This is a genomic window from Novipirellula aureliae (assembly GCF_007860185.1).
In the GTDB taxonomy this organism is placed as follows: domain Bacteria; phylum Planctomycetota; class Planctomycetia; order Pirellulales; family Pirellulaceae; genus Novipirellula_A; species Novipirellula_A aureliae.
This window is the reverse complement of sequence record NZ_SJPY01000005.1, coordinates 288,356-345,207: the sequence shown is the minus strand read 5'-3', so window position 1 is coordinate 345,207 and position 56,852 is coordinate 288,356. Positions and strand designations below refer to the sequence as shown.

Here is a 56,852-nt window from a genome sequence, read left to right as displayed (position 1 = left end):
CCGAGACTCGTGGACTAATAGCTTCCGTCTCAGCGAGACGGATCGACGTAGCCGAGTCTCTCCGAGACTCGTTGAACCGGCATTGTCCGTCTCGGAGAGACGGACCTACGTAGCCGAGTCTCTCCGAGACTCGTTGAACCGGCATTGTCCGTCTCGGAGAGACGGACCTACGTAGCCGAGTCTCTCCGAGACTCGTGGACTAATAGCTTCCGTCTCAGCGAGACGGATCGACGTAGCCGAGTCTCTCCGAGACTCGTGGACTAATAGTTTCCGTCTCAGCGAGACGGATCGACGTAGCCGAGTCTCTCCGAGACTCGTGGACTAATAGTTTCCGTCTCCGCAAGACGTATCGACGTAGCCGAGTCTCTCCGAGACTCGTGGACTAATGGTTTCCGTCTCGGCGAGACGGATCGACGTAGCCGAGTCTCTCCGAGACTCGTGGACTAATAGCTTCCGTCTCAGCGAGACGGATCGACGTAGCCGAGTCTCTCCGAGACTCGTTGAACCGGTATTGTCCGTCTCGGAGAGACGGACCTACGAAGGTTCGACAGGCTTTGAACCATACGGCCTGGTACTGATGACGCCCTCTTCGGGGCTGCTGGCACTGCCGTATAACTTCTTGGGGATTCGGCCTGCAAGATAGGCTTCTCTTCCCGCGATCGCTGCATGTTTCATCGCCCGGGCCATCCTTGCCGGTTCGCGGGCGTGTGCGATCGCTGTGTTGAGAAGGACGCCGTCCGCACCAAGTTCAAACGCGACGCTCACATCGCTTGCTGTTCCGACACCGGCATCGACGATCACTGGATAGTCCGGATCATCTTCCTTCAAATATTGCATGATCATGCGGAAATTATTGGGATTGAGCATACCTTGGCCACTTCCGATCGGGCTTCCCGCAGGCATCACACTCGTCGCTCCTGCTGCCTTTAGCCGTTGGGCAGTGACCGGGCAATCGTTCGTATAGCAGAGCACTTTAAAACCTTCTGCCGTCAGTTCCTGGCAAGCGGCAATCGTCTCGACCGGATCGGGTAGCAACGTACGACTGTCGCCCAATACCTCCAATTTCACCCAGTCAGCACCAGGGTTTTCCAACGTACGGAGGATTTCACGGCCCAGCTTCGCTGTTCGAATCGCATCTGCTGCGGTGAAACAACCGGCCGTGTTGGGCAACAAGATGTAGCGATCCAAGTCAATGAAATCGAGAATGTTTTGGCCAAGTCGATCGTATAGCCGTTCTCGACGAACCGCTACCGTCACGCATTGGCTGCCCGATTGGTCTAACGATTCGCGCATCTGCTCCATCGTGTCATAGCGGCCGGTCCCCACAAACAACCGGCTAGTGAACTCGTGTCCACCCACCGTGAGCGATAGAGATTCTAAGGAAGTGTCAGCGGGTGAGGATTTCGGGGTAGGATGAGTTGTCGACACGGTATGGACTTCTTCTATTTGGAGAATTTTGGACGGGTAACAGCCATGACGATCGTACCAAAGAGACGCACTCGTTCGAAAGAGACCCAAAGTGCCCAAGTCACAAGGTGGACATTTTGACGCACTGAAGAGCGAGTGATCGTAACGCGGTGTCTCTTGCTTCTAGCTCCCAGCAGGTGTTGATCGCATCCAAAGGGAGAAGCAATAAGCATGCGATCGATCGTCATCTTGGTCGCGATCATCGCTTCCGCGGCGTATTTTTCCCAAACATCAAACCGACCGAACGGGAGTGCGAATGTTTGGTCGATCCGCGCGGCCTCGGCACAACCGCCCCGCGATTCTTTTGGCAGGTTGCATCGGACAAAAACGAGGTTGTCCAAACTAGCTTTCCACGGATCGTTGCGACGAGCGAATCGCTGATCGAAGAAAACACCGATGATTCGACCTGCCTTAAGTTTCGTTCTACTTCAAGTCGCTTTGGCTAAAAGCGGCTTTGCGAAGGCTCCGGCGGCACGGTTCCAACGACCGGCGACGGCATAAGTTTTAATTCCAATCTCGGAAGTTTCGAAGCGTTTTCTCGCGAAATTTCGTTGAGCCAGTATCCTAGCGGTTCGACGATGGGTTACAATATTTGTACGCTACGTTGGCGTTACAGCGAATGGATCAATACAGAGAAGAGGAGTATCGTCGCTCGCGAGCTTACGATTATCAAGCCCCGCAGCGACCGATTAAAAACGTTGCAAACGACTTTGAGTAATGGGAAGCTGATTGCAACTCTTTCGCAGAAAGTCGATGCTCCCGGTCGAGTCGCGAAGACACTGACTAAAGAACAGTAGAAGAGCCGCACGAAACCTCTATAGAAATCCGAAATTTCACAACCATTCTCGATTTAGGAACAACCATGACGACTCGCAGGAACTTTCTTAAAAACAGTGCTTTGACCTCAGCGGCTTTAGTCGCCAATCCGTACATCTTGACCAGCACCGCCAATGCGGCTCAAGTTCAAGATACGGATTTGACCATCGCCGCGATCGGCGTAGGCGGCAGTCGGGGTCGATACAGTCGTGGCGGAGAGGTTTCACGGCAGGCCGCAAAATTTGGCAAGATGATTGCCGTTTGCGACGTCGACGAACGGCACAATGCGGAATTCAACGCGGACAGAATGTTCGGCGGAAAACTAAAGGAATACGTCGACTATCGGAAGCTGATCGACACGGAACGTCCCGACATTGTCGTGATCGGAACCAATGACCATTGGCACGTTCCGATCGCGACGTATGCCTTGCGTGCTGGTTGCGATGTGTACTGCGAGAAACCGCTCACGTTGACGATCGATGAGGGCAAGGAGATCTGCAAAGTTGTGAAGGAGACCGGCAAGGTCTTTCAGGTCGGGACACAACAGCGTACCGAGATGGGTAAACGATTCTTGAAAGCGGTTGCAATGATACAGGAGGGCTATGTCGGCGATAACGTCACCGCGCAACTTGCGATCGGTGGGGCTCCCGGCGAAGGTCCCTTCCCGACATCAAAGGTTCCTGAAAAGCTGAACTGGGACTTTTGGGTGGGGCCAGCGCGAGCGGCTGACTACTCACTCGAACGCCGAAAATTCTTCCGTTGGTATATGGAGTATTCTGGTGGCAAGATGACCGATTGGGGAGCCCACCACATTGATATAGCCCAGTGGGCTATTGGGATGGACAAGACTGGCCCAACCAGCATCAGCGGCACAGGGCAATTTGGAAATGTCGTTCCCGAGGGTTTTGATTGGGTGGCATTCTTTGAAGGCAAAGCCGAGCTAGAAAATGGCTACAACGCCGCCACCAAATTTAGTGTCAACTTGACATTCGAAAATGGTTCGGCTTTGAATGTTCATGACAAATATGTGTCCGAAGATGGAGACACGACGTTTCCCAACGGGATCCTATTTGAAGGCAGTCAGGGACGCCTCTTTGTCAATCGTGGCAAGCTAACCGGCAAACCTGTCGAGGATCTGACCGAGTCGGACAACAAGAAACTCGAAGATGCCGTCGCCAAACTTTACAAGGACAAACCGATCACCAGCCATATGCAGAACTTCTTTGAGTGCGTCAAAGATCGCTCCGAACCAATCTCGGACGTTTACTCGCATCACCGCACGATGACCAGTTGTCACATGTGCAACATCGCGTTGATGGTTGGCGAGGATCTGAAGTGGGATCCAGTGAAAGAAGTTTTCATCGGTAATGAGATGGCCAACCAATTGATGTCACGGCCGAGCCGAAGTAAGTATCTAGGTTCACCAGCCTAGTCCACCGGCCTAGTCCGGATTTGGTCGTAGCGGAGGTCGTCAAGACCTCCCTTTTTTTCTCCGAGTGGTCCGAAACCCTTGGCGATCTTCCGCTCCCCCAACTTGACACACGCTAACCATCCTAAACTCCAATATTCCCGAGTGACCAGAACAAGGTGCCTCCTGATAGTGTTTTTGTGCTTCGCCGCAACCCAGTTGATCGACACCCGTCTGGTCACTGGGGCGAACGATCGTTAACCCTCAGCAGCAGCGATGAATGTTCTGGTACTTTATGCGGACAACATGGTGGGGTTCAATTCAGGATTTTCGCCGTTGGTTTCAGAGTGAAAGTCTGAAGCGGTAGCTCATCCGTATCAAAGAATTGCCATCGGAGTGAGCAAGCAGGACCCTGCAGGGCCGATGAAAACGACTTACGATTTACCAGCAATCGATATACCAGCAATCGACCAACGCCGAGATCGTTATTTTACTTTCCTCATGTTGATTTGTTTGCAGTTCGCTGTTGACGCCGCGTTCGCGTGGAGTGCACCGCCTTTGGACACTCCAGCAAAGCCCAGAGTCGTCTGCTTTGGTGATAGCATCACCAAACGAGGGTATCCGCAGATTCTGGCCAGACTCACAGGGTTCGATGCAATCAATGCTGGGGTCGCGGGTAATTCAACAGCGAAAGCGCTACGACGATTGGCGGACGATGTTCTGGCTCAAAAGCCACACGTGGTCGTTATCCTGTTTGGGACGAACGACCTGCGTGCGGACGCCGATCATGCTTATGTTCCCGTCGCACAATACAAGGCCAACCTGGAATCGATCGTTGCTCAATGCCGAAAGCAGAAGGCACGCGTCATCCTCTGCACTTTGCCGCCGATTGAGCACGAAGCTTTCTTCATACGACATCAGCGTGATCCGTTCGAGGCTCTTGGCGGCCTTGCCAAGCTGATTGAAAACTATCGGGAGGCTGCGAGTCAGGTGGCGGCTGATCAGAATGCGCCACTCGTTGATCTCAATCAGTTACTCGCGAAGGAACCACAGTGGTTGAGCAAAGACGGTGTTCATCCCAGTGAAGCTGGCAATGCGATAATTGCAAAACACGTTGCTAGAGTTCTCGCGCCGCTGTTCGCAGATCAACGCAGGCAAATGCAGCCCAGTGCCGATGACAATTAGGCCGATATCATTGTGTTTGGAGCCACCACGCCGGAGTCGTCGCGGTTGAACCGTCCCCGTGTCTTTGGCGATCTTAACGGATATCGTCTAACCTGGTATGCTGTCCCCAAACGCGATCTCACCACGCCAATTGACGAAATGGTCACTGCCTCCATGCGCCGAATCATGTATCCGATGCTGCTCACGGTTTTACTTCCATCCCTTCTTGCGGCCGAGGATTGGCGGGTCTGGCGTGGCCCGACACTCAACAATCACACACCGGAGTCGGCGATCGATTCGATTCCTCTTACTTGGTCACCGTCAGAGAACGTTCTGTGGAAAAGCCCGATACCGGGAATGGGGCACGCGTCTCCGATTGTTGTCGATAAGAGCATCTACGTACTGACACATGAATCAGACACGAAAACGATCTCCCTGTTGCGGTACGACCTAGACGATGGAAAACGGTCTCAGCGAGTGGTGCTTCACGAGGGGGTTGTCCCGCCGAATTACATGCACAATAAGAACACGTGTGCGTCGGGAACGCCGTCGAGTGACGGCAACGCGATTTTTGTCGTTGTCCAGGTCAACGATTCGATTCAAGCCAGCGCTGTTTCGTTAGACGGAAAGATTCTCTGGCAACGATCAGTCGCACCCTATCGCGTCAGCAGCAAGTTTTGGTTTGGTTACGGGGCGTCCCTTTTGTTGCTTGACGATTCCGTCGTGGTCGCTGTCGACATCGATAACGATGATCGCGGTCTGTACGCACTGGCGAAAGATAGCGGCGAACAGCGATGGAAGGTAACTCGCCCGAAATTCACCAGCTACTCATCGCCGATTCTAGCAAACGTCGGCGACAGGCAGCAGATTGTGATCAGCGGTGGTTCTCAAGTTGCCTCCTATGATCCCAAAAACGGCAAGCAGATTTGGGCTGTACCAGCGACGACGGATACAACCTGTGGAACCGTGGTATGGAACCATTCGATGGTCTTTGCCAGCGGAGGCTATCCCGACTCTGGCACATTCGGAATTGCCGTTTCTAACGATCGTGCTGAAATCGTTTGGGAAAACAAAGTGAAATGTTACGAGCAATCGATGTTGATCGCTGGTGATTATTTGTACGGAATCGGAAACAATGGCGTTGGCTATTGCTGGAGAGCCTCGGATGGAACCCAGATGTGGCGGCAGCGAATGAAGGGCCCCCACAGCGCCTCGCCACTACTGATAGGTGACCGAATTTATGCTTCAAACGAGAGTGGAGAAACGCTCGTTTTTCGCGCTTCCTCTGATCACTTCGAGAGCCTTGCAGAGAACCGTTTGGGCGACATTTCGTTTGCGTCACCTATCTATGCAGACGGAAAGTTGATCCTCCGGCACGGATCCAGAGAATCCGATGAACGAAAAGAATACCTGTATGCGATAGGTAAGTAGCATTCTTGGCGGTTTTGTTGGCATTCACTGCGCGGGAGCGATTTGGAAAGAGCTTGAGGAATTCCAGCAACGGTACGAGGGCTTGATCCGAACGATGTTGATCGACCATCCCAAGGTCCAGCAAGCCAACTTGAATGTCGAAGGTCGCATCCATGTCGCGACACGATATCTGCCCGAGCAATGGACCGCGACCGACGAATGGCACCGCTTTGGTTCCAATCCCCGAGAAAACGTGCATGTGCTGATTTCAGTTGACGAGGATTCGTACCAGGGTGGACAAGAGATGGGCGGCGACCATCCTTTCACTTGTTGCCAACAATACGACGGTGGCCGATCATTCTTTACGTCGCTCGGTCACACCGAAGCCATCGACGTGAGTCCCCAATTTCGGAAGCCGATCCAAGGAGCGATTGTTTGGGTTGCCCGCGACGAGCGTGGTGACGAGCGTGGTGACGAGCGTGGCGACGAGCGTGGTGACGACCGTGGCGACGATGAAGGCGATTCTAAGACGGAATCAAACCCAGCCGAAATCAGCATCACGAACGGGCTGCTATTGGTTTTGGATGCCGACAAAGGCGTTCAGTTGGAAGAGGGTAGAATGCGAGTCGAATCCTGGCAAAATCAAGTGCCTGGCACCGTGGCCAATCGGTTCGTCAAACGTGATCAAGGTCACAGACAGGCTGGCTCTGGAATGCCCCGTTTGAGAACCGATGTCAAGGCGATTGGCGGACACAATGCGTTGGTGTTCGTACAACAAGAATTGGTCAACATGGATGAGGACGCGTTTGATGAATTAATGACGGGCAAAGGTTACACCTAAATCGCTCCGAAAGGTGGCATTTGCGAATGCCGTCGGCTCACCAATAAGTTTTGGTTTTCTGCGCAGACTCGCAGCGCCGCGGGCTCTATGGTGAGGTAGACCCCATTTCAAGTGCTCTATCTCAGGCAAAACCATGAAGACAAAAAAACATCGCGGCTCATTCATGCTTCGGGCCATGGTTTTTGGATTTAGTATCGCGGTCGGGCTGCTCGCCTTCTGGTTGCTGGGCTACATCATCCAAGACATCGATCGTGTGAAGGGGCCCGACTACAGCCAAATGCTCGAGGTGGGACTTCCTCAATCACTGCAGAACGAGCGGCGATCACTCGCCGCTGAGTTGGTTGATCGAAAGCAGCAGATCGAATCAACGGAGCAACGACGTCGATTGACCGCGCAAACCACCAGTGACTCACAGCAAACCATCAACCAACTTCTCGAGCTCAAACGCAACGCCGACCAAAATGAAACGTCGCTGAGCGAAGGCCAACAGCAAGCGTTAACGGATAGCTTGCAGCTGTTTCTTAGCAATCAGAACCAGACGCAGACTCTCAACGCCGAACTGTCGAATCTGAACGACGACTTAAACGACGTCAAAGAAAAGCAACGTCAGAATGCGGCAGCCATCACCCTTGCCAGCCAACCGATCAACGACGAATATAAGAAATTGCATGAGCAGCACCAATGGAAATTGGCCGCGTACAAGCTAGGGATGTTGATCCCAATGCTGCTTGTTTGTGGATTGCTTTTTCTGCGACAGGCGGGCGGCACGTATGCGATGTTGGTGTACGCGATCAGCGGCGCGGTTGCTTTGCGTGTCCTGCTCGTGATGCACGATCACTTCCCGGCGATCTATTTCAAATACATTTTGATCGGGCTTTCGCTTTCGATTGCGACGGGCGTCTTGGTGCGGTTACTGCGTCTGGTGGCAAAGCCGAGTCGGGACTGGTTGCTGCGCCAGTACCGTGAAGCGTATGCCAACTTCTTCTGTCCAATATGCGACTTTCCGATCCAGCGAGGGCCACTAAAATATGCTGCTTGGACACGACGAAGTTTGAAGAAACACACGCCCGTCCCGATCAACGGATCGACAGCAGCTCCGGACCAACCCTACACCTGTCCGTGCTGTGAAACCCCTCTGTTTCAGACATGTGAAAAATGCGGAGGCGTCCGGCACTCGCTCTTGCCCGCATGCGAAAAGTGCGGTGATGTGCGGGGAAACAGCGTCCAGGCATCGGCCAGCGAGTGAGCACGAATGGCTAATGGTGCGTCAAGGTCTCGTTTTAGGGTAGTGGACGAGGTAACGAGTCCTTTTGGACCGCTGTGCAGTAAGGGACTCGTAACCTCGTCCATTACGACCAACCCTAATTCTTGATATTGATGCAGCCCTAATGCTTTGCCACAACGGAGAATGAGGGCAAGAATCCGCGGATGTGGCTTCCAGCCCCAGTCACTATTCTGTCAAGCCTAACATCAAGCGGTGGCAAAGCAATAGAGTCGATGGCTTGATCGAGGACGCGGTAGATCGAATCTTTCTGAACAACACGCTGGGGGCGAGAAGGTCGCTAAATTCGAACAACCTGCCAACCCCATAGGAGTCCTAACACCCTCTATTTTTCAGCAGGGGCTCGACGTAGAAACCGGTTTGGGTGATCATAGAATGTGAATCCCCCCGGGAGGCAACTTACTCAAGAAATAGTACTGCTGTGATAACGTCCACGATTCGAAAAAATGTAGTTTCGTTAACCACGATGGGTGGTTATTACCGACTGGCGATGGCATCTACCGTATTCGTATCGTTGGTAATTTCAACAGGCATTGCTCTTTTTGCTGCGGAGCCGAAGCCGAATATCGTTTTCATTATGGCAGATGATTTGGGATGGCAGGATGTCGGATTCATGGGGAGTCGCTACTTTGAGACACCCCATTTGGATGCGCTCGCAGCAGAAAGCCTGGTTCTCGAGAACGCTTTCATGTATCCCACTTGTTCGCCATCGCGAGCCGCATTGTTGACCGGTCAGCAATCGTTCCGCACCGGATGTTACACGGTCCCCGTGCTGGAAAAGGGCAACCGTAACGACAATATCTTTTCCCGATGGACGGTGGGCGAAGAGCATTCGGTGTACGCCAAACCGTTGAGCGCAGCGGGCTACAAGTTGATCCATCTTGGTAAGTGGCACATCGTTGGTCCGTACCCCGAAAACGAAACAGAGTTCCCATTTGATAGAAAGCTAGGGCAACCAAACAACGGCGACCTAAGCTGGCTTTCCAAACATCAATCACCTGAAATTCAAAAGTACTATCCCTTGGGACGCGGCTTCGATGAGAATGTGGGTGGCACTTGGTGGGGTGATCCAGCACGTGGCTTTAGCAAGGGCTATCAATCGCCGGGCGGTGGTTATGTTGCCCCCTTCAAGAACCCATTTATTTCCGACAAGCCGGATGATGAGTGGCTGACCGATCGGCTGACGGATGAAGCGATTGATTTTATTGAGCGTCATCAGGATCAGCCATTTTTTGTGAACCTGCATTTTTACGCGCCCCACAAGCCATCCGTTGCCCGAAACGAGACGCTGCTACAGCATTTCATGAACAAGCCCGCTGATCCGCAGACCGGGCAAGGCCAAAGCAATCGCAAGCAGATTGCCGCTTATGCGACCATGGTCAGATCGATTGACGACAACGTGAAACGCATTACCGACTATCTTGACCAATCGGGGTTGCGTGAGCACACCGTGATCATTTTCACCTCCGACAATGGATTCAATGGTTTGCAAAGCGCAAACAACAATCTGCGTGGCGCGAAAGGGTACGTTTACGATGGTGGTCTACGCGTGCCGGCGTTAATCAATTGGTCAAAACAGATCACCCCCGGAAACTCCGCCGAACCGGTGCAGGGACTCGACTACTTCCCTACGTTCCTCGAACTGGCCGGGGTCAGGGATTATCAAGGTATACTCGATGGCACCAGTTTGGTCCCTCTGATGCAGGGTAGAGCGATCGGAGACCGCGCATTGTTCTGGCACATTGCAAGCACCTACAAGAACCCACCATGTTCGATTATCCGCAAGGGAGAATGGAAGTTGATCCAATATCTCAAGACGGGAGAGGTCGAACTCTACAACACCAACGAAGACTTGAACGAGAGTCATAATGTCGCCAAGGACCAGCCCGAAATCGCCGAAGCAATGTTGAAGGAATTGATTGCTTGGCGTCAAGCAAATGCGGTCCCTCTGCCGCCCAGTTCCGTGTTGAAGCACTAGTGGTTTAACGTGGATGAAAGATACGTCTGAAAGATACGTCTGGCGGTAGTGGATGTTGTTAAAGATCCTTGTGCGTTGGGATCTTTGACAAGATCCACTACCTAAGTTTCAATGCTGACAAGCACGATTCCCATCGAGAATACGAGAGAACATGAAGAATTCCGTCCTTCCACTTATTGGTTTATCGATCGTCTGTACATTAGCTTCCGCGGACGATTCGAGCGAACGTTTGAGTCCCGATCGCGCGTGGGCAGATCGTCTGGAGTATGTCGGTGTAGCGGTGCAAGAGCCTGGCTATCACGTTTGGGGATCGTCTCCCGTCATCGGTCCGGAAGGAAAAACGCACCTATTCGTCTCCCGTTGGCCGTTGGAGAAGAAGTTTGGTGGTTGGCTTACCGATTGTGAGATCGCCCGCTACATCAGCGAGTCGCCGGAGGGGCCGTTTGTTTTTCAGGAAGTGGTGCGAAAGGGATCGGGTTTGGAAACCTGGGATCGACAATCGCCGCACAATCCGAACGTGCAGAAAGTGGGGGACCAGTATGTTCTGTTGCATATTGCCAATGCTGGGGGAACAAAGAAAGAGTGTGTTGCCTCTCAGCGAATCGGCATGATGATTGCAGACCATCCCGCTGGACCTTGGAAGAAAGCGGGCAACGATGGGCTCATCCTTGCCCCACCAGAAGATCCTTCGGTGTGGAGTTATGATTCCGTCGTCGGGGTGAACAACCCCGCACTGATGGTTCATCCGAATGGACGATTCTACCTCTACTACAAAGCGATGCGAAAGGGGGATGTACGGCGGATGGGTGTCGCGGTTGCCGACCAAGTCGAAGGTCCTTACGTTTTCCACAAGGACTTCCTGACCAGCAATGACACGGAGATTGAGGATGAATATGCCTTCGTCGAGAACGGGAAAATCTATCTTGTTACGACGCATAATAAAGCCGGAGCGGGATACCTTTGGGAATCCGAGGACGGTCTCCACTTCAAGCAGCCGATCACGGGTTTCGACACTGTGGATCGCTATCTGAATTCAGAGATAATAAGCCGTGCGAAGGTGCTTCGCGGCAAGAAATTTGAACGCCCGCAGGTACTGATGCAGGCGGGCAAGCCGACACATCTGTATGTCGCGTCGGGAGCCAACTTCATCGGCGGTGATGGGTCTCATTCTTGCGTACTGCGAATCCATCCGTCGAACCAGTAATACGCATCAGCACGTAGCGAACGGGCGCATCTACTCTTTCAATTCGGCCCGTAGCCAGATCCAATCCCGTTCGGTTGCATCGAGGTCAATCTGAATTTCAGTGAAGACCGCACCTCCTGGGAAGCCGGTGTCTGTAAGGGTCGGGTGTTGATCGGCGATTTTAGCGGCCAGAGTCGGTTTCAAGCTGGCAGGAATCTCCATGACCAGCGTCAGCGGAAGACCTTGGTAAAGAGCCATGCCTACGTATTGTTTTTGCTCTTGCATGAGGATTTGCAGTGGCAGCTTTTCGTTGGATTGCCACGCGATCCGAGTGTCTTCTGCCACGTCGTCTCCAAGGTCGATTGGGACCGTCGAGACCGCTGGGTTTGTTGAATCTTTATCGAAGACGCTGGCAGCGTTGATTGCATGATCAGGGTCGATCCACTGGCGGTCACCAATTTGGAGTTCTCGCCACAGATGGTGACTTCCGTCAAGGATACGAAGTCGCCATCGGCTGATTCGGTCGTTCGCCGCCGTGTCGGCGATTCGCAACCCAACCTCATCGGGCCTGTCCACATCCCATTTCATCTCGACAACCGGCGGGAGGGTATTTTGCAAATTTGAAACGCCTTTCAAATTCGCGATGAACGTCGTTTGTTCGGAATCATTGTGCCGATTTCGTGCTTCATTGCTAACCGCATCGTTTTGAAGTTGCCACGAGGGGAACGATTTGTCCGGATACGAGAGAGAGGCTCCGTCGTGTCCGAAAAACTCTGCGGAAATCTGTACAACTGGATCGCGGGTTCCATATTTCGGTCGCGTGAACGTCCATTGGTTTTCTGGAGGAGCAGACGTTTTATACCGCAGACCATCACGCAGCCCAATGTCACGATACATTGAGTCATAGGAAGGTTCCATGAATGGCGAAGCAGGTTGATAAGTCTGGTCTCTTTGGTCGATCCAAAGCCGATAACCTTTCTGCGTCACATAGCTGTCACTTTGAGGATTGAAATAATAGCGACTGCCAAAGTCGTACCTTGGTGTATAGTTTTTTGCGGAAAGTTGAAGCGGATCTGGTGAAAACTTCGCCCCACGCGGCCAAGTCAGGCCGCTAGCCACCGACCAACCACCCGGTATCCAATCGCGGCCCATCGTTTTTTCGATCGCTTGTTCGCCATCGATGTAAACAAGATAGCGAAAGTCTTGGTCAGGATTATCGCCTGAATAAAGCGTCACCCGGTGTCGTCCGGGGGGAATACGCACGCTACCGACAATCGGCGGAATCTGTCTATCGAACATGTTTCCCATCCCCAGCCGTAGCTCGTAGTCTTGCCCGCTGGGGACATTGACTTGCCACGAGGTATATTCGTAAGCCACCCTTGGCATCGCCGTCGAAGCCAATTCGTCCTCGTCTGCGATCAGCAGTTGACCTGATAACGACAGCAGTTCGTCGCGCTGTTGATGCAACGAATCGTTCTTGCGATAGGCCAGACCAACAGCCGTTCCAATTGCGATCAAGGCGGTTAAAACCAGCAGATGTCGCAGTGAGAATTTCATCCCCTTGGCGCGACGCGGTTTGGACGGTTTCACGAGCCCGCCTCCGTTGCAACCATACTGGGGTCAAACTCCGTGGGCGTCTCGCCTTTCCGTAACTGGTGTAATTCCGATTCGCGTGATTTCGGGCACAGCAAGATCAGACCACCTGGGTAAGTTGTGAGTGTCTCGCCATCGACTTCCACCGTCTCGGAGCCACTCGGATCGTAAATCTTCAGCACTGGCAGTATCGTATCCTGATTGAATGAACGCGGTCCCTGATCACTGCTGACCAGCTTCTGGACGACCAACGTATTGTCCAAGCGACCAGGGTCGAAGCGATTCCAAGAGCTGGTGCCCGAGGACCCGCCGAATGAATAGAACGCCTCGAATCGACCGTCCTTTCTTCGGGTGCACAATGTCAACAAACTGTGAATCGCTTTGGGGGCCGGCATACTCCAACTCGTACTGAAGCCGCCACTCGAATAGATACCTTCTTTCGCGACTCGCCCCCCCCCACTCGTTCGCATGAAGCTGTAGCCTGGCGGCAGGTAACAACGAAATTGCCAAACTCGCTCCACATGCGATGCGATTTCGGGTGGAACGTCAGGCGTTTCGATTTCCACCATATAGACTCGGTCGGAATCCTCGATCGACATCCCCCCCAACTCGGCTTCCAACTGATCAATCTGCTCGACAAGGCGACCATTTTCAAACGATAACCGAACCAGACCCACGCACCCGGCGAGAAAAAACAGTATTGGGAACAGTCGGATCGCGTATTTCATAGATAACAATAATAGACGAGCTGATAACGGATGTGGGTGATGGACGGTTATTAGTCATCTAAACAGACTACAGACAAATTGGTTCTATCGCATTATGATGGAAGGCTCAAGTGTTATAGGGTTTGCTAGAGTTCCGAAACAGCTGGATTTCCGGCGAATGCCGCTACTGGAATGGTGAAAAGAAATAGAGAGTCATAAATGAGTAACTTTGGTCCGAGTCGCATAGTGGTGCTGTTGGCACTGCTAGTCAGTTTTTCCGATGATGCGAGGTCAGAGTCTTCACCTGAAACGAGTTCGACGAAACCAAATATCGTTGTCTTTGTGGCGGACGATATGGGCTGGGGCGATTCGGCGACCTACGGTAATGAACGGATCCAAACGCCGAACATGGATAAGCTTGCATCGCAGGGTGTGAAGTTTACCCAGTGCTATTCGGCATGCGGTGTTTGCTCCCCATCTCGCTCCGCCATCCTCACGGGACGGACCCCGTTCCGAAACGGCGTTTGGCGACATCTATCGGGCAACCACCCAGCTCATCTAAGGGCCAGCGAGATCACCTATCCAGAGCTATTGAAAGAAGTTGGTTACGAGACGTGTCATGTCGGCAAGTGGCATCTCCTTTCGAAGCAGCAATTCAATGAGCCGGAGTTTCCTCAACCGGGAGACCATGGTTATGACTACTGGATGTATACCCAAAACAATGCCATTCCCAGCCATAAGAACCCAGACAATTTTATACGCAACGGTGAACCGGTCGGCGAGCTCGAGGGCTATTCAGCGCTGTTGGTCGCCGCAGAAGCGACTCATTGGCTGAAGGACATTCACGACTCGTCAAAACCATTCGCATTATCGGTTTGGGTGCATGAACCGCACAAGCCGATCGCCACGGATTCACGTTTCCAGTCCCTTTATGAGGGGCATCCCAACAGCAAGTATATGGGCAACATCACTCAGATGGACCATGCCTTGGGGATGGTCATGGATGCACTTGATGAACAGGGAGTCAGCGAGAATACGTTCTTGTTTTTTACATCCGACAATGGGCCCGAGGGTCAGAACGCGAGAACGGGAGGTTCGACGGGTGGTTTGCGAGGCCGAAAGCGCAGCGACCACGAAGGCGGAATCCGAGTCCCTGGGTTAGCCCGCTGGCCGGGACACATTTCTGCTGGCACGACCAGCGATGTGCCAGTCGTCGGATCGGACATTTTTGCCACCGTGTTGGACATCGTCGGCATTCCGCTGCCGACCGACCGTACGATCGACGGCGTCAGTATGGTCCCCGCACTGGCCAACCAACCGCTCCAACGCAAGGTCCCGCTTTTCTGGAGAACCCACGTTTCCCCCCCAGATAATCGGGTCGCGATGCGGATAGGCGATTGGAAAATCGTCGGCAACGAGACACTAACAAAGTTCCAACTCTACGATATCCAAAAGGACTGGAAAGAAGAAAACGACTTGGCCGACAAGATGCCTGAGAAAACCGAAGAGATGAAGAATATCCTTTTTCAAGTTTGGAATGACATCGAAGCCGAAGGGCCTAGCGAGTGGTGGAAGAACGAAAGCCAAAGACCGTCGAAGGGTGGGACACTGAACTATTAAACGGTGGACAATTTTTCTATTGCAGAAGCGGACCTCGTGAAGACTTTCGTTGGTGTCAATGAATCGGGTGAAAGATCTTGACGTGCTACGCAGCAGGCAAGGCGATTAAATGAAATCAAAAACGAGTACAAACATGAAATACAAATCAGTCAGCACCGCAGTTCTATTCCTTTTACTTAGCTTCACCAACATAGCGAACGCCGCCGAGAAGCCAAACATCGTTTTCCTGTTTGCTGATGACCAGAACACATTGTCGGTCGGCTGCTATGGAAACGACGAAGTTCAAACACCCAATATGGACAAACTGGCTCGGGACGGAATCGTCTTTGACCGGCATTACAACACGACCTCAATCTGTATGGCCAGCCGTGCGAATGTCTTTACGGGGATGTACGAATACAAAACCGGAACGAACTTCACCCATGGCGACATGAAACCTGAGGTGTGGCAGAAATCCTACCCGGTACTGATGCGGGGAGCAGGCTACCTGACCGCTTTTGCAGGTAAGTTCGGTATCGTGGTTGAAGGGAAGGGCCTTTGCGAAGAGGACTTTGATATCTGGGGCGGTGGCCCTGGTCAAACCGACTACGAGACGGCGAACAATCGATCGATGGCAAAGTATGCGGAAAAGTACCCGCATTCGACACTCTCCTATGGTGCATTCGGTCAGGATGCCATTCGCGAAGCGGTGAAACAGAACAAACCGTTGTGTCTTTCGATCAGCTTTAAAGCGCCACACAAGCCTGCGACTCCCGATCCACAGTTCAACCATATCTATGCGGGCAAGAAGTTCACGAAACCAGCCAACTTTGGACGCGAGGCGGGCGAACATTTTTCTCTGCAAAGCAAGCAGGGACGTCAGTATCCACGGTTTACCGAATGGAATTATGACACTCAGTACGATGCCGAAATGGCGAAGTATTTCCAACAGGTTTACGCGATCGACGTCGCGGTCGGGATGATCCGCGACGAACTCGAAACACAGGGCATCGCTGATAACACTGTCGTGATCTACACCAGCGATAACGGCTACATCTGCGGAGCTCACGGATACGGATCAAAGGTATTGCCGATGGAGGAATCGTCGCGAGTCCCCTTAATGATCTACGATCCACGTCGTGCTGTCTCGGGCAAACAACTGCGCAGCTCCGCTCTGACGGGCAACATCGATTTTGCGCCTACAATTCTAGAACTGGCCGGATTGCCGATTCCCGGGAATATGGATGGAGTCAGCTTGTTACCGCTGTTGGAGAATCCGAATGCAGATGTTCGTCAACAACTGGCCTTCATGAACTTGTATGGGCCCGAGCCAACGCGATCCTTGACGGTGTTGACGAAGAATCTGAAATATACCTACTGGTGGTTTGCGAATTCCAAAATGAAACCAACCGAAGAGTTGTTTCACTTGACACGGGACCCCATGGAGATGACCAACCTAGCCAATCATCCCGAGGCGGCTCCGATGCTTGAATCGATGCGAAAAACATACGATGAGGAGCTTACCAAATGGAAGGAACAAGCCGTGCCCTACAATGATTACCAGCGGTATGGCACACTCTTCGACCGGACGATTCCTTGGGATCAAAAAGACCTAAAATAGTCTCGCTAGCCCGGATGATTCATGTGATGGCTCGTCATTTGAGGCCGACATATCTTTGCCGGTGGCGTGAGCCACCGAATGGATGAAAACCGAACCACTAGCCCGGAGGGCAACACGAATCGGCTCGGCCTGAGGGGCGATGGTGCAACTGTCCACGGATCGAAGGGGCACACCACCGGCAGCGGATGTTTCCGCCTCCGACCGGTAAGCGATGCCGCTCGGCTGGGTGAACACACGGTGGCTGCCGAAAGATCGTTTAAAACGTATCCCGTCAGCTGCCAGCTTGTCGATGTTCGGCGTCTTCGTTTTGGAGCCACAACAACCCAAGTCGCCGTAGCCCATGTCGTCGACAAGTATCAAAACGATGTTTGGGCGATCGCTTGACTCGGCTTTAAGTGACGGGTGTATAAAGGGTTTGTGCGAAGAGTGCTGTGCAAGCTGAAATGGCGAGTGTAGTTATTCTGTGTAGCAAATGACGTGGGAATTCTCGGTGGCAACCGAGCATTCCAAAAACACGCATCGACTTGGCAAGGAATCGAAAATCACGTCGCCAGCAGCACGGGTCTGCGTGGCACTGGAAACAAACGGACTGCTGGTACTTCACCCCACCCGGAACGAAGAAGAGAGAAGCCCTCTTCGACGAGGATGGCGAACGGATTGGCGGCAAGGACAATAAGGAGGCGGCTCAATTGTCACTGGCTCGGATCAAACTGACCGACGAATTGATGCCAGCGGTGTCATCTTCGTCCAAAGACTGGACCGTCGCTCAGGTTTGCGAAATCTACTTGGCGGATCTGACGAACACGGCGTCACCGGAGTGGGCAACGCTGAGCAAATCTTGGCTGAACGAGTTTTGTGGTTACTGCGGTGCGTTGACCGTTCCGGAACTGAAGAAGAAACATCTTCGGAGTTGGCTTCAGAAGCACAAAACCTGGAACAATAACACTCAAAGGAATGTGATCGCGTGCATCAAGGCGGCTTTCAACTTTTGCTGTAAGTTTGATGATCTCGATGTCAACCCGATCGCAAGCTATCAGAAGCCTGCCGCCACGGCACGAGTGACTTCATTTAGCCCGGATGAAGAAAAGAGGATCTACTCCGCGACAAACGAGGCACATGCCTTGTTTCTCAAGTGCTGTATTCTTACCGGTGCTCGTCCCTACTCCGAAATGGCTATCGTGACTGCTGACCATGTCGTCGAGACGCCTCACGGGTTGTTCTTTATGCTGAAGGCACGCACTGCCGATGGCGGACATGGGCATAAAGCAGCGAAGAAAACGGGAAAGGATCGTCGCATCATGCTTTGTGACGAAATGGAAGAGATCACACGGCGGTTAATGATGACCGCGCCGAAGGGTTCAGGCATCCCATTGTTACGGACGAAGCATGGAAAACAGTGGAAGCGATGCAATGGTGTGCAGCACTTCTGTTTGATCAAAGAAAAGCTCAAACTTCCGGTTGATCGCGTGACCTACACGTGTCGGCATACCTTTGCCAAGCGAACGTTATCGGGTTACTACACCGGGAACCCGGTTTCGATCGAGGTGCTTGCCGGATTGATGGGTAACACGCCGAAGGTTTGTTGGGATCACTACGCTCAGTGGGCTGATGACTACAACGATCCACTTTGGGCTGCTCTCGGAAAGACCAAATCAAAGCGTGCCGCCGCGTAAAACGTCTTCCATCGAATGAAATTGCTCCGAATGCGAGTTAATCCGTCGATCTTAACTCGCAGGAAGCTGAATTCACAGCGTTTTCGCGGCATATAACATGATGGAATCCGTTTAGCATTTGCTAAATTCCAACCGCAATGCGGTGAGTGCAAACGGGTTGGCACGTGCTTAATTGACGGTAAAAACGCGGCATATCACGTACAAGAAGATTATGGCGAGAATGCCAGTTGTTTTGCCATCCAGTATGGCCAGTATTTAGCTTGCTTCACCCATCTGAACGCATCGTTTTTAAGGGAGCGTTTTTCGTTTGATTCGATCAAAAGCAAGTCCATTCACCGCGAGAACAAACGGATACGCATGAAACAATCAATGTTGGTTGAAAAGCCATTTATCAATTGAGTAGTTCGCTGCTGCTCGTGATTGTTCTATCACTTATCTTGCGCAGGTTAGCTGGTCACGCTCCACACATCGCTGCCGATCCCGTAATGCTGAGCGAGAATACCCTACGCCCGAAGTGCCTCGGGCAACAGTGACCCGCTGCCGAACAATTGCGGCCGCGCCGAACAGCGTGTTTGTTCCGGCGTGACGCTTCGAAGTCAATACATACCCATCAGAAATCCGGCCTCCGCTCCTTCGGGCATCTCCGGCATCGAATAAACCTCGTTGTATCCGGTGATGTAGTAAAAGATGTCCTCGTTTTCGACATGCATCCGTCGCAATCCGTCTTGAATAATAACAGCTAACTCATACCCATACGCTGGATCGTAGGATGGAAGCGTCGGGATCGTGGTCGCCACCAGCGGGCCATGGCCATCGCAGTGCTGAAACCCTTCGCCTTCCAGCGTCGTGCGACCTGACGTCGCGCGAATCAAAAAACCTTTAACGCGAGAATCGGCTGCGGCCCAGATAAAATCACCAATCCGCTGGAACCCAAACATCGAATAATACAGATAGAACGGGATCAGTGGTGTTTGCAGGTGCGCATAACTTGTCCCTGCTGCGATGAAACTTGACATCGCACCGGCTTCTGTAATTCCCTCTTGCAATACCTGCCCGTCTTTGGCTTCACGATAGTGCCCAAACGTGCGTGCTTCATCGGGGGTGATCGGCACATTGTATTGGCCGATGTTTTTGTCCTCCAACAACTGAGCCAAAATCCGTTGAGCCAAAATCCGAGCCAAAATCCGTCCGATCATCATTGTCATCGCAGCTTGGCGATCTTTCGTACCTTGCAGCAGGCTGCTGAAACCATCCAAGCCGGGGATCCTCAATCGGGACGAGTTCGTGTTTCGGGCCGGAAGGAAACCGCCCAACTCTTTTCTGTGAGACTTCAAATACGCAATCTCGTCGCTCGTTTCATCGGGACGGCAGAACGCCATTTGTTCAATTTGGTCATCGCTGAGCGGAATATCAAACCGTTTGCCGAATACACATAACTGTTCGGCACTAAGTTCTTGTTGCTGGTGTGAAACGTTGCTTGCCTCGCTGGCTGCACCGAGACCGTAGCCTTTGATTGTCTTGGCTGCGTATCGAAAACCGAGTTGCGGTCTGCTGGCTCGGGCGGTAGAGTTGATACATCTGATGCGTGATGCCACTGATGCGGTTGATCTCTCGATCAATCAATTCAAACTTATCAAAGTGTTTGATGTCGCTGGGTAGATGCCGCTTAATGAGCAGTAGAGCGTTGCGGATACCAGCCAGTGGGTTGTTAATCTAGTGAGCTACGCCAGCGGCCAATTCACTGAGCGCCGCGAGTTGCTCCATTTTGGCGCGATGCTTTTCCAATTCAGCGACGCGAGCGGCGCGTTCTTGGACAAGTTGTTCCAGATGTTCGTTGTGCAATCGAAGTTGTTCGCGAAGTCGACGCTTCTCGGTTATATCACGCATGCTAACTCGAAACCCCAATAGCAGGCCCCCTGCATCGCGAAATGCGATGCCATCACCTAGGCCGCCATTATTTCCTAGCCCACCGTCATCACGCATCGGTTGCCATGAAACCGCCACCCACGGTCTGCTGCCGTCACGGTGCAAGACACGGAACTCAATATTGTTTTCCGTACCGCCAACCGCCGCGTCACGCAGGTGCTCGGCCATGCGATCGCGATCCTCTGGCACGATCAACGGCAGCGGATAGTCCGCCATCCTCAGGCACTCGTTTGGTGAATACCCGGTAAACCGCCGAACCGCCTCGTTGCCCCATAACACTTCGCCGTTGCTTGAATGCCAACTTTCCCAGTCCACCGTGCCTTCGGCAATCGCACGAAAGAACTCCGCAGGGATCGGCTCACCGCGGTTAGGAAGAACATTCTGTTGGGATCGATTTCTAGGTTTCATAGCACCATTTTACTCCCGTCTTGATCACTCGTACGGGTGAGTGCGGAGGCCAGTTGATTGCGAACGCATCGGTGTGAATGGTGTCGGTAGGTTGTGCTTGGACGATTTTCTGTTTGTGTATCTCGTGCGCAAATGATTCTTGCATAGCGACGAAGGCCGTTCCGCAGTGGATGCCTTGTGCGTCCAGTGCCATTGCTGCCACCAAACTTACTCCGCTGGCAAAGCCGCCTGATCCGACAACGGGAATCGAAACGGCCCTGGCCACTTGAGGCAAGAGGACTAGCGACGTAACCGAGTCGTGAATATGGCCGCCCGCTTCGGCGCCTTGTGCAATGATCGCATCAGCTCCGGCGTCTTCGGCTTGGATTGCTTGCTCAACGCTACCGACTTGGTCCGTCAGCGTCTACCAAGATTCCACTGCCGAATGGGACTGATGACGTGGTTGCGATTTTGATTAGGCTGCTCATTGATGTCTTTCCTTTACTCTAATTCAGATAGGGTCCAAGGGCTTCTCCGATGCGAGTTTGATTCCCTAACTGATTTGACTAATTCTGGACTCACACCCGAAGATTCGTTTCCCCAACTCGATCGGATATACGTCAGCACTGCGGCCAGCGAATCATTGTCCAGAAGAGACCACGGAGGCATCGCCCCATTGTACCGCTGCCCAGACACATCGATCGGTCCCGTCAATCCATGCAACACGATTTTCGCCAGAACCTCTTCACGACCACTCACGATGTCGCTGCCCGCCAACGGAGGGAACTGATTCGCAACACCTTGTCCATTGGCTTAATGACACGCGGCGCAATTGGTGTACACACGCTTGCCCATCAATACCGGATCAATTTGTGTGATGCGTTTTTCTGTTGTTAGCGCGGAGGATGACGCATACGCATTGGGGCCTTCGTATCGGTCGACGGCAAAGTCGGCACTGAATCGACCGAGATACCAACCACCCCACATCAGTAGCGAAAACGATGCGAGTATGAGCCAGATGGGGATCGGCTGAGAGCCTTCTCGCGGCTCCGTCTTTTCGCGGTACACCACCGCATGCATCTCTTCTACATCCGGCTCGGTGCCATGTTCTTGTTCGTACGGGTCGATCGATCCGCGATTACGGGGATGAACATCATCAAACTGCCAACGACGCCAACCGTCACCACCCAAACCGGAAGCGGGCCACCGATCAAGTGGTGAGTACCCGCCCAATTGTATAAGATCGCTACTGTCCAAAATCCAAGAATCGAAAAATGGTAACTATGAATCGGGCGGCCAATCACTTTGGGGATAAAGTAGTATGCCGAAGCCAAACCAATCGGGGTCAACCACAGTCCCAGTACATTGTGCGCGAACCACCAATTGGTTGCCACCTTCGCGATGCCTGTCGAAGCGGGTGTTTGAATCAGAATCGTGGCACCGAGATACAGGAACGGGAACCACATGGTTGATCCGAACAAATTCCACAACGAAATATCCAGATGCTTGGTCTTTCGTGCTGCCAACATTTTCCATGCAGCAACGAAGATGACCAGGAATGCCAACGCAATGGGGCCAGCCGCCCAGGCGGGAAATTCCATCCATTCCACGTTGGTGCTGTTTCCCCGCAGTATCTCGAATGTGCCCAGTGCGACGAGCAAATTCCAATAGAGAGCCATCAGGAAGAGGCCTTCACGCCAGGCAAGCTTCGTTTTACAAAGCCGTGCGAACAACCACAGCATGGTGCCAATCCCGCTCATGGATGCCCAGCCATAGATCATCGTATTGAGATGCGCAGGGCGAATTCGTCCGAAGGTCAACCAAGCGGAATCGGAAAGAAATCCAGGAGTATGGAGTTTGATCGAAGCGATTAATGCCAATAACGATCCCAACAACAGCCGAAAAACCGCGCTGCCATACCAGAGCAAGACAACCTGTCAGCAGGACTGATCGATCAGCCAACGCTCACTCGGCGGCACGTCGAAATCCTCAGCCTCGACTTTATCATGCTTTGGTACGATCGCGGATGCTGTTTCACACATTGAATTCTGCCCTTTTGTCTTTTCTCGGCATCACTTGTTTAGCAGCAAGCCGTAGGCGACCATGCTTATTCGTCGCGATTATTGCATGGAAATGCATCCGTACCCTTCCAATCGGCTCGTCCGCATCGAAAATCGACATGACGTCCCCCTCAATGTTGCTGAACTTGCCCGTTTGGATGGCCCAAACCAAAGCAACGAATGAGCTAATCCCTAACGCACTCATGAAAATCCAAATCGCAAAGATGAGAGACACGCTTCTCCCCTATCCATTATTCGTTTCTTGATGCTTCGACAATGTCTCAAGTGTGATGGCCGAGTGTGCATAGGCAGCACCGGCTCGCATTTCAGCAGCTACCCAGATCGCTTCCATGATCTCTTCGGCGGTCGCTCCTTTCTTGAGTGCTCCGTCGGCGTGTCCCTTGATGCAGTAGGGACACTGAGTCACATGCGCGACCGCGACGGCGATCAACTGTTTCGTCTTTTCAGATAACGCTCCTTCGGCAAAGACAGCACGACTAAACGCTTTGAAGGCTTCGGCCGCGTCGGGTGTGAGGCGTTGTCGCTCCTGGCCATGCTTTGCAGTGGATTGCGGATACAGTGATTCAGACATTAGAAATTTCCTTTGTGTTATAGGTGGTCGTGACTGCGGCTTCTAGCCGCAGAGTGAAATAACTCGTTTAACGCCAAGCCGATAGACGACCGCGTTTTCCGCCACGCCGACGCCTGTCGGCTAATCGTTAAACAAAGTAACTCTCGATCTGGTGTCGGGCTGCTGGAAGCCACAGTCACGTTATGATGTTCCTTCGAAGAACTTTTTGATCACATGGATCGTCGCGGCGCGACCGGCACGGCCCCAGGAATGCATCAAGGGAATCTCCTTGGGGCAAACTGCTTGGCAATTGCCTGCTTTACCACAGTTCTGAATTCCACCCGGTGCAATCCGTTTTTCAATGCGTTCCTCTTCCGTCATCTTTCCGGTTGGGTGCGAATTCATCAGCACGACTTGGCTCATAGCCGCCGCTCCAATGAAGCTCCGGTCCAACACGTTGTCACGATGTGTTTGGTATTCTTCGTCGGTTTCATTCTCGCTGCGATCAACCGTTACCTTGATGTATTGTGGACATGCTTCTAGACAACAACCGCAACTCATACACTGGCTAAGCGGATAGCCTTTCTGTTGCTCCTTCGGTGCTTGCAACGGACCGCGTCCCAGGTCTCCGTAGGTGTCCACCGGAATCCAACACTCCAATTTCTATAGTGCTCGGAACAATCGATGTCGATCCACAAACAGATCGCGGACGACCGAGAATTTGCTCATCGGACGAAGTTCGATCGCGTCATGCCGATCATCCAACAACGAATCGACAAGTGCCGAGCACGCTTGCCGGACACAACCGTCAATCAACATCGTGCAAGAACCGCAAACCTCTTCAAGACAGCCAACGTCGTAGGCAAGCGGTGTCGTCCGTTCTCCTTCAGCAGTCGTCGGATTCATCGCGATTCGTTGTAGGACCGTCGTCACGTTGAGTCCTGGTTCATAGTCCAGCCGAAAGGTGTGCCAATAACTCGGACGACTGGGATGATCCTGACGCAAAATCTGCACTTCGAAAGCAGTGGGACGTGACACAGTTGACAAAGTTGATTTGTTCATCGAGAAGTCCTGAAGATTGAATCTCAAGCGAAAACAACAAAGCCCGCCGTCCGGTTCTGCACGCCTACATGTAGAATAGGCATGTATCAATGGAAAGGCAAGTGGCTGTGGCTTCTAGCCGCAGTTCGTCGTTGGATTGACTGCGGCTGGAAGCCACAGCCACGCCAAAAATCACCCTCTCAAATAGGTAAACGAAATGGCGATTCATCATGCCCAGGCTGGCGAGATTGTTGATGTCCGTCCTCTCGCGGATGCGTTAGCTCAAACGAAGACGACAACGCTCGTGAAGACCGAGCATCTCGAAGTGCTTCGTTTAGTAATGCCAGCCGCTAAAGAAATTGCGGAACACAAAGCGAAGGGCGATGTCACGATCCAGTGTCTTGAAGGACGCGTGACGTTTGATGTGGGCGGTAAATCGATCGACGTCACGCAGGGTGACCTATTTTATCTACCCGCCAAAGAGCCACACAGTGTGCGTTTCGTCGAGGATTCGTCATTATTAGTCACGTTTTCGCTGTAGTCGTGGCTGGAGCTTCTAGGCCCAGATTGAGTCCATACGCGAGTATCAGCGTATGATTGAAAAAGTTAAAATAACGACTGCAAAATGCAAATTGTTTTAGTGCTTGGCATGATTCGTTTAACGCCAAGCCGACAGGCGACCGAGTTATGCGGGTGATGCACACGACGCAATCGCTAGTTAAAAGATGGTGAAAAATGTGTGGTAACAAAGAGCCAATCGCGAAATACGTATAGCAGATTGGTTCCATTTTTCACCATGCATTCGACGTTTATCTGCGTTACCGAGGAGTGTCACATCACGAGGATTATTCCCGAACGGCTGCTGCATCGACGAGTTCGTGACAATCGTTCTCAGACAGGTCAAGCGAGACCGCTTGTTCAAAAGCGTCGAGATGTTTGGATTTGGTGGCACTGGCTATTGGTGCGGTCACATCGGAATTTGCCATCACCCAAGCTAGCGCGATAGCGGCTGGTTGCATCTGATGATCGGCCGCGACGTGCTCGAGTGAGCGTAGCGTCTTCATCCTCGCATCATCGCAGAGATATCGTTTCATTCCGCCACCGCGACGGCTCTTGTTGATGTCCGACTCGCTGTGATACTTGCCCGTTAAAAATCCGCTGGCTAATGCGAAGTAGGTGATCGCACCGAAATGATGTTTCCGAATTAACGGTGCGTAGGACGACTCGAACGGTTCACGTGCGATCAAGTTGTACTCGGGCTGTACTACTTGATAAGAAGCCAATCCGTTTGCTTGACTGATTCTCAGCGATTCTTCGATACGCTCCGCTGATACGTTCGATGCTCCGATGTATCGCACCTTGCCCTCTTTGACGAGTTTATCATGGGCACGAAGCGTTTCCTCTGGCTCGGTTCGCTCGTCATCGAAATGCGAAAAATACAGATCAATGCGATCCGTCTGGAGTCGGCGCAGCGAATCCTCGCATGAGCGAGCGAGATAATCCGCCGACAAATCGTGGTGACCTTGTCCCATGTCGTGACCCACTTTGGTGATCAACGTCACCTTATCTCGGTTTCTTCTTTCGGTCATCCACTTGCCAATAATGGTTTCCGATTCACCTCCTTGGTTCCCCTCTGCCCAACGTGAATACCAATCCGCTGTATCGATTGTCGTGAAGCCGCGATCGATCAAGTCATCCAGCATTGCGAGGGACGCTCGTTCATCAAGTGTCCAGCCAAAGACACTGCCGCCGAACACGATGGGCGAGATTTGCAAATCGGTCTTTCCAAGTTGTTTCGTTTTCATGAAATTTCCTTGTTTTTCGTAACGTGACTGTAGCTTCCAGCCACAGTGCCGCGGCTGGAAGCCACAGTCACACCGAGCTGTCCGCTCTTGAAACATGCACATAAGGGTGTAGGATGCAAGTGTAGCCCATTTCCTTGACAACGGAAGGAGTCAACCATGAGTATTGCGTATGATCTACCCACCGAGACGCGCCTCGACCCTGCCGAGCTGAATGATTGGTATGAGTCGCTCGATAGTGTTGCAGCACGTTATGATTCTATTTGTATTCCAGAACTTCTTTCCGCGTTGCAGTCGCGGGCAAAGAGCTATGGCACAGAAATACCTAGCCTGATAACGACGCCGTATCTCAACACGATTCCGGCTGATCAGCAGTCCGTCTATCCAGGGAATCTTCAGCTCGAAAAACGGGTTCGTAATTTGATCCGCTGGAACGCGATGGCGATGGTCGTGCGGGCAAATCGTTACTTCCACGGTATTGGTGGACACTTAGCGTCGTACGCATCCTCGGCTACTCTCATCGAGGTGGGATTCAATCACTTCTTTCGAGCCCCGACGGAAGACCACTTTGGCGACTTCGTCTATTTCCAAGGCCATTCGTCGCCGGGCATCTATGCACGCGCGTTCCTGGAAGGACGTTTGAGCGAATCGGAGCTTGACCGTTTTCGCCGCGAAACGCCGCGAGAAACTGGTTTGTCATCGTATCCGCACCCATGGTTGATGCCTAACTTCTGGCAGTTTCCGACCGTTTCGATGGGGCTGGGACCATTGATGGCGATCTACCAAGCTCGATTCTTGAAGTATCTAACCCACCGTGGCATCCTCGACGCCTCACAATCGCGGGTGTGGTGCTTCATGGGAGACGGTGAGAGCGATGAACCGGAATCATTGGGCGCATTGTCAGTTGCCGCCCGAGAGCAGCTTGACAATCTTACGTTTGTCGTAAACTGTAACCTTCAACGACTCGACGGGCCTGTGCGTGGTAACGGAAAGATCATCCAAGAACTCGAGGGTGTGTTCGCTGGTACGGGATGGAACGTGATTAAAGCGATTTGGGGCAGCGAATGGGACGAGTTGTTGGCGGCCGACCGTGACGGCTTGCTGGCCAAGCGGATGGACGAAGCTGTCGATGGTGAATATCAAAAGTATAAGGCGGAATCAGGTCGGTACATTCGCGATCATTTCTTTGGCACTTCACCTGAACTAAAAGCAATGGTGTCGCATCTATCCGACGACCAACTTCGGCGACTGAGACGTGGTGGTCATGATTCCAAGAAGGTCTACGCTGCCTACAAAGCCGCCACGGAGTATACGGGAGGACCCTCGGTTGTGCTGGCGAAAACCGTCAAAGGTTACGGTTTAGGGACGGCTGGTGAGGCAAGCAATGTCGCACACCAGCAGCATGAATTGAAAGCGGAGCAATTACAAGCATTTGGAGAGCGATTTGAGATCCCGCTGAGTCAAGAAGAATTGGAACGAGCAGCGTTTTGCAAACCGGATGCACAATGCGAGGAGATCGACTACATGATGGTGAGAAGGAGCAAGCTGGGTGGTTTCCTACCTGCTCGCAACACAACGCCACTATCGATTTCGATTCCCAGTCTTGACGAGTTCAGTAAACACCTCAATGGTACAGGAACCCGAGCTGCGGCAACGACGATGATCTTGGCTAGGATTCTGGCACAGCTTCTACAGGATAAGCGAATTGGCAAGTACGTTGTGCCCATTATTCCTGATGAGGCGCGTACGTTTGGCCTCAATTCCCTCTTCGCAAGTCATGGAATCTATTCCAGTCGGGGGCAGTTGTACGCCCCCGTCGATGCGGGACAAATGATGTTCTATCGCGAAGCTCGCGATGGACAAATTTTGGAAGAGGGGATCACGGAAGCAGGATCGATTGCAAGCTTCATTGCCGCCGGGACGAGCTATGCACATTTGAAAACGCCGATGATCCCTTTCTATTTATACTATTCGATGTTTGGATTTCAACGCATTGGTGACTTCATTTGGGCTGCCGCAGATTCGCGTGCCAAAGGCTTTCTCGTTGGAGCGACATCTGGTCGTACGACCTTGGTTGGCGAAGGATTGCAACACTGCGATGGACACAGTCCGCTGGTAGCAACAACGATACCGACGCTCCAGTCCTACGATCCTGCGTACGGATACGAGTTGGCAGTGATCATCCAGGATGGCTTGCAGCGGATGTTTGTCGACAACGAAGCGATCTTTTATTATTTGACAGGATACAACGAAGTTTATTCGATGCCCGCGATGCCTGACGGAGCGGAAGTGGGGATTCTCAAAGGGATGTATCGATTGCCAAGTCGTTCACCGATCCAAGCAACCGGTGCTGTACGACCCCAGTTGTTTGGTAGCGGTTCGTTATTACCCGAGACACTTCGGGCTCAGGAGATCCTGGCAGAAAAATTCGGCATCGAAAGTGATGTGTGGAGTGTGACCAGCTATTGCCGTCTGCGCCGTGATGCTTTGGCGGTCGATCGCGACAATGCTCTGCACCCGGATCGGCCAAAACGCCAAAGCTATCTCGAAGAGATGCTTGATGGAATGAATGGCCCAATTATTGCGGTGACCGACTACATCAAACTGGTGCCTGATCAAATCCGCCAATGGGTGCCGGGCCAGTACATGACGCTCGGGACCGATGGTTTCGGACGCAGTGACACTCGGGAAGCGCTGCGGCGACACTTCGAGGTGGATGCAGAGCATATCGCTTATGCAGCCCTGCGAGCGCTTTCCAAGTCGTCTGATTTTGAGCCAGCAAAACTTTCCAGCGCGATGGACATACTAAACATTGATCCGCAAAGTATGGACCCAGCGACAGCATAGGAAGAGTACGTAGCTGTGGCTTCCAGCCACAGTTGCTATGAATAAGATGACGGCGGCTAGAAGCCACAGTCACGTTTTGAGAACACTAGCAAACCAACCACCCAACACGAGGCTAGACGATGTTGACGAACATACAACTAATCAAAAAACACGTCATCGCTAAAGATACAATGGCGTTCCATTTTTCCAAACCGGAAGGATTTGATTTCCGTGCGGGCCAGTTTGCTGACTTCACGCTTCTTGATCCACCTGAGACGGATGACGAAGGCAATACTCGTTGTTTCTCGCTCGTCGATGCACCCTACGAACCGGACCTCGTCATTGCGACGCGGATGCGTGACTCGGCTTTCAAACGAGTGTTACGCGAATTGCCGCTCGGCACGGAAATCAAGATGGACGGAGCGTACGGTGATTTCACCCTGCACAAAACGGAATCCACTCCGGCGGTTTTCATGATCGGGGGTATCGGAGTGACTCCGGTGCGCAGCATGATCGCTCAGGCCACCCACGATAAAACGACCCATCAAATCACGTTGCTGCACTCGAGCAGTACGCCAGACGAGTTGCCGTTTGTGGACGACTTTGAACAATTGACCAAGGATAACCAAAAATTCCGGTATGTCGCGGTCGCCTCCGACTCGGCGCCCGATGATTGGCGAGGAGAGCGCGGCCGCATTGATGCCGAGATGGTGAAAAAGTATGTGTCGGATCGAGACCGCCCCATTTATTATTTATCGGGCCCGCCAAGCATGGTCAAGGCGATGCGTCAGTTACTCGTCGGCATGAAGGTCAACGAGGACAACATCCGTAGCGAAGAGTTTTCGGGTTATTGAGAACGATGCCCCTGCTTTGTTTAACGATGAGCCGCAGGCGTAGGCGGATGCCGCAAAACGCGATCGCCTATCGGCTTGGCGTTAAACGAGTTATGACAAGGAACCAAACATGAATTTGCAAACAGACGTATGTGTGACAACGAGGTCGGGGGACAGCGCACCACTGGTTACCAAGACTCCGCTCCTCGATACGGGCAACGTCGTATCCAAACGCCAGGAAATCCTGGAATCGCGCTGGAACTCGCAACCGACACCAAGAACGTTACAACGACATGTCACTTGTCGGTTAGTTCGGATTCCCAAGTCCGCAATCAGAAGATACTCAGCGGTTTAGCAGACCATCGAGTATCGCGTGCAACGCAGACCTAAGGGGCGTCGACTTGAATACGCTTGGCGGGATCTTCGAGCTAAATCAAATTGATTAAAAAATGAAGGAGTGGGATGATGGGCACGATATCAGAAAGGTCAACGCGATCAGATCTTGATCCGGCCGAGTTGAATGAGCGATACAAGTCGCACGATTCGCCGGAGCGGTCGTACCAGCGTCCTGCGATCGAGCCGAGGATGACGGTCCGGCATGTGGTGGCGTTGTACCCCGCTTGTCGTGTTATTTTTCGCAAGTACGGCGAGCCGGATGACCGCGCGGGAATCAATGGCGCACCCGGCCCGTTTGGGCATTTCCAACCACTTAGTCGTTTCGCCGCGGAACACGGCGTCGATGTCGATCAACTCTTAGAAGAAATATCGAATTGTGCCGGTGTGCCGGTGGACCGTGACCGAGCGCCCTCAGAACGGATTCATCGCAGCTATCTACTCGCATCGCTCCTAATCACGCTGACACTCGGTGCCGGATGGGGCGCTCATTTATTGGCGTCGATCGGCTTGCAAAAGTCGTTTGAGCAAGTCAGTGTAGCCCATGTTATCGCTCACGGCGAGGCCCAATTATGGGGGTTCCTTGGACTGTTCATCGTCGGTGTGTCGTTGCGAACGGTCTTGAAAGAAGCTGCCGCGACCCGGCGACGCCAGCGGATTTGTCGAACTGGTTTATCGATTGCCTTGCTCAGTTTCGCTGGCGGATTCGCTTGGTCAATTGCACCACAGCGGCTGGCGATATTGGGAATCGTCAGTGCGGGCGCACTGATGATCCTGTCGGCGTCTTTGTGGTTGGTCCAGTGGCAAGTTGTAGGTCAGAAATGGCAGGCGACTTGGGCACGAGCTGTCTTCATGTCCGGGTTTTGGCTGACCCTCTGGGCCACAGTGACCTTCTATCTGCGGCTGAAAGCGGCGGATGTCGGCCCGGTTGGCTATGGCTCCATCGAGCGATTGCTGATCATTAAGTTGGCGGTGTTCGGGTTCGCAATGAATTCCATCTACGGATTTGGTCAAATGCTATTGCCTGGTTTGTTGCGACTCGGCAAGCCTCGACTTAGCGCTGTCGAAGCCTCGTTTTGGTTTCATAATGTTGGCGTTCTAATGATGTTCATTGCGAGTTTCACTTCGGCAATGCTTGAACCGATCGGCTCGACCTTCGTGTTGGTTGGTGTTATCAGTTTTGCGACCGGGCTTCGTGGTTTGATTGGCAAGCGGAAAGGATCGCCTCGTTTGGAGCAGGGGCATCGACTCCTTGACCTTTATCCGCCGCTAGCGTTCTTTTGGTTGCTGTTGAGTTTGATTCTGTTATTCGTCGGCGATCTGTATGTGTCCGTCTCGGGCCAACCGCTGTCGCATGCGTTTACGGGGGCAGTACGGCATGCCTTAACGGTCGGATTCATAACAACCTTAATTTTGGGAGTCGGACAGCGGCTTTTGCCAGTACTGGAACACAACGTGCTATTGATGCCGAAGCTCGTCGCACCGATTTTGATCCTGATCGCGTCGGGAAATCTGCTGAGAGTGTCAAGCCAAGTTGCCACGTTACAAACTCAGGTCGTCTACGCATGGCTGCCTGTCTCCGCGGTTTTTGAGTGGATGGCGTTGTTCTTATTCACCATCAGTGCGATAAGACAGATGTGGCCTCGACGGGTTTATTTGGTAGGAAACCAAGTGACCGAGCGAACACCATTAGCAACGCTGCTGGCCATCGCCCCCTCGATCGAAGACAAATTGATATCGCGAGGCTCTGCCTATTTGGTGCGGGCACGCAGTGTTCCGTCGGAGTTGACGATTGGCAGCTTTGCAGCAAGTGAGAATCAGCAGCCGATGGAATTGGTTCAGTGGATCAACGAGCAACTTGTGGCTGTGGCTTCCAGCCGCAGTTGGTTTCTTTCGACTACTGCGGCTGGAATCCACAGCCACGAGTAACGAGGTAAACAAAAATGAAAAACCCAAGAACGGTCTATGAAATACTACAGTTGCTGCAGCAGTACCACGAGCAGCGGTTTGCGACCTACCGCCGGCTGGCGACCGAGACGACCGATACAATGGCTCAGATCCTACTTGAGCACTTGGTCGGACTGGAGGATCACTCGTTGGAAGTAATACGCATCGAGTTGGAGCAGCTCGATCCCGGGCACGCGACTTTCCTGACATCCGGGCCGGTCATCAGCGAAGAATTCACTCATGCCAAAGATTGTCGATGCGAAAGCACTCCGTCGTTTTCAGAGGCTTTGGCATGCGTGCTGACCTCGGATCACATGCTTGACGAACTGCTCCGCCGCCTTGAAGGTTGCAGCGCGGCGGGTTCTATCCTGGGGTTGGCCAAACGACTGCGTGACTTGGAGGAAACAAAAGATCGACAAATAGCCAACTTCACACGAATGGATTAAAACACATGAGTAAAAAAAAACGAACGATTGAAATCGCCAGAGCATATGATTGCCCGAAGTCGGACAACGACTACCGCGCGCTCGTGGATCGACTTTGGCCGCGTGGGGTAAAGAAGCAGTCGTTGAAGTTGGACCAATGGGCAAAGGAACTCGCGCCAAGCAATGCGTTGCGAGAATGGTTCGACCACGATCCTGATAAATGGGCGGAGTTCCGCAAGCGTTTCCTCAGAGAGTTGTCGGAAAACAAAGACGAAGCCTACGAGTTGCTAAGGACGGCTGGCGACCAATCGATTCTACTGATTTACGCAGCCAAGGACGAAGAGCACAATAACGCCGTCGTGCTGAAGGAACACTTGGGAAGGCTAAAACCACCTGATGCCTGAATTGAAAAAGTTAAAATGAGAACTGCAAACTGCAAAATAGAATCGGGATGGTGAAAAAACAAAACTCAAGCCGCTGTGCTCATTCCTATTCATTGTTTCCACTTTGCAATGTGGCTGTGGCTGCTAGCCGCAGCCATGCTCTCGGTGGATTGTTGGCAGGCGAAAGACAACGATGATACCTACCAGTCCCAAGACGAAAATAATGGCTTTGATGCTGAGGTGCAGGTCGCCAAAAATCAGCGTGTATCCCACTAGCAGAACAACCATGGAGTACGCCAATCGCTTGACGCGATGATGGACACCCTGTTTTTCCTGCCAATCTCGTAGCGGCTTGCCGACGACGGGCCATGCCAATGCTTTCGCATGCAAACGCGGCGATACTCGAATCAAGAAATAGCACATCAATAGCAGGAATGGCGTGGTCGGTATCCCTGGCAAAACGATGCCAACCATTCCCAGTCCAAAGAATGTTGCCGCAGACGCCCCGTAGAGAACCTTGCGTATTCCTGTGGCTATCGATTCGTCGGCAGTGTCTGTCTCGTTCATTCGTGTTTCAAATCGCTGAAGAATTCCAGGATGGCGGGTCGCTGGCGGGGAACGATTCCTCGCCAGCCTCTTGAATGAGTTCGGAGTCGTGACCGTCTTGGTTTTGGGGTTCTTGATGGTTGGTTTGCTGCCACGAAATCGCTAAGACCGCAGCATCCCGCACACGCGCCAGTACGTCTGCGTATCGCTCGGGCGGTGCTTGTCCGCAAAATTCGTCAGCTTGCTGCTTCGACTTTTCGCTGCCGCAATGTTCCGCGCTGCACTTGAGTCGTTCGCAAAGCTGCAGCCATTGCTGCTGTACCCATGTTTCGCTCATCGCCTGTTACCTCCTCAGTGTGGCTGGGGCTTCCAGCCCCAGTTGATTTCTTAACACTGCGGCTGGAAGCCACAGTCACGAACAATACTAGACTCCAACACCAACTCGCCCTTGTCAACTAAACCTTGAACCCCTATTGTACACAGACAGCTGCAGAATAGGCGAGTCGTCGAGAATGACTTTGTTTAACGATTGAGTTGTAGACCTGAAAACACGGTCGCCTAGTGGCTTGGCGTTAAACGAGTTGCTAGCTCGTTGAATCGAAAGGAGAAAAAGAAAATGTCTGAATCAAATTACACCAAACGTGTTAGCGTGTGGGTTGCCGAGCATCCGCAGACGGCTGATGTGTTTGAGATGCTGCGATGGTGACAAAACTCTCGAACAAGCGTGCTGGGAAAACGGCGTGGAAGTGTTGCGTGCCCATTCGTTGTTACAGCGGACGATTGCAGAAATCGATGACTCATCCCTTGATGATTGGCTTCATGCTTCGCTGAGCGGGTTGTGCGACCATATCGAACAGACACATCACGAATATTTGAAGAACACGTTTCCCACGCTAACGAGATTAATCGCGGACGTGGTCGGGACTCATGGTGATGCAGACGCCGAGCTTGGTGAATTGCAAGACTATTTTGTTGGCTGGCGTAGCGAGATTCTGAACGTCATGGCCACGGAAGAACGAGACTTGTTCCCAGCGATCCGCACGGTGGAAGAGGCAAGATCCAATAAAGAGAGGTCCGTCAGAACGACGATTTCAGCCAACTGTCGGTGCCGATTCGGCGAGTCAGGGCTACCGACAGATGTTGGGTTTGCTGCGCCGCGTCGAGATCGATACACGCCATCACGTTCATAAAGAGAACTACATTTTGTTTCCGCGAGTCCTGGAATTTGTAACCCAGCCAGCAGCGTAAGTTTCGGAACAATTTAGGATCTTAACGTGACTGTGACTTCCAGCCGCAGTTGTTTTTGCTGCGGCTGGAAGCCACAGCCACATTCAGCCCACTTGACGAGATTACCAGTGACCGTGCGAATCAATGCTAAACCACTGGCGGGTTTCGACCGACCGATCGACATGTTGATCGATTGCCACCGACGTATCGAGCATTTTCTCGATGTGATCGTTCGTGTTGTCGAGCGTTATGCGGGTCAACCGCTTGATGCCGAAGGCCGCCGCGCACTCGCGGCGGCGCAGCAGTATTTTGCCACTTCCGCCCCCAAGCATACCGCCGATAAGGAACAATCGCTGTTTCCTCGGCTGCAATCCGTAGGCGCCATCACGGTTGAGACCAACGAAATGTTAGAGCAACTGCGGCAAGTCCACCATATCTCCGACGAACTCCACGGACGAATCGACACGTTGCTCCAGCAGTGGTTGGCAACGGAAGAGTCGCTGCCGGATGATTTGCTTGCCATGCTACGTACGGATCTGGCAGCACTGAAGGATCACTATGCAGCTCACATTTCGGTTGAAGAGGAACAGATTTTCCCTTCGGCCGCCAAGGCACTCAGTGCTAGCCAGCTTCGTGAAATGGGGACTGAAATGCGTTCTCGTCGCGGACTCGACGGCGAAGGGTAGATTCAAGAGAAGTCAATAGCCACGTTCCCCCGGCCCCGATGAAACCGTCGTCTATGTAGGCGTTCAATTAATGTGTCAAATTCCCAGCATCTTATCGATTCAGGTCGGCTTGCCGCGAGTGTTGGCGGATGAGCAAGAGTGGACTTCTGGATTCTTGAAAGAATCAATCACCGAGCCATTGTGGCTCGGTACGACGAACTTGACCGGCGATGCACAAGCGGACCTTAATGCACCATCACAAGCACAACCGAGAAGCGGCAGCTAGGCTTACCGAAGTACCAGAGCTATCGCCTACTTGGCAAGCAACATTGTCCAAGCGAGCCGATACCGGCGAACAACCCAATCAAGCGAAACGCCTTGGTTGATACAGCAGTAAAAAGCTATACCTCGGATGATAATTTCAATCCCACTAACGAAGGTACCAGCAGGATTAAAAACAACAGTCGCCAAATGGATGTAGACTCGCCCAAGAAGACGATTCCAAAGATCGCTGTGCCGAGGGCTCCGATTCCCATCCATCCGGATACGCCGTTCCAATCGGCAGCTGTCGAACCGCGATCGCAAGCAACCCGATACTGGCTATGTAAGCGAACACCGTCCAAACACTTGGCCAAAACTTGGTGAACGCATCAATGTATTTCAAGCCAATTGCCCAGCCAATTTCGAGTACTTCGGCCAGCAAAAGAATGATCCAAACATTCACGACATCGCTCCTAAACTGTACTTTAGGGATCCATACATAGCTCACCTGCATAGGCTCATTAGAGCCGGAAGCTTCGATTCGTCGCCCTGACGCTGGAGTCGTGACTGGGGCTTCCAGCTCCAGTTGAAAGTAAATAACACAGGGGCTGGACCCTCTGTCACCACCAGAACAAAGTGTCAAGCGATTTTCATGAGCGTCATCATAAATTGACGCAGTAAGATCGTTTTCTGCTCAAAGATGCCTTTTCTACGCAAAATATCTTTGTTTTTGGCATTGGCATCTTTATTGCATTAGAGAAAGAAGAAGAGTGGTCCAGCATGCTGAACCTTATCTTCCTGCCTGCTTCTCTTACATCTCTGGTACGCCATGCCACGCAGAAAAATTGTAGACACCACCGAAGATCATCGCCGACTGATAGCCGTCCTCGAAGAGTCTTTCACTCATGCGATTTGTGACAGCCGCGCGATTAGTGTGCTATTGCATGAACTTGAAAAAGCGAAGTTGGTAGCCCCCCGATGATGTTGATCCAGACGTGGTCACGATGTACAGCACCGTGCGGGTCCGCGACCTGAAAGAGCGAGAAGAAGACGTTTACACGTTGGTATATCCTCGCGACGCAAAACTGGCCGAAGGAAAAATTTCAATTCTTGCGCCGATCGGTACTGCGCTGCTTGGCTATCGTGTCGGCGACATTGTTCGTTGGGAAGTTCCCGGCGGTCCAACTCGACTCAAAATCGAAGAGATGATTTATAAGCCAAATGGCGCAGACTTGCAACTTGCATGATTCACTCTTCCTCTGGAAGGGTCGATCGTAGCGAGGAGCGGGCGACCGAATAAGGCTCGTTTTCCGACCCTCGCTGGCAATGCAGAGAGGGTTACAATATTTTGGCGACCTCTACCAACAGAGAAGGGTGAATGAATATCAACGTAACGACAAACGCACAACACCTCAGTAAGTCTATTCGACAATCCGTCAATCGCCGGTTGAGTCATATGCTCGATCGATTCTCGCATCGTATCTCCAATGTCTCCGTGACGGTAACGGATGAAAAACGGGCCGCAGGGTGGGCTGGATAAGTTATGTCATATCACCATTTCGATGCCAGGCGTTGGAACAATCACAACAACCGGACGAAGTGAAAAGGCGATGGCCGCAGTCGCACAGGCTGCTCGGCGGTCGCGACACATTGTTATCAACAAAATGAAGCGACCGATGTTGCATCGCAAACAGATTCTCAAATCAAGCTACGCATTCGAGGTGGCTTAACCCGCCTTTTCGCTGCCGATAGTTGTGGCTGCGGCTTCCAGTCGCAGCGGTGGCACGGCAGAACTGCATCTAGAAACCTCAGCTACATTGAATCAAGAGTGAAATCCGATGAACGTATCAAACAATGTCATGACCCGCACCGATCTCCGACGCTTGGAGATCCTGCTCGCCAGTGAGTTTACTCAAGCAATCGGCTGCAAGGGATACTTAACTCGATTTGAACAAAAGCTCGACGACGCCAAGATCGTTGACTCGCACGAAGTTCTGCCAAACGTGGTCACGATGAACTCCACCTTTCGACTTAGGGAGCTACGGACTGACGAGGCGCATACCTACACGCTGGTTTACCCTGAGGAAGCGTGTATCGCGGAAGGGAAACTGTCGGTTTTGACTCCGCTCGGTAGCGAAATCCTGGGGCACTGTGCCGATGACGAAATTCTTTGCCGAGTCCAAGATCGCGACGAGCGCCGCCGGATTGAAACGGTTTCGTTTCAGCCTGAACGAGTGGGTGCATTTAACATGTAGAGGTCACAATACCATGAGTTCCGATTTATACAACACGGTTCATAAGCAACGCCAAAAAGATACCGTCGACGATGAAGAACAGATGATCAAGTGGTTAACAAGAGCGTTCGTCATCTGGCTTCTTGTCTGCACGTTGCCGCTGATGACGATGGTCATCATCAGTCACTTCTATCCCGGTTTCTTGGCCGGCCAGTGAACGATGTATTGGTTCGTTGGATTCTAGGTTTTAACCGACTATTTCAATCCCATCAGAGCGAAGCCGGCTAAAGTCTAGACTCCAACAATAAAACAAACACGGAGGACATCTCTCAATGAACACCTTACATACTCTCGGTCATTACGACTCTCAGCTGACGCATGAAGTCGAAGTGGATATTCAGCAGGCATTCCGTTCAACACGCTACTCGGCACTACGGGATGTAACCTTCCTGTGGAACGACGGCATTTTGATGCTGCGTGGAACGGTGCGAACCTATTTCCTAAAACAATTGGCTCAGGAATGCGTACGAGACGTTAACGGCGTGACCCATGTTATCAATAGCATCAAAGTTGCATGAGCAAGTAAGGAGAACCAACCATGTTTCCACCAAACATTACGATCAACAAAGCCGATCAACTGCGCTTGCTCGAACTGCTTGCCACGGAGTACAAGAAAGTTGCCGGTTGCAAGCAGCATTTTATCGACTTGCAAAACGAACTGCGGCGAGCGAAATTGGTCGAACTCGGCCAAGTTCCGCGCGATTGTGTAACGATGAATTCGATCGTCCGTTTATGGGACAACGAAAACAAGGAGTCGCAAACGTACACACTTGTTTATCCAGAGTATGAAGATATCAAAGCGTCTCGACTGTCGATCCTCTCGCCGATTGGAACGGCGATCTTGGGCTCCCGCGTCGGTGACATTGTCTCGTGGCAAGTTCCTATTGGCCAACGTCATATCAAGATTGAAGAAGTTCTGTATCAACCCGAAAGAGAAGACAAAGTGGCCTAAGGCCTTCTATCCAACCATCACGAACCCTCACCATGCTTACCCTCCTACTTAGTTCCATCCTCATTTTCGCACTGCGCGTGACAGACGTGTCGCTCGGCGCGCTTCGCATCTCGATGCTGGTGCGGGGGCGCCGCGGACTTGCTGGACTATTTGGCTTCGTTGAATCGTTCATGTGGCTCATTGCCGCCGCGTTGGTTCTTGGCAACTTGGATAGTCCGGTCAAGTTCTTGGCCTACTCGGGTGGCTACGCTTGCGGCACGATGTTGGGTAGTACACTGGAACGATGGCATGCCGTCGGTGATTCCATCGTTCGAGTTGTCACACCCACGTCCGCGCCATCGGTCGCACCGACACTCCGCGAGGCAGGCTACTACGTCACGACGGTTGACGCCGAAGGTCGCGATGGACCGGTTAGCGTCAGTTTGAGTGTCGTCCCAAGACGACGAGTACACCAAATGCTTCAACGCATTCATCAAATCAGCCCAAAATCGTTCGTAACCCACGAAGAAACCACTCCAATACGTCTGCCGATAACTCCAGCGGTGAGTGTGAGAAAATAGCGTGCGTGGAACATTCTGAATGATTCCCTGTGTTTCAATCGATTGCCAAACCAAAAAAAAGGAATCTATGCCATGAAGCGTTTCAAGAACATTCTTGTTGCTACCGACACGCGATTACCAGTTCAAACCATTGTCAATCAGGCGGCACAGTTTGCTTCGGCGGATAAGGCGAACCTAAAGTTGGTTACGTTGTGCCACCGTTTACATCGTTGACTCGCTTGCTTGTTTCAGGCCACGAAGCCCTTCACGATTTGATGGTGGGCGAGAAAAAAAGAACTTGGATGCGTTAGCTGAAACGCTTCGCAACTCGGGACTCGACGTTGATACCAAAGTCATAGTTGGCAAGAGCTCCGTTGAAATCGTTTGCGAAGTCCTGAGAGACAAGCACGACTTGGTGATGCGAGTTGCCAAGAGGGCCAGTAGTCGACGTAAAGGTTTCTTCGGAACAACTAGCAAACGACTGTTGCGAGAGTGTCCTTGTGCGGTTCACTTCGTGGCGTCCGAACAACCAACGTCGTCTCATGTTCTCGCTTGCATCGACACCTCGACCGGCGAAGCCGAAGACGCCGAACTAAATGAGAGAATTCTTACGCTCGCCACAACGATTGCGAGCCGGGACAAAGCCAGCGTTTCCATCGCACACGCCTGGATGGTCGATGGCGAGCATATACATGAAGGCCGAATTCCGGTGAGTGAGTTTAATCAGATGAGGTGCGAGCGAAAAGAATACGTTACTCGGATGCTCAACGAATTCCTGGAACCCGGCGGTTTCAGTAGCGAAGATGGGAACGTGTTCATGCTCAAAGGCTATCCGGCCAACGTGATTCCCAAGTTTATACAGACGCAGAAGGTCGATTTTGTGGTAATGGGGACTGTCGGTCGTAGCGGTGCAGCAGGACGGTTGATCGGCAATACCGCCGAAGAGGTTCTTGAATCGATAGAGTGTTCGGTCATGGCAGTCAAGCCAAAAACATATATTTCGCCAATGAAACTTGGTGAGTATATCGCTGCGTCGAAACAGCTTTGAGGTAGCCCTGTCTTGGTGTTGCATCCCGGTGCCGCCCCCCCCAGCTTGCTCGTCGCGAGCAAGCCGGTGCAATCCATTGGTCCGAGATTCGCCTTTGAGTTGTCGTCAATGGCTTTGTGCGTAATCTACTGGAGGCTTGTTTCGGCGATTTGCATCTCGGTGGCGAGGGACAGTAAACGCTTGAACGTAACAATGCTTGAGGAGAGCATGAACATAGCTCAACCGGAACCAAAACAATGAAAAAGAACCTCATCCTTTGCCCTGTCGATTTTTCTGCGAGTACCGAGTTAGCGATTACCCTTGCCGTCGACCTCGCCAAAGCAGGCAACTCAAAGATCATTCTGCTGCATGTCATCGATACAAACAACCCACCGATTTCGATCAATGTGTCGATCGATATGCGGTTGCAAACGCGCCTGCGAAAGCAATATCTCGACTATCACGAGGTTGATTGGAAATTTGTTAGGAAGCGAGGCGATCCTGCGGAGACGACGATTGCCTATGCCAAAGAAAACACAGTGGATTTGATTATAATGGGGACGCAGGGGCGAACCGAATTGGCGAATCTCGTGGTTGGCAGCATTGCACGCCGGGTGATGGCCGGAGCAAATTGTCCAGTCGTGACGGTCAAAACACCCGTGAATTCCGGTGCTCTCTCTTTGCAGGGTTCGCCGATGCCGTTGCGGGCAATCTAGTGTGGTGAGCTGACATGATCAATCGCGATAAGGGCATACCATTTCTCATCACGTGACCCGTCTTTCTTTCGACCACCAAGCTTGTAACAGATCGAGTAGCCGGCATAACGAAGGGAGACTCGCCGAATGTCACGGATCCGATTTGCCTCTTCCTCAAAGAATCGGTGCTCGCCCCTGGTCGCCATTAACGCAAAGACCGATTCGTGACGGATGTCCGTTTTGTGGCTCGGCGAATCGAATTAGACGATGGGAGAAGTTGATAGCCTTCGCGAAGAGTGTTGCCTCCGCTGTATTCAAAGCAACCGCCCGCGTCCGTTTGTCTCTTTTACGTCAAATCGTTCATTCAAGTGTTGAATGAAATTTGAAGCTGCCAACGTCGAATGGCACGGTATAGTTTGAGTACATCCGCTATGAGTGGAGTAAGGTGTAGTTAATTGCTCGCCAGTTACCTGAATTGCAACTAAATAGCCTGAAAATGGAATCATCGAAAAACGCAAGAGAACCGCGTATTTCTCAACGGTTTCTCAAGGTCGAAGCCGCACAGCATCCCATGTCGTCGATATAGATTAAAAGAATATTGGGTGGTGTCGGCGCCGAGGCCGTGTCTGCCATCAGACTCAATAGAGCAACAGATAGACCGAGGAACTGTTTTCCAAATTTTATTTCGAACGACTCATCCTATCTTGCTGCCTTTGTCTTGATCTGCTTAACGCAGTTCGACAGCCAAGCCTTGACCGGCAGTGATGGAAACCGGCTCGGCCAATGTAATGGTGACGCCGTTTTGATTCTTTAAGAGCTTTGTCTTCATGTGCTTATCACCAAGTGTCACGGTAGCCTGTTTGATCGTCAAATCACGCGGATTCAGATTTATCGCGTGGAGTTTGACACTGCCCCAGTTCACACCGAGTTCAGCCTTCATGGATTGATTACCAATGGTCTGATGATAGGTGCCCCAACCTTCCGCTGCGGTGAAGGGTGCACGGAAGTTTTCAGGGCCGATGACAGGATCAAAACCGATCACGCCATCCGGACCGTCGTATTCAAATCCACAGGCGGCCAGAAAGCTTCCGTAGGAGGCCATAGCACGTGCATAGAAATCGGAGAATTCGATTTCGTTGTAGGGGTTGCGTTTTGAAGCCGCGTAACGGTCATGAATGGTCCGCATGATAGCCAATCCCTTTATCAGCAGTTCAGGATCACCTTCGGCAATCATATGGGCAGCGAGCTGGTGCTCGAATCCGGACATGACTTCGTTGAAGTAGCCAAAGGTCCAAAACTCGCGCTGCACCTCGGTGATGCCGCCGTTGGGCCAAGTGCACATCAAGACCCCGCCATCACCTTTCCATGCATAGAAACGACCTTTCTTGAAAACTTCGCGGAAAGGACCAACATCGGTTAGGTAGTTGTATTTCCAGATAGCATTTAGAGCGGAGCGGATATGCTCCGCACGATAGAGCCGTCCCAGTCCGACCTGATTGGCCCAGAATTGGCCGTAGACCTGATCGATATAAACCCCCGGCCCGACTCCAATCGCATTCGGGTGCTTCGGATCTTCGATTTGGATATAGTATTCGCCGTTGTAGAGTTTTTCGATGTTTTTTCGGCCCATCTCATAGGTGTCACGACAGAGTTTTTGAAAGTCGGCGTCATCACAATCTATGGCCATTTCCTCGCCCGCGCGCAGCGCTGCCAGGTAGAGCGAGCAGAGGACATGCACCTTACCATACCACTCGGCATCGAGAGTGTTATGCTGTTCGCCGTCCAGCAGTCCATCGTAGGCATCGTCATTCTTGTCAAACTCGATCAGATAATTGACGGCCTTCTTGATCGACGGCCAATTGCGATTCAGGAACTCATCATCGGCAGACATCAAATGCTCTCGGTAGGAACGCAGCACCGTTCCGCACTGTCCATCAATGGCGACCTTCGTCTTGTTATTAGAAGGGCGGAAAGGTATACCACCGTCAGGCAACTGATAGAGACCAAAGTCCGTCACCTCACGTAGATTGCGTTCGAGGGATGGAAACAGCCTGGCCATGGTCTGGGCATAGGCCCAGACATGGGTGCACGTTCCCGGGCCAGCGCCAATTCCTTCCCAGGCCCAGAATCGATCACCGGCGAATTGCAGGTTGGCGGTCTGCATCGTACTGGCCGATGCCATTGCACGATCCATAAACCACTGCGGTAGACTGGTGTCATTCCAGGTTGCCGCCCAAAGCCGGGTCTGCGAAGAGAGACTCGTGAAATTGCTCGATACATATTGGCTGACCGCCGCGGCGTTGCCAAACTTTTTGGCATAGGCATGATGCCCAAAGTGCCAGCTAATGATAAATGGAATAGCCTTGCTTTCACCTGGTGCCAACTGTGCGGTAACCCGCAGACCGTTACCACTCTCTTTCTGAATAGGCTTTGCATCACCAACCACGGTCAGGCCCATGGAGCCGCCGGACTTTTTACCCGAGCTTGGAACCTTCAGCAAAAAGCCCGTCGCTTGGTCATAGGATTCCGCCTGCAACGATGCGTTCCTACCGGGCAGATCCAACCAGCCATCAAACTCAATCGAAACCGGTTGTGACGACTCATTGACCAAGGTATAGGCCATGACCGTGGCCGGAAGTTTTGAATCTTCGACGTTTAGAGGAATGAAGGGCGAATAGGCCTCCAACTGGATACGGACCGGCGACTTGGAATCCTCATAGCTCACCTTGCCGATCGGCCATTGGCCCACGAACTCGATCGTCTCCCAATCGTCCGGGCCGATCGCAAACTCCGATCCGCCAGCGACCCTCAGAGAAAAGCCAGACTTCACGGGCGGTGGGAACTTTTCCACCGTCGGCGGATTCATGAAATTCGCGCCGTCATGCACACGAATGGTTTTGCGCAATCCGTTTTTAAAACCGATATAGCCATCCGGTAGTTTAACGTCCTGGTTAATCAACCCCTTGGGCTGCCCGCCAAAAATATCCCAGACGTAGAGCTGCCCCGAGCCATCCATCACCACCGATCCGCAGGCAATTCCACCCACTGGCATGCCGATGTACTTCAGAGTGTCATCGCTTTTGGAACCGCGGATTGCTGCATCCAACGCATGACCACGCTGAGTGAGTGACGCAACCCAAGCAGGATCAAGTTGCTTCTCCGCAGGAATCATTGTCCGGTACAAGGACGACGGATCAACCGCAGACGCCAGTGAAGCGAATAGGCATACGATAGTTAAACAAGTAATCGTTATTTTCATTGAGCTATTCTCTTTGTGTACTCGTTATTTTGTCTGCCGGAATCGTGTTGCGATACAAGATTCCTGGATCCACAACAGGTGCCGGGTTGGGATCCACGATCGGGGGCTGGCTCTTCTGAGTACGTTGGGTCTGTTTGTTCGCCGGAGGCTTCGTGAGCGATTTGGGATTCTCGACGAAACCGGCGGGGCGGCTATTCTGAGTCAGTTCCGTTTGGAAGTCCGCCACCAATGCGAGCAGTCGCTTTTCAACGGCGGGATGATCGGCCAACACATTGATCTTCTCGCCGATATCGATCTCTAAATTGTACAATGCGGCGGAACCTTCACCTTTGGCACTGCCCAGATGCAGTTTCCATTTATCCGAGCGTACCGCCTTAAGATCATTTTTGCTATAGTAGAAAAACGCCTCGTGCGGACTTTTTGCAGTCCTGTTCAGGACCGGCCAGATATCCTTGCCGTCAATGACGCGATCAGACGGAATTTCGGCGCCGGCAAGGTTGGCAAACGTTGGCAGCAGATCCATGGCAGTCATGATTTCACCATTGACAGTACCGGCCGGGATTTTTCCAGGCCAGCGGATCACGGCCGGCATACGCATGCCCCCTTCGAACGTCGAGCCTTTACCCCCCTTCAACGGCGCTGCCTTCCCGATTTTGGGACCGTTATCACTGGTGAAGATAACCAGCGTATTGTCATCGATCCCCTGTGCTTTGAGGGAGTCTAAAATTCGGCCCACCGACCAATCGATTTCGCTGATCGCTTGCTTATAGATTTTATCCCGTGTTTTGTAGTCGATCTTGCCGCTGATCTTTTCCTCTGCCAACTTGGCCTTAATCGCCTCAGGCACATCCTGCACAAACTCCGGCGACACATGCAGCGGACGATGTGGAATCGGATGCGGCAGATACAGAAAGAACGGTTTGTCTTTATTTGCTTCAATAAATTGAACGGCTCGCTTTGTCAATCGCTGCGTTAAGTAGCTGGCATCGGGTTCCAACTCGATCACCGTCTCCATTTCCAGCAACGGAAGCGGCGGAAAATGATATTTCTTGTTATTTCCATGAAATGGATGGATGTCGTGGCTGTAGGGAATACCGAAATATTCATCGAATCCCTGTCGAGTCGGCAAAAACTCCGGTTGATCACCCAGATGCCACTTGCCAAACATCCCGGTTTTATAGCCCGCCGATTTCAGCACCTCGGCGATCGTGATTTCATTCGGGTTCAAACCCCGAGCATCGGCGGCAAGAAATACGCCACCGGCCATGTCGTTGCGTTTCGGATAACACCCCGTCATCAGGGCTGCGCGAGAAGGCGTGCAAACAGAGCCGGCCACATAAAAACTTGTCAAACGGGCACCTTCGGCCGCCATCCGGTCAATCCGCGGAGTTTTGACATGCTTTCCGCCAAAACAACCCAGGTCCGCATACCCCTGGTCGTCGGCAAGTATCAAAACGATGTTTGGGCGATCGCTTGACTCGGCTTTAAGTGACGGTGTATAAAGGGTTTGTGCGAAGAGTGCTGTGCAAGCCGATATGGCGAGTGTAGTTATTCTGTGTAGCAAATGACGTGGGAATTCTCGGCGGCAACTGAGAGTTCCCGATTGATGCGTTGACTTGGCAAGGAACTTGAACATGTTGAATCCCCTTCTTTGGATGGTGGATGTTGCTTGGACGTTGAGTCAGCAGTGTCGCCAGCGCAATCGTGGTCCACCGCGGATGAATGCTGCGCATAAAAAAACCAAGGGACCACGGTCGGCAAACCGTATGTCGATCCCTTGGCGGCAAGGAACCGAACTCGGTTCCCACACATAGTGTCTTCTCTCTCGTTTCATAAGTCAATTCCCGGCGGCAACCGGGGCAACTCAGAAAGGTTCATTCAAAATGGCAAGGAATCGAAAATCACGTCGCCAGCAGCATGGGTCTGCATGGCACTGGAAACAAACGGACTGCTGGTACTTCACTCCGACAGGTACCAAAAAACGCCAAGCCCTCTTCGACGAGGATGGCGAACGGATTCGCGGCAAGGACAATAAGGAGGCGGCTCAATTGGCTCTCGCCCGAATCAGGCTGACCGACGAACTGACGCCGGTGGTATCGGCTCCGTCAAAAGACTGGACCGTCGCTCAGGTATGCGAAATCTATCTTGAAGATTTGACGAATACTGCGTCACCAGAGTGGGTGACAACGAGCAAATCTTGGCTGAACGAGTTTTGTGGTTACTGCGGTGCGTTGACCGTTCCGGAACTGAAGAAGAAACATCTTCGGAGTTGGCTTCAGAAGCACAAAACCTGGAACAATAACACTCAAAGGAATGTGATCGCCTGCATCAAGGCGGCTTTCAACTATTGCTGCAAGTTTGACGATCTCGATGTGAACCCAATCGCTAGCTATCAGAAGCCGGCGGCTACGGCACGAGTGACTTCATTTAGTCCGGATGAAGAAAAGAGGATCTACTCCGCGACAAACGAGGCACATGCCTTGTTTCTGAAGTGCTGTATTCTTACCGGTGCTCGCCCCTACTCCGAAATGGCTATCGTGACTGCTGACCATGTCGTCGAGACGCCTCACGGGTTGTTCTTTATGCTGAAGGCACGCACTGCCGATGGCGGACATGGGCATAAAGCAGCGAAGAAGACGGGAAAGGATCGTCGCATCATGCTTTGTGACGAAATGGAAGAAATCACACGGCGGTTGATGTCGACCGCGCCGAAGGGTTCAGGCATCCCATTGTTACGGACGAAGCATGGAAAACAGTGGAAGCGATGCAATGGTGTGCAACACTTCTGTTTGATCAAAGAAAAGCTCAAACTTCCGGTTGATCGGGTGACTTACACCTGTCGTCACACCTTCGCGAAGCGGACTTTGTCGGGTTACTACACCGGGCAACCAGTCTCCATCGAAGTTCTTGCTGGCTTGATGGGAAATACGCCGAAGGTTTGTTGGGATCACTACGCTCAGTGGGCCGACGACTACAACGATCCACTTTGGGCAGCATTGGGCAAGACGAAGAAGAAACGAAAAGCGGGGTAGCGACTCGCATTGTCGTGAATTTGTGGCGTAAACCTCGATTCAACGCTAGTTTTGCTAAATTGGAGGCGTTTTTGCGTCATATTACATGATGGAGATCCGTTAGCTCCTGGCGGTACTGTTGATGAACCGAGTGTTGCTAAATTGAACTCGAAAACGCGGCATATTAGGCGTGTAGTGTTATGGCGATCATGCCAATTTTTTAGCTGATGTCCAACTGCCAATCGTCAAAGACAAAAGCCCGACTCAGAAATTCTGAGTCGGGCTTTTCGTTGGCCACTGGATTGCCGTCCGTGGACCATGCCGCCAAGGTTTGCTTGATTGTCAGGGATTTTCAATCGTCAGGACGACCCAGGGTTGTGGTGATGTGCTGGAGACTTCGTTTGATCGGTTTCGGCCGATTTGACCTGGGAGACTTGGGCTTCACCCGCATCAGATCAAGAAGTCGCTGGACTTCTTTCTCGGGAATCTTGATCCGTCCTTGTCCCCGTCTTCCACCTTGCAAGTAGTCAATCGTGACCTGCTGCCCACGCACTTGGAATTCACCGACGTCGGATTGAGTCAGCCAGTCGTACAACGTCAACACCGAGATCCCCAGCCGCTGGGCGGCGTCGGCGGACGAGAGGAGGCTGATAGATGAAGACACGGAATGGCGACGTTTTGAATCGATGCGATGAGCGTTTGCATCCGAGTATCCAAAAACTCATTCCGCTGGCGTTCCGACCATTGGAATTATCTTGGACCACGAGATAGATTTAGGAATTTGCTGCGAATTTGGACGCTGCGTCGGTTGGCGAGTAGCGTGATTGTTGAATAATAAACGGATAGATAAGCCGCTTGGTTAGGAATCAGTTTTTCATTTAAGGAGAATAGAAATGACGAATGGACTGCGAGCACCTTCATCGAAAGCGATAGCGAAGTTTCACGAAGCCGCGCTTCGCCTACGCGGTTCGACTGCAGCTTTTTACATTTGGGATCGGGTATTCTCCCTCGCAGAGAAAGACCGACTGGGCGGAGACCTACAGGAAGCCTATTCGCAAGACGGTGCCATCAGGATGTGGGCAAGAGTTCGCGGCTGCACAGATTACCGGGCTGTGATTGACTTGGCACAAAAACTAAATTTGTTAAGTGAAACCGATCATCGCTGGTTGCTGGAAGAATTCGGTGAGTTATTTGACGCTGATGAAGCCTTTGAGCACGCCGTGAAGCACTGTGATTTCGTTCTGAACGAGCACACACGCGAAATATTTTGGAAGGGCACGATGGTTCCTATCGACTGGGGAAAGTTTCAGTCCCCGTGGTCGTTTATGTGGGAACTGGCTCGCCATGCGAAAGCAAACCTGCCCATTGACTCCATGACCTTCGGTGAGAACTCCGGTCTAGACTTGGTCTCAAAGCGAAAGTCTGAGCTAACCAATAAACCAGTGTTTCCACAGGATCTCGCCGAAAAGATAGTCCCCGTGGGGCGTGGAACGCAAAAACTCGATTTGCCTGCTGAGCAGATTCGCATTTTTGAGCGACATATCGGTGGCGAAATCCGAGAATGGTCGCCTTAGTTTCATTGCGCAGTTTTTTATGTTCGGCTTGCTAAGCCGAAGGTAAGAACGCGTCATGTAGATCGAGTAATCGCAAGCAAGCTATTCGCAATTTAGCGGCATTCGTTTTTGGCCTTGAGTGCAAGGCTGTAGCACAGCTTCCATCTAAGCCATGTCTTTTTTGGCAAACGCTTTCGGTACGGAATTCCGCTCATCGGATCGCCACCGGAACGTCTCTTTTTAGTTTTGGACCTTTCCCTTGATTCAGCGAAGTCTAGGCATGTTGCCCAGTCGCTTCAGCAGAATCATTTTTTAGGAGGTTCAACGATGAACCATGAAATTCGTAGCATGGGTGCTGCTAACCAAGAACTCACCCGCAGGGCTCACCAATGGTGGGCAGAGATGGCCGCGATTCACAACATTGACCTCGTTGGTTTCGACCCGGAGTCGACTTCAGAAACTCGAATCGCATGGGCGATTTCAAATGGATTCGAGATTGGAACGATTTACTCGCGTTTTAGCACCAAGCTGCAAAACTCAACCGACGACCAAGTCCGTGAGTGCATCCAATGGGCAGCAAAGAACAGCATTTACGTTCCGCCAGAACTGATTTCAGTTGACGAGGCCGCGAAGGGCCGAAGCGTTCGTCGCGAAGGTCTTAATCGAACCAAGACCATTCTGAACAAGCATCTTGCAAAAGTGCTGCTTGTTTTCAAGGCGAGTCGCTTGTTCCGACAGGCGGGAAAAGGCTTTCAATTCATAAACGAAGAAGTCGTCGAGGAAGGTTTGCGTGCGGTCAGTGTTTCACAAGGCATTGATACGGGCGATCGCAAGACATGGAAATTGCAATTGCAAATTCACGGATTGATGGACGACATGTTGCTCGACGCAATCGCCGACCACGTCCGTTCGGGATTGTGCGGAATATTTCTAAACAACTGGACGACAGGGGCTATCGGTGTTGGTTACCGCCGAAAAGAAATTCCCGGTGCGCCACTGACCAAACGCGAACGCCCTCGTACGATGCCCGAAGTTGATCCGTTGGCTGCAAAGCTAATTCAGGAACACGCCCAACTCCTGCTGGACGGCATGTCGACCAGCGAAGGGGTCCGTCGTTGGAATGCGGCCAATGGGCCGGTCGATCCCCGATCGTCAACGATGAAGATGATGTATGGGCCATACCGTCGGCTGTTCACAAATCCGCGATTGATCGGCAGGTGGGAGTTCGGTCGTCGCCGAAATCAATTTTCCACGAAGCTCGACAGTGTCAAGCAAGTCGAGCAGTCGGACGACGAAGTCGCCACCCTTGAACGGGAAGAGCTTCGCATTCTCGATGATGAAACATTTTTTGCCCTCCAGGCAAAATTTGCAGCGAGGAAAACGGGACCGCGCGGTCCACGCAAGCAACGCAAGAAGCATCTCTGGGATTTGACGACCGAACTCTTCTTCTGCGCCTGTTGCAGCACTGAGGACTCGCCAGTCAGACTTTACAAAGTTGGTGTAACCGGAATGGCAATGCAGTGTAAAAATGGAGACCAATGTCCTTGCAAGGCGACGGTTCGCAGTGACAAATCGGTGCGGTCCATTTGCAAAAGTTTGACCGAGCTCATTTCGCGTGATGCTGAGTTGGTCGAGACTATCATCCTAAAGAGCCAGGAGATGGATGGCCGTGCCGACGACGGAATTGCAACCCAACTTGAGCAGGCAAAAAAGCGGTTAAGGATATTCGGCAATCGCGTCAACGACTTGTTCGAAATGTCCGGCGAAGGTTCCGACGATGACCGGAAAGAGACCAAAGCTCGTCTTCGTGCGGCGCAGTCCGAACGCACGGGTGCTCAAAGCGAAGTCAATCGCTTGCAGCGGATTATTGATGGCGACACGAATACCTTGACGGTCGAACAAATCCGAGAAAACCTTTCCGAGATGTCAACGCTGCTCACCGAAGCAGCATCAGGCGAACTTGGTGAGGTTGCCGTCTATAAGGCATTGGCGATATTTCGGTCACTGACTGGCGGACAGATCTGGGTACACGTCGAGCGTCGGGCGAACCGCAAACGGACGAATGTCCGCGGATCGTTTCACCCGCGCTTGGTCCTGACGACGACTGCTGGCTCGGCACCATTGGGCGATCCTCCGACCGATGAAGATGAAGTAACTGTTTGGCTTCGTAAACCACCTCGTCTGGACGCAATTGCCCAGCGCGTCCATGAATTAATTGACGTCGAAGGCATGAGCTATCGCGCGACCGCGAATCAGCTCGTGCGTGAGGGGCATAAGGTCAATTCAGGAAACGTTTGGTACAGTTATCGGCGTTGGCACGAGATGCAAGGTCAGAAACCGCCGAAGGTGGCCTACAACGGCGGAAAGAAACGACGGTCACGTTGACGAAAACACTACTTAAATAACCCTCGCGCCTCGTCGATTTGACGAGGCGTTCTTCATGCGCGATGGAAAACCTCGCGTCCCTTTTTCAAATGGAGCTTACGTGAAACCAAAAAATGAAGTGGAGGATCAAGCCCCAGACCAACGCGCGAAGGATCGCGAATCTCTTGCATTGAATCTGGCTTTCCTGGTCGTGCAGCGACATCGTCGAGGGCAATCGTTCGACAAACCACCCGAGGCAAAGGACGAGCCCTCCTCAAGCTAAATTCGGAGCAAAATCGGGGCATATTACTGAAAGAATATGCTAGCTCCGCCACACAACAAAAAACCAATCCACAACACGAAAGGAGGTGCCGATTTGGCACATCTTGTTCTTGCATTCCTCTCAATCGTATTGCTTCTGACTGTCTATGCATTTGTCAGAGAACGTCGATTGAGACTGGCATTGCAATTTATCTTGAAACGTCTAATTGATCGCTGGAGGTCTAATGCGAACAAACCACATCCTACTCATTCCGCTCGCGACGATCGTGATGCTGACGACGGTCGGCTGTGAGGAGGACGAAAACCGTCGGCTTGCTGACATGTCGGAACGACATGAGAAACGGCAAGCCGAACAGAACCGTGATACGGCAGAACTACATCGCAAGGTCGTCGAACTACAACGCGATGTTCAATCGGAACGGGCATCAATTGGCCAACAACGCGATCGCCTCGAAAGCGAGCGGCACGCGATTGCGTCTCAACGACGGTGGGATTCACTTGTCGCGGCAGCGATCACTAACGTGGGACTGCTGCTGGCGTGTTCGTTGCCCCTTGTTCTGGCTTGGCTACTGCTTGCCCGTCCGCCAGCTACAGGAGACGAACAAGCCCTGGTTGAAATCATGCTCGATGATCTTACCGCCAAGCAACCGTTGCTACTGAACCGAAGCGATAACATTTCACCTCGCCGGCTGACTGACTCAGCCGAAGTTTCGGATGACTCAGCATAGGCACCAACCCATTTACAAAGGAGAAAACCATCTCACACATCGTTACGATTTCAGTCGAGATCCGCGACCCGATGGCACTGCGAGCCGCTTGTCGACGGATGCGACTGGACGAACCGGTCCATCAAACCGTGAAGTTGTTCAGCGATCAAGCCACTGGCTATTGCGTTCAGTTGCCTCGCTGGCGATATCCGGTCGTCTGTAACACGGAAGCGGGAGTCGTGAAATACGACAACTACGACGGGCACTGGGGCGAACAGGCACACCTTGATCGACTAATCCAAAGCTACGCGGTTGAGAAATCAATTCTTGAAGCTCGAAAACAGGGGCACCCGGTCACCGAGCAATCGTTGGCCGATGGTTCCATCAAGCTCACAGTTCTTGTTGGGAGCGGAAATTGAAAACCATTTTAATCGTAATCTCACCGAACGGTGAATCGAAGGTCGAGACCCAGGGTTTCTCAGGAAGCGAATGCCGCCAGGCGAGTCGCTTCCTGAAATCCGCTCTTGGCACCAAACGTACCGAAACACTCACCAGTGAGTTTTACGGCCTCCAATCACAAACCCAAACTGAAAACCAACAGGAGAACTAATCGACACGCTCAAACAGACATTTACGTCACAGGGGGCAATCAAGGATTCGGTAAAGCTACTGCTAGTCGTCGAAGGTGTGAATGACATCGAGTTCTTACGACGCATTTCGCTGATGCTTCATGCCAACGACAGCAGCCTACCGAATCTGGCTGAAATGGAACGATGTGGCGAACTGCTCTTCGTTCCATTCGGCGGCGGGCATGTTCGAGCGTGGGCAGAACGTCTTGCTCCGCTCGCTCGGCCCGAATTTCATCTCTACGACCATGAGCTTCCACCGGAGACCGAATTTCGTTTGGAAGCCGCTAAATCCGTGAACCTACGCCCGCGGTGCCAAGCGGTTCTCACCAAAAAGCGGTGCTTAGAAAACTATCTGCATCCCGAGGCCATCTTCGCCGCCGGAGGCATTCGCGTTCATTTCGACGACTTCGATTGCGTTGCCGAGCTAACCGCACGCGAATTGTATCGGCAGCGCCCAGGCGAGATCGCTTGGCAGTTGCAAGCCCGTCGTTCGCAAAGCCGTATGGCGAACCGTGCGAAGCGATGGCTCAATACCCAAGCGGTCGAGAACATGACGGTGGCACTCCTCGATGAGCAAGATCGAGAAGGAGAAATTCTCTCTTGGATGTCAACGATCACCGAATTGACTACATCCTAAACCAACATCAACCCAGAGGAATCAATATGAAACTATCCGATCGGCTGATGGAACTGGTGCGAGCCTGTTTCACCGGCATTTGGATCGAATCGCACGAGCACGACGATGCGTTGCTCGAAATTTCACAACTATGCCACGAACAACAATGGCGACTCGCCACCTGGGACATTGACCAGGGCCTGCGTGTGCCGGGAGCTGCGTCAACCGATGACGCTGGTGCGTCTGACCCGTTGGCCGCGATTCACGCGATGAAGTCGCTGGGGGCTGATGACACCGCATCTATCATCGTTCTGACGAACTTTCATCGCTTTCTCGGTTCTACAGAGATCGTTCAAGCACTCGCACGACAAATTGTTGATGGAAAAGCAAGCCGAACCATTTTTATCGTATTGTCACCAGTCGTTCAAATCCCGACCGAACTGGAAAAACTGTTCGTTGTCATCGAGCATCCATTGCCGACTCGCGAACAACTCAAAGAGATTGCCGAAGGAATCGCGACCGAGGACGGCGAATTACCCAGTGCTGATCGGCTCGAAACGGTACTCGACGCCGCCATGGGCCTGACTAGGCTCGAAGCGGAAAACGCTTTCGGCTTGAGTCTGGTTCGTGACTCCGTCATTAAGCCCGAATCCGTTTGGGAATTGAAGGCGAGCATGCTTAAGAAGTCCGGCTTGCTTCAGCTCTATAAGAGCCACGACGACTTCTCGTCACTCGGCGGGCTCGGCAGCTTGAAAGCGTTTTGCAAACGGTCATTGCTTCAACACGGTCGTGACAATCCGCTAAAGAGGCCTCGCGGCGTTTTGTTGCTGGGAGTGCCAGGCACGGGGAAGTCAGCCTTTGCGAAAGCGTTGGGAAAAGAGACCGGGCGTCCCACGCTGATTCTTGACGTCGGTGCGCTGATGGGAAGCCTTGTGGGCCAGACAGAGCAAAACGTTCGTCGAGCGTTGAACATCGCCGATGCGATGGCACCCTGCATCCTGTTTATTGACGAGATCGAAAAGGCTCTCAGTGGCGCGGCTGGATCAGGACAAAACGATTCGGGCGTATCATCGCGCATGCTGGGCACGTTGCTCAGTTGGATGAACGACCACACCTCAAACGTTTATTTGATCGCGACGTGCAACGATATTTTGCGCATGCCGCCTGAGCTATCGCGTGCGGAGCGTTTCGACGGGATTGTGTTCCTTGATCTGCCTCAGCGTGAGCAAAAGAATCGCATTTGGGATCAGTACATCGCGATGTTTGATCTTGATGCGAATCAGAAACGTCCCGAGGACGCGAAGTGGACCGGCGCAGAAATTCGAGCGTGCTGCCGTTTGGCTGCATTGCTTGATACCCCGCTTTCCCAAGCGGGTTTGAATGTGGTCCCCGTTGCCGTGACAGCATCCGAATCGGTCGATCGGCTTCGGCAATGGGCCAGTGGACGATGCTTGGACGCGGAGAAGTCAGGGATCTACCAGCACCAAACGAAGCCCCAATCTCGAAGGCGGGTCTCGCGTGCCAAACCATCGGCGAACTGATGCGATCGACATGCCATCGAGATCGAAGCACTGATCGAGAGGCTTCGCTTTGATGATCCGAACGACTAACACCCACTCAACTCAAGGAGAATCCATGAGCACCACGCTCGATGAACCTGTTACCGAGAACCAAGCGACGCATGCAGCGCGATTGCAAGCCGGAACAACGGCCGTGCGGTTGCACATCCGCTGGCCGGGAACGCGGAAAAGTCTCAGCCGCGACCAAAAACAACAAGCGGCTGGTGCGTTTGATGCGGATAGCCGCACGCTGTCTGCCGCAAAGCGTCTGTTCGATACTTCGCACCCATCCTTCCGCGCCGTATCGGCGATCAAAACGAAGGCAGGATCACTGTGGAAAGGGATGACCTTGCCATACATCGAACCCGGCGTACGTCTGCTTCGCCGTGGCGACGTTTCGGAGTTTGACGATAGGATGAATACCATTCGCGACGAACTCGCTGAAGCGGTCGACGAACTAGACCGCTGTCTTAGTGAGCTTGTCGATCAGGCTCGGTGCCAACTCGGTCACCTATTTGATCCAGCCGACTATCCCGCGTCGATGTCGGACCTGTTCGCGCTCGCGTGGGACTTCCCTTCCGTGACGCCACCGGCCTACCTCAGAACGGTGAACCCGGCTGTCTACGAACAAGAGTGCCAACGAGTCCAAGCGAAGTTTACCGAGGCTGTCGAGCTTGCCGAACAAACGTTCGCCGAGGAACTTAGCCAATTGGTCAGCCACTTGGCCGAACGATTGGCTGGATCGGTCGATGGCAAACCCAAGGTTTTCCGTGACACCGCCGTCACGAATTTGACGGAGTTCTTTGAACGGTTCCAACATCTCAACATCGGTAGCAACGAAGATCTCGATCAATTAGTCGAGAATGCTCGTCAAGTGATTAATGGTGTGAATCCACAAGACCTACGAGACCGAACATCCTTGCGTGATCGCGTGGCCTGTTCTTTGACGCAGGTCGAGTCGAGCCTCGACGAACTGATGACCGACCGTCCACGGCGTAACATCATCCGAGGCCCACGATGAAGTCGATCGAAGTGGTTATTTTACCCGGCGGTCAGACAAAGACTGTATTCGATGACTTGCTCGATCTTCGTCCGCTTGGCGCGATCGCAATCCGGCGTGGATCTCACGTCGAGCCGACACTCTCAGGCGATTGGCTCGCAGATCTCGCCCCCGTCAACGGCCCCGTTCTAGGTCCGTTTATCAAACGTAGCGAAGCTTTGGCAGCGGAAGTTGCTTGGCTTCAGCAGAATTGGCTGACTTGCAACGACGAGTAGCCGTTCCATCATCATTGTTTTCCCAAAGCCCTGTTTGAATGACGCAAGTCACTTG

General features: G+C 52.4%; 66 protein-coding genes. 45 read left to right on the top strand and 21 right to left on the bottom strand.

The genetic code is table 11. The features are described from left to right. Positions 1–534: 534 nt before the first annotated feature. Entirely contained in the window at positions 535–1,359 is an 825-nt protein-coding gene (locus Q31b_RS16395; RefSeq protein WP_146600985.1) for a thiazole synthase, read from the bottom strand. A gap of 83 nt (positions 1,360–1,442) precedes the next feature. Continuing rightward, positions 1,443–1,808, bottom strand: a complete 366-nt coding sequence (locus Q31b_RS16390) for a hypothetical protein (protein ID WP_146600736.1) — start codon at positions 1,806–1,808, stop codon at positions 1,443–1,445. Here Q31b_RS16390 and Q31b_RS29800 point away from each other — a divergent pair. The 9 genes from Q31b_RS29800 to Q31b_RS16350 all read left to right on the top strand — a co-directional run bounded on the left by Q31b_RS29800 (position 1,728) and on the right by Q31b_RS16350 (position 11,570). Continuing rightward, a complete protein-coding gene (locus Q31b_RS29800; protein WP_449289931.1) occupies positions 1,728–1,913 on the top strand; it encodes a hypothetical protein in 186 nt (61 codons plus the stop codon). The genes Q31b_RS16390 and Q31b_RS29800 overlap by 81 nt on opposite strands. Positions 1,914–2,045: 132 nt before the next feature. Beyond that, positions 2,046–2,264, top strand: coding sequence for a hypothetical protein (locus tag Q31b_RS16385; RefSeq protein ID WP_146600735.1), 219 nt, complete (start codon positions 2,046–2,048; stop codon positions 2,262–2,264). A 65-nt stretch (positions 2,265–2,329) separates the two neighbouring features. Continuing rightward, positions 2,330–3,715, top strand: a complete 1,386-nt coding sequence (locus Q31b_RS16380) for a Gfo/Idh/MocA family protein (RefSeq protein WP_146600734.1) — start codon at positions 2,330–2,332, stop codon at positions 3,713–3,715. A gap of 372 nt (positions 3,716–4,087) precedes the next feature. Next, positions 4,088–4,876 (top strand): SGNH/GDSL hydrolase family protein, encoded by a 789-nt coding sequence (locus tag Q31b_RS16375; protein ID WP_146600733.1) that lies wholly within the window; start codon positions 4,088–4,090, stop codon positions 4,874–4,876. A gap of 45 nt (positions 4,877–4,921) precedes the next feature. Beyond that, positions 4,922–6,286 carry an outer membrane protein assembly factor BamB family protein gene (locus tag Q31b_RS16370; RefSeq protein ID WP_231617627.1) on the top strand — a complete coding sequence of 455 codons (1,365 nt, stop codon included), beginning with the start codon at positions 4,922–4,924 and terminating at the stop codon, positions 6,284–6,286. Between the two features lies 1 nt (position 6,287). Then, entirely contained in the window at positions 6,288–7,106 is an 819-nt protein-coding gene (locus tag Q31b_RS16365) for a ThuA domain-containing protein (protein ID WP_146600732.1), read from the top strand. 133 nt (positions 7,107–7,239) lie between these two features. Next, positions 7,240–8,352, top strand: coding sequence for a hypothetical protein (locus tag Q31b_RS16360; RefSeq protein WP_146600731.1), 1,113 nt, complete (start codon positions 7,240–7,242; stop codon positions 8,350–8,352). Positions 8,353–8,878: 526 nt separating this feature from the next. Continuing rightward, positions 8,879–10,366 carry a sulfatase gene (locus Q31b_RS16355; RefSeq protein WP_231617626.1) on the top strand — a complete coding sequence of 496 codons (1,488 nt, stop codon included), beginning with the start codon at positions 8,879–8,881 and terminating at the stop codon, positions 10,364–10,366. Between the two features lie 151 nt (positions 10,367–10,517). Further along, the gene (locus Q31b_RS16350) at positions 10,518–11,570 is read left to right on the top strand and encodes a glycoside hydrolase family protein (RefSeq protein WP_146600730.1); all 1,053 of its coding nucleotides are present in this window, start codon (positions 10,518–10,520) and stop codon (positions 11,568–11,570) included. Between the two features lie 30 nt (positions 11,571–11,600). On the opposite strand, the gene Q31b_RS16345 is transcribed toward Q31b_RS16350, so the two are convergent. Both Q31b_RS16345 and Q31b_RS16340 read right to left on the bottom strand, forming a co-directional pair. Beyond that, positions 11,601–13,139, bottom strand: coding sequence for a hypothetical protein (locus tag Q31b_RS16345; RefSeq protein ID WP_146600729.1), 1,539 nt, complete (start codon positions 13,137–13,139; stop codon positions 11,601–11,603). Next, entirely contained in the window at positions 13,136–13,870 is a 735-nt protein-coding gene (locus Q31b_RS16340; protein ID WP_146600728.1) for a hypothetical protein, read from the bottom strand. Before Q31b_RS16340 ends, Q31b_RS16345 begins: the two co-directional genes overlap by 4 nt. 198 nt (positions 13,871–14,068) lie before the next feature. On the opposite strand from Q31b_RS16340, the gene Q31b_RS16335 reads away from it, so the two are divergent. Both Q31b_RS16335 and Q31b_RS16330 read left to right on the top strand, forming a co-directional pair. Beyond that, positions 14,069–15,469 (top strand): sulfatase-like hydrolase/transferase, encoded by a 1,401-nt coding sequence (locus Q31b_RS16335; protein WP_146600727.1) that lies wholly within the window; start codon positions 14,069–14,071, stop codon positions 15,467–15,469. Between the two features lie 133 nt (positions 15,470–15,602). After that, entirely contained in the window at positions 15,603–17,069 is a 1,467-nt protein-coding gene (locus Q31b_RS16330; RefSeq protein WP_231617625.1) for a sulfatase family protein, read from the top strand. Here Q31b_RS16330 and Q31b_RS16325 read toward each other — a convergent pair. Further along, positions 17,061–17,411: a hypothetical protein gene (locus tag Q31b_RS16325; RefSeq protein ID WP_231617661.1), complete on the bottom strand. Its 351-nt coding sequence runs from the start codon at positions 17,409–17,411 to the stop codon at positions 17,061–17,063. The genes Q31b_RS16330 and Q31b_RS16325 overlap by 9 nt on opposite strands. A gap of 182 nt (positions 17,412–17,593) precedes the next feature. Between Q31b_RS16325 and Q31b_RS16320 the strand changes: the two genes are divergently transcribed. Further along, positions 17,594–18,742, top strand: a complete 1,149-nt coding sequence (locus tag Q31b_RS16320; protein ID WP_231617624.1) for a tyrosine-type recombinase/integrase — start codon at positions 17,594–17,596, stop codon at positions 18,740–18,742. 596 nt (positions 18,743–19,338) lie between these two features. On the opposite strand, the gene Q31b_RS16315 is transcribed toward Q31b_RS16320, so the two are convergent. The 9 genes from Q31b_RS16315 to Q31b_RS29050 form a co-directional block, all read right to left on the bottom strand. Continuing rightward, positions 19,339–20,337, bottom strand: coding sequence for a hypothetical protein (locus Q31b_RS16315; protein WP_231617623.1), 999 nt, complete (start codon positions 20,335–20,337; stop codon positions 19,339–19,341). A 118-nt stretch (positions 20,338–20,455) separates the two neighbouring features. Beyond that, complete coding sequence (locus Q31b_RS16310; RefSeq protein ID WP_231617622.1) at positions 20,456–21,076, bottom strand: PAS domain-containing protein; 621 nt, start codon at positions 21,074–21,076, stop codon at positions 20,456–20,458. Next, on the bottom strand, positions 21,066–21,476 hold the full coding sequence (locus tag Q31b_RS16305) for an NAD(P)H-dependent flavin oxidoreductase (RefSeq protein WP_146600723.1): 411 nt from the start codon (positions 21,474–21,476) through the stop codon (positions 21,066–21,068). Before Q31b_RS16305 ends, Q31b_RS16310 begins: the two co-directional genes overlap by 11 nt. A 392-nt stretch (positions 21,477–21,868) precedes the next feature. Beyond that, positions 21,869–22,135: a hypothetical protein gene (locus Q31b_RS16300; protein ID WP_146600722.1), complete on the bottom strand. Its 267-nt coding sequence runs from the start codon at positions 22,133–22,135 to the stop codon at positions 21,869–21,871. A 5-nt stretch (positions 22,136–22,140) separates the two neighbouring features. Continuing rightward, positions 22,141–22,983 (bottom strand): cbb3-type cytochrome c oxidase subunit I, encoded by an 843-nt coding sequence (locus Q31b_RS16295; RefSeq protein ID WP_146600721.1) that lies wholly within the window; start codon positions 22,981–22,983, stop codon positions 22,141–22,143. 106 nt (positions 22,984–23,089) lie between these two features. Further along, positions 23,090–23,350, bottom strand: a complete 261-nt coding sequence (locus Q31b_RS16290) for a hypothetical protein (protein WP_146600720.1) — start codon at positions 23,348–23,350, stop codon at positions 23,090–23,092. 9 nt (positions 23,351–23,359) lie between these two features. Beyond that, a complete protein-coding gene (locus Q31b_RS16285; RefSeq protein ID WP_146600719.1) occupies positions 23,360–23,707 on the bottom strand; it encodes a carboxymuconolactone decarboxylase family protein in 348 nt (115 codons plus the stop codon). Positions 23,708–23,887: 180 nt separating this feature from the next. Continuing rightward, the gene (locus tag Q31b_RS29055; protein ID WP_231617620.1) at positions 23,888–24,346 is read right to left on the bottom strand and encodes a 4Fe-4S dicluster domain-containing protein; all 459 of its coding nucleotides are present in this window, start codon (positions 24,344–24,346) and stop codon (positions 23,888–23,890) included. A 3-nt stretch (positions 24,347–24,349) separates the two neighbouring features. Continuing rightward, positions 24,350–24,724: a 2Fe-2S iron-sulfur cluster-binding protein gene (locus Q31b_RS29050; protein WP_231617619.1), complete on the bottom strand. Its 375-nt coding sequence runs from the start codon at positions 24,722–24,724 to the stop codon at positions 24,350–24,352. Positions 24,725–24,944: 220 nt separating this feature from the next. On the opposite strand from Q31b_RS29050, the gene Q31b_RS16275 reads away from it, so the two are divergent. Beyond that, on the top strand, positions 24,945–25,268 hold the full coding sequence (locus Q31b_RS16275) for a cupin domain-containing protein (RefSeq protein ID WP_146600718.1): 324 nt from the start codon (positions 24,945–24,947) through the stop codon (positions 25,266–25,268). A 304-nt stretch (positions 25,269–25,572) separates the two neighbouring features. On the opposite strand, the gene Q31b_RS16270 is transcribed toward Q31b_RS16275, so the two are convergent. Next, positions 25,573–26,532, bottom strand: coding sequence for an aldo/keto reductase (locus Q31b_RS16270; RefSeq protein WP_146600717.1), 960 nt, complete (start codon positions 26,530–26,532; stop codon positions 25,573–25,575). Between the two features lie 156 nt (positions 26,533–26,688). On the opposite strand from Q31b_RS16270, the gene aceE reads away from it, so the two are divergent. From aceE to Q31b_RS16245, 5 genes are all read left to right on the top strand, one after another. Beyond that, on the top strand, positions 26,689–29,376 hold the full coding sequence (gene aceE, locus Q31b_RS16265) for a pyruvate dehydrogenase (acetyl-transferring), homodimeric type (RefSeq protein ID WP_146600716.1): 2,688 nt from the start codon (positions 26,689–26,691) through the stop codon (positions 29,374–29,376). Between the two features lie 119 nt (positions 29,377–29,495). Next, positions 29,496–30,209, top strand: a complete 714-nt coding sequence (locus tag Q31b_RS16260; RefSeq protein WP_146600715.1) for an FAD-dependent oxidoreductase — start codon at positions 29,496–29,498, stop codon at positions 30,207–30,209. A 441-nt stretch (positions 30,210–30,650) separates the two neighbouring features. Continuing rightward, on the top strand, positions 30,651–32,510 hold the full coding sequence (locus Q31b_RS16255) for an NnrS family protein (protein ID WP_146600714.1): 1,860 nt from the start codon (positions 30,651–30,653) through the stop codon (positions 32,508–32,510). Positions 32,511–32,524: 14 nt separating this feature from the next. After that, positions 32,525–32,974 (top strand): hypothetical protein, encoded by a 450-nt coding sequence (locus Q31b_RS16250; RefSeq protein ID WP_146600713.1) that lies wholly within the window; start codon positions 32,525–32,527, stop codon positions 32,972–32,974. Between the two features lie 5 nt (positions 32,975–32,979). Further along, a complete protein-coding gene (locus Q31b_RS16245) occupies positions 32,980–33,357 on the top strand; it encodes a DUF488 domain-containing protein (protein WP_146600712.1) in 378 nt (125 codons plus the stop codon). A 123-nt stretch (positions 33,358–33,480) separates the two neighbouring features. On the opposite strand, the gene Q31b_RS16240 is transcribed toward Q31b_RS16245, so the two are convergent. After that, on the bottom strand, positions 33,481–33,903 hold the full coding sequence (locus Q31b_RS16240; RefSeq protein ID WP_146600711.1) for a YbaN family protein: 423 nt from the start codon (positions 33,901–33,903) through the stop codon (positions 33,481–33,483). Between the two features lie 7 nt (positions 33,904–33,910). Further along, a complete protein-coding gene (locus Q31b_RS16235) occupies positions 33,911–34,219 on the bottom strand; it encodes a hypothetical protein (protein WP_146600710.1) in 309 nt (102 codons plus the stop codon). Positions 34,220–34,622: 403 nt separating this feature from the next. Here Q31b_RS16235 and Q31b_RS16230 point away from each other — a divergent pair, with 403 nt between their 5' ends. From Q31b_RS16230 to Q31b_RS29660, 4 genes are all read left to right on the top strand, one after another. After that, positions 34,623–35,072, top strand: a complete 450-nt coding sequence (locus tag Q31b_RS16230; RefSeq protein ID WP_146600709.1) for a hypothetical protein — start codon at positions 34,623–34,625, stop codon at positions 35,070–35,072. Positions 35,073–35,237: 165 nt separating this feature from the next. Next, the gene (locus Q31b_RS16225) at positions 35,238–35,795 is read left to right on the top strand and encodes a hemerythrin domain-containing protein (RefSeq protein ID WP_146600708.1); all 558 of its coding nucleotides are present in this window, start codon (positions 35,238–35,240) and stop codon (positions 35,793–35,795) included. 70 nt (positions 35,796–35,865) lie between these two features. Then, the gene (locus Q31b_RS28360; RefSeq protein ID WP_197171743.1) at positions 35,866–36,060 is read left to right on the top strand and encodes a hypothetical protein; all 195 of its coding nucleotides are present in this window, start codon (positions 35,866–35,868) and stop codon (positions 36,058–36,060) included. Further along, positions 36,005–36,160, top strand: a complete 156-nt coding sequence (locus tag Q31b_RS29660) for a 3-alpha domain-containing protein (protein WP_146600707.1) — start codon at positions 36,005–36,007, stop codon at positions 36,158–36,160. The genes Q31b_RS28360 and Q31b_RS29660 overlap by 56 nt, the downstream gene beginning before the upstream one ends. A 65-nt stretch (positions 36,161–36,225) precedes the next feature. Here the strand turns inward: Q31b_RS29660 and Q31b_RS16215 are convergent, their stop codons facing one another. Continuing rightward, positions 36,226–36,498: a DMT family transporter gene (locus tag Q31b_RS16215; RefSeq protein WP_315860395.1), complete on the bottom strand. Its 273-nt coding sequence runs from the start codon at positions 36,496–36,498 to the stop codon at positions 36,226–36,228. A 366-nt stretch (positions 36,499–36,864) separates the two neighbouring features. On the opposite strand from Q31b_RS16215, the gene Q31b_RS28355 reads away from it, so the two are divergent. The 11 genes from Q31b_RS28355 to Q31b_RS16170 all read left to right on the top strand — a co-directional run bounded on the left by Q31b_RS28355 (position 36,865) and on the right by Q31b_RS16170 (position 41,563). Further along, a complete protein-coding gene (locus Q31b_RS28355; RefSeq protein WP_197171665.1) occupies positions 36,865–37,017 on the top strand; it encodes a hypothetical protein in 153 nt (50 codons plus the stop codon). 13 nt (positions 37,018–37,030) lie between these two features. Then, the gene (locus Q31b_RS16210; RefSeq protein ID WP_197171662.1) at positions 37,031–37,282 is read left to right on the top strand and encodes a GreA/GreB family elongation factor; all 252 of its coding nucleotides are present in this window, start codon (positions 37,031–37,033) and stop codon (positions 37,280–37,282) included. 261 nt (positions 37,283–37,543) lie between these two features. Further along, complete coding sequence (locus Q31b_RS16205) at positions 37,544–37,765, top strand: hypothetical protein (RefSeq protein WP_146600705.1); 222 nt, start codon at positions 37,544–37,546, stop codon at positions 37,763–37,765. Positions 37,766–37,873: 108 nt separating this feature from the next. After that, positions 37,874–38,290: a GreA/GreB family elongation factor gene (locus tag Q31b_RS16200; protein ID WP_146600704.1), complete on the top strand. Its 417-nt coding sequence runs from the start codon at positions 37,874–37,876 to the stop codon at positions 38,288–38,290. 13 nt (positions 38,291–38,303) lie between these two features. After that, positions 38,304–38,486: a hypothetical protein gene (locus tag Q31b_RS16195; RefSeq protein ID WP_146600703.1), complete on the top strand. Its 183-nt coding sequence runs from the start codon at positions 38,304–38,306 to the stop codon at positions 38,484–38,486. A gap of 115 nt (positions 38,487–38,601) precedes the next feature. Beyond that, on the top strand, positions 38,602–38,847 hold the full coding sequence (locus Q31b_RS16190) for a BON domain-containing protein (protein WP_146600702.1): 246 nt from the start codon (positions 38,602–38,604) through the stop codon (positions 38,845–38,847). A gap of 20 nt (positions 38,848–38,867) precedes the next feature. Further along, entirely contained in the window at positions 38,868–39,281 is a 414-nt protein-coding gene (gene rnk, locus Q31b_RS16185; RefSeq protein ID WP_146600701.1) for a nucleoside diphosphate kinase regulator, read from the top strand. 32 nt (positions 39,282–39,313) lie between these two features. Then, a complete protein-coding gene (locus Q31b_RS16180) occupies positions 39,314–39,841 on the top strand; it encodes a DUF2179 domain-containing protein (protein ID WP_146600700.1) in 528 nt (175 codons plus the stop codon). 72 nt (positions 39,842–39,913) lie between these two features. Beyond that, positions 39,914–40,054, top strand: a complete 141-nt coding sequence (locus tag Q31b_RS28350; RefSeq protein WP_197171660.1) for a hypothetical protein — start codon at positions 39,914–39,916, stop codon at positions 40,052–40,054. A 64-nt stretch (positions 40,055–40,118) separates the two neighbouring features. After that, positions 40,119–40,868, top strand: coding sequence for a universal stress protein (locus tag Q31b_RS16175; RefSeq protein ID WP_146600699.1), 750 nt, complete (start codon positions 40,119–40,121; stop codon positions 40,866–40,868). A gap of 236 nt (positions 40,869–41,104) precedes the next feature. Continuing rightward, positions 41,105–41,563 carry a universal stress protein gene (locus tag Q31b_RS16170; protein ID WP_146600698.1) on the top strand — a complete coding sequence of 153 codons (459 nt, stop codon included), beginning with the start codon at positions 41,105–41,107 and terminating at the stop codon, positions 41,561–41,563. A gap of 706 nt (positions 41,564–42,269) precedes the next feature. On the opposite strand, the gene Q31b_RS16165 is transcribed toward Q31b_RS16170, so the two are convergent. Next, the gene (locus Q31b_RS16165) at positions 42,270–44,648 is read right to left on the bottom strand and encodes a GH116 family glycosyl hydrolase (RefSeq protein WP_197171658.1); all 2,379 of its coding nucleotides are present in this window, start codon (positions 44,646–44,648) and stop codon (positions 42,270–42,272) included. 157 nt (positions 44,649–44,805) lie between these two features. Continuing rightward, positions 44,806–46,437: a sulfatase family protein gene (locus tag Q31b_RS16160; protein ID WP_146600696.1), complete on the bottom strand. Its 1,632-nt coding sequence runs from the start codon at positions 46,435–46,437 to the stop codon at positions 44,806–44,808. Between Q31b_RS16160 and Q31b_RS16155 the strand changes: the two genes are divergently transcribed. After that, on the top strand, positions 46,436–46,615 hold the full coding sequence (locus tag Q31b_RS16155; protein ID WP_146600695.1) for a hypothetical protein: 180 nt from the start codon (positions 46,436–46,438) through the stop codon (positions 46,613–46,615). The genes Q31b_RS16160 and Q31b_RS16155 overlap by 2 nt on opposite strands. A gap of 69 nt (positions 46,616–46,684) precedes the next feature. Further along, positions 46,685–47,833: a tyrosine-type recombinase/integrase gene (locus Q31b_RS16150; protein ID WP_146600694.1), complete on the top strand. Its 1,149-nt coding sequence runs from the start codon at positions 46,685–46,687 to the stop codon at positions 47,831–47,833. A 331-nt stretch (positions 47,834–48,164) separates the two neighbouring features. Here Q31b_RS16150 and Q31b_RS16145 read toward each other — a convergent pair whose 3' ends face one another. Further along, the gene (locus Q31b_RS16145; RefSeq protein WP_197171656.1) at positions 48,165–48,476 is read right to left on the bottom strand and encodes a DNA-binding protein; all 312 of its coding nucleotides are present in this window, start codon (positions 48,474–48,476) and stop codon (positions 48,165–48,167) included. 229 nt (positions 48,477–48,705) lie between these two features. Here Q31b_RS16145 and Q31b_RS16140 point away from each other — a divergent pair, with 229 nt between their 5' ends. The 10 genes from Q31b_RS16140 to Q31b_RS16100 all read left to right on the top strand — a co-directional run bounded on the left by Q31b_RS16140 (position 48,706) and on the right by Q31b_RS16100 (position 56,797). Continuing rightward, positions 48,706–49,386: a hypothetical protein gene (locus Q31b_RS16140; RefSeq protein WP_146600693.1), complete on the top strand. Its 681-nt coding sequence runs from the start codon at positions 48,706–48,708 to the stop codon at positions 49,384–49,386. 306 nt (positions 49,387–49,692) lie between these two features. Beyond that, positions 49,693–51,750: a recombinase family protein gene (locus Q31b_RS16135; protein WP_146600692.1), complete on the top strand. Its 2,058-nt coding sequence runs from the start codon at positions 49,693–49,695 to the stop codon at positions 51,748–51,750. A gap of 100 nt (positions 51,751–51,850) precedes the next feature. After that, on the top strand, positions 51,851–52,012 hold the full coding sequence (locus tag Q31b_RS28345; RefSeq protein ID WP_197171654.1) for a hypothetical protein: 162 nt from the start codon (positions 51,851–51,853) through the stop codon (positions 52,010–52,012). 223 nt (positions 52,013–52,235) lie between these two features. Continuing rightward, positions 52,236–52,739: a hypothetical protein gene (locus Q31b_RS16130; protein ID WP_146600691.1), complete on the top strand. Its 504-nt coding sequence runs from the start codon at positions 52,236–52,238 to the stop codon at positions 52,737–52,739. A gap of 71 nt (positions 52,740–52,810) precedes the next feature. Then, a complete protein-coding gene (locus Q31b_RS16125; RefSeq protein WP_197171652.1) occupies positions 52,811–53,137 on the top strand; it encodes a DUF1257 domain-containing protein in 327 nt (108 codons plus the stop codon). After that, on the top strand, positions 53,134–53,328 hold the full coding sequence (locus tag Q31b_RS16120) for a DUF2997 domain-containing protein (protein WP_146600689.1): 195 nt from the start codon (positions 53,134–53,136) through the stop codon (positions 53,326–53,328). Before Q31b_RS16125 ends, Q31b_RS16120 begins: the two co-directional genes overlap by 4 nt. Before the next feature lie 113 nt (positions 53,329–53,441). Continuing rightward, entirely contained in the window at positions 53,442–53,984 is a 543-nt protein-coding gene (locus Q31b_RS16115) for an ATP-dependent endonuclease (protein WP_231617618.1), read from the top strand. Between the two features lie 26 nt (positions 53,985–54,010). Next, positions 54,011–55,504, top strand: a complete 1,494-nt coding sequence (locus tag Q31b_RS16110; protein ID WP_146600687.1) for an AAA family ATPase — start codon at positions 54,011–54,013, stop codon at positions 55,502–55,504. A gap of 94 nt (positions 55,505–55,598) precedes the next feature. Then, complete coding sequence (locus Q31b_RS16105; RefSeq protein ID WP_146600686.1) at positions 55,599–56,543, top strand: hypothetical protein; 945 nt, start codon at positions 55,599–55,601, stop codon at positions 56,541–56,543. Beyond that, on the top strand, positions 56,540–56,797 hold the full coding sequence (locus tag Q31b_RS16100) for a hypothetical protein (protein WP_146600685.1): 258 nt from the start codon (positions 56,540–56,542) through the stop codon (positions 56,795–56,797). The genes Q31b_RS16105 and Q31b_RS16100 overlap by 4 nt, the downstream gene beginning before the upstream one ends. The last annotated feature ends 55 nt before the right edge of the window (positions 56,798–56,852 follow it).

Coding starts and splice junctions, on each gene's coding strand:
- Q31b_RS16380 (WP_146600734.1), top strand. CDS start 2,330: ATGACGACTCGCAGGAACTTTCTTAAAAACAGTGCTTTGACCTCAGCG.
- Q31b_RS16180 (WP_146600700.1), top strand. CDS start 39,314: ATGCTTACCCTCCTACTTAGTTCCATCCTCATTTTCGCACTGCGCGTG.
- Q31b_RS16195 (WP_146600703.1), top strand. CDS start 38,304: ATGAGTTCCGATTTATACAACACGGTTCATAAGCAACGCCAAAAAGAT.
- Q31b_RS16275 (WP_146600718.1), top strand. CDS start 24,945: ATGGCGATTCATCATGCCCAGGCTGGCGAGATTGTTGATGTCCGTCCT.
- Q31b_RS16335 (WP_146600727.1), top strand. CDS start 14,069: ATGAGTAACTTTGGTCCGAGTCGCATAGTGGTGCTGTTGGCACTGCTA.
- Q31b_RS29660 (WP_146600707.1), top strand. CDS start 36,005: ATGCACAAGCGGACCTTAATGCACCATCACAAGCACAACCGAGAAGCG.
- Q31b_RS16200 (WP_146600704.1), top strand. CDS start 37,874: ATGAACGTATCAAACAATGTCATGACCCGCACCGATCTCCGACGCTTG.
- Q31b_RS16340 (WP_146600728.1), bottom strand. CDS start 13,870: ATGAAATACGCGATCCGACTGTTCCCAATACTGTTTTTTCTCGCCGGG.
- Q31b_RS16125 (WP_197171652.1), top strand. CDS start 52,811: ATGGCACTGCGAGCCGCTTGTCGACGGATGCGACTGGACGAACCGGTC.
- Q31b_RS16250 (WP_146600713.1), top strand. CDS start 32,525: ATGAAAAACCCAAGAACGGTCTATGAAATACTACAGTTGCTGCAGCAG.
- Q31b_RS16350 (WP_146600730.1), top strand. CDS start 10,518: ATGAAGAATTCCGTCCTTCCACTTATTGGTTTATCGATCGTCTGTACA.
- Q31b_RS16155 (WP_146600695.1), top strand. CDS start 46,436: ATGTTGAATCCCCTTCTTTGGATGGTGGATGTTGCTTGGACGTTGAGT.
- Q31b_RS28350 (WP_197171660.1), top strand. CDS start 39,914: ATGAAGCGTTTCAAGAACATTCTTGTTGCTACCGACACGCGATTACCA.
- Q31b_RS16160 (WP_146600696.1), bottom strand. CDS start 46,437: ATGTTCAAGTTCCTTGCCAAGTCAACGCATCAATCGGGAACTCTCAGT.
- Q31b_RS16235 (WP_146600710.1), bottom strand. CDS start 34,219: ATGAGCGAAACATGGGTACAGCAGCAATGGCTGCAGCTTTGCGAACGA.
- Q31b_RS16135 (WP_146600692.1), top strand. CDS start 49,693: ATGAACCATGAAATTCGTAGCATGGGTGCTGCTAACCAAGAACTCACC.
- Q31b_RS16190 (WP_146600702.1), top strand. CDS start 38,602: ATGAACACCTTACATACTCTCGGTCATTACGACTCTCAGCTGACGCAT.
- Q31b_RS28355 (WP_197171665.1), top strand. CDS start 36,865: ATGCCACGCAGAAAAATTGTAGACACCACCGAAGATCATCGCCGACTG.
- Q31b_RS16310 (WP_231617622.1), bottom strand. CDS start 21,076: ATGAAACCTAGAAATCGATCCCAACAGAATGTTCTTCCTAACCGCGGT.
- Q31b_RS16260 (WP_146600715.1), top strand. CDS start 29,496: ATGTTGACGAACATACAACTAATCAAAAAACACGTCATCGCTAAAGAT.
- Q31b_RS16385 (WP_146600735.1), top strand. CDS start 2,046: ATGGGTTACAATATTTGTACGCTACGTTGGCGTTACAGCGAATGGATC.
- Q31b_RS28360 (WP_197171743.1), top strand. CDS start 35,866: ATGTGTCAAATTCCCAGCATCTTATCGATTCAGGTCGGCTTGCCGCGA.
- Q31b_RS16300 (WP_146600722.1), bottom strand. CDS start 22,135: ATGCATGCGGTGGTGTACCGCGAAAAGACGGAGCCGCGAGAAGGCTCT.
- rnk (WP_146600701.1), top strand. CDS start 38,868: ATGTTTCCACCAAACATTACGATCAACAAAGCCGATCAACTGCGCTTG.
- Q31b_RS16325 (WP_231617661.1), bottom strand. CDS start 17,411: ATGGGCTACGGCGACTTGGGTTGTTGTGGCTCCAAAACGAAGACGCCG.
- Q31b_RS16115 (WP_231617618.1), top strand. CDS start 53,442: ATGCTTCATGCCAACGACAGCAGCCTACCGAATCTGGCTGAAATGGAA.
- Q31b_RS16330 (WP_231617625.1), top strand. CDS start 15,603: ATGAAATACAAATCAGTCAGCACCGCAGTTCTATTCCTTTTACTTAGC.
- Q31b_RS16245 (WP_146600712.1), top strand. CDS start 32,980: ATGAGTAAAAAAAAACGAACGATTGAAATCGCCAGAGCATATGATTGC.
- Q31b_RS16130 (WP_146600691.1), top strand. CDS start 52,236: ATGCGAACAAACCACATCCTACTCATTCCGCTCGCGACGATCGTGATG.
- Q31b_RS16105 (WP_146600686.1), top strand. CDS start 55,599: ATGAGCACCACGCTCGATGAACCTGTTACCGAGAACCAAGCGACGCAT.
- Q31b_RS16355 (WP_231617626.1), top strand. CDS start 8,879: ATGGCATCTACCGTATTCGTATCGTTGGTAATTTCAACAGGCATTGCT.
- Q31b_RS16150 (WP_146600694.1), top strand. CDS start 46,685: ATGGCAAGGAATCGAAAATCACGTCGCCAGCAGCATGGGTCTGCATGG.
- Q31b_RS16360 (WP_146600731.1), top strand. CDS start 7,240: ATGAAGACAAAAAAACATCGCGGCTCATTCATGCTTCGGGCCATGGTT.
- Q31b_RS16100 (WP_146600685.1), top strand. CDS start 56,540: ATGAAGTCGATCGAAGTGGTTATTTTACCCGGCGGTCAGACAAAGACT.
- Q31b_RS16255 (WP_146600714.1), top strand. CDS start 30,651: ATGATGGGCACGATATCAGAAAGGTCAACGCGATCAGATCTTGATCCG.
- Q31b_RS16110 (WP_146600687.1), top strand. CDS start 54,011: ATGAAACTATCCGATCGGCTGATGGAACTGGTGCGAGCCTGTTTCACC.
- Q31b_RS16170 (WP_146600698.1), top strand. CDS start 41,105: ATGAAAAAGAACCTCATCCTTTGCCCTGTCGATTTTTCTGCGAGTACC.
- Q31b_RS16140 (WP_146600693.1), top strand. CDS start 48,706: ATGACGAATGGACTGCGAGCACCTTCATCGAAAGCGATAGCGAAGTTT.
- aceE (WP_146600716.1), top strand. CDS start 26,689: ATGAGTATTGCGTATGATCTACCCACCGAGACGCGCCTCGACCCTGCC.
- Q31b_RS16270 (WP_146600717.1), bottom strand. CDS start 26,532: ATGAAAACGAAACAACTTGGAAAGACCGATTTGCAAATCTCGCCCATC.
- Q31b_RS16205 (WP_146600705.1), top strand. CDS start 37,544: ATGAAAAACGGGCCGCAGGGTGGGCTGGATAAGTTATGTCATATCACC.
- Q31b_RS16285 (WP_146600719.1), bottom strand. CDS start 23,707: ATGTCTGAATCACTGTATCCGCAATCCACTGCAAAGCATGGCCAGGAG.
- Q31b_RS16240 (WP_146600711.1), bottom strand. CDS start 33,903: ATGAACGAGACAGACACTGCCGACGAATCGATAGCCACAGGAATACGC.